General features: G+C 37.4%; 50 protein-coding genes (2 of these 50 only partly in view). 23 read left to right on the top strand and 27 right to left on the bottom strand.

The genetic code is table 11. The annotated features are described in order from the left end of the window. The 3 genes from QPK98_RS09455 to QPK98_RS09465 form a co-directional block, all read left to right on the top strand. Positions 1-297, top strand: the final stretch of a protein-coding gene (locus QPK98_RS09455) for a Fic/DOC family protein (RefSeq protein WP_310993011.1). The gene continues 300 nt to the left of window position 1, outside the view; the window shows 297 of its 597 coding nt (coding positions 301-597); its start codon lies off the left edge, out of view; its stop codon occupies positions 295-297. A 248-nt stretch (positions 298-545) separates the two neighbouring features. Next, entirely contained in the window at positions 546-2,339 is a 1,794-nt protein-coding gene (locus tag QPK98_RS09460; RefSeq protein WP_310993012.1) for a restriction endonuclease, read from the top strand. A gap of 222 nt (positions 2,340-2,561) precedes the next feature. Then, on the top strand, positions 2,562-3,752 hold the full coding sequence (locus tag QPK98_RS09465; RefSeq protein WP_310993013.1) for a protein NO VEIN domain-containing protein: 1,191 nt from the start codon (positions 2,562-2,564) through the stop codon (positions 3,750-3,752). Positions 3,753-3,968: 216 nt separating this feature from the next. On the opposite strand, the gene QPK98_RS09470 is transcribed toward QPK98_RS09465, so the two are convergent. From QPK98_RS09470 to prfB, 7 genes are all read right to left on the bottom strand, one after another. Further along, positions 3,969-4,196 (bottom strand): DUF6095 family protein, encoded by a 228-nt coding sequence (locus QPK98_RS09470; protein WP_310993014.1) that lies wholly within the window; start codon positions 4,194-4,196, stop codon positions 3,969-3,971. Between the two features lie 23 nt (positions 4,197-4,219). After that, the gene (murQ, locus tag QPK98_RS09475; protein ID WP_310993015.1) at positions 4,220-5,029 is read right to left on the bottom strand and encodes an N-acetylmuramic acid 6-phosphate etherase; all 810 of its coding nucleotides are present in this window, start codon (positions 5,027-5,029) and stop codon (positions 4,220-4,222) included. 75 nt (positions 5,030-5,104) lie between these two features. After that, positions 5,105-5,905: a DUF4249 domain-containing protein gene (locus QPK98_RS09480; RefSeq protein WP_310993016.1), complete on the bottom strand. Its 801-nt coding sequence runs from the start codon at positions 5,903-5,905 to the stop codon at positions 5,105-5,107. Positions 5,906-5,908: 3 nt separating this feature from the next. Continuing rightward, positions 5,909-8,269: a TonB-dependent receptor gene (locus QPK98_RS09485; RefSeq protein WP_310993017.1), complete on the bottom strand. Its 2,361-nt coding sequence runs from the start codon at positions 8,267-8,269 to the stop codon at positions 5,909-5,911. A 65-nt stretch (positions 8,270-8,334) separates the two neighbouring features. Beyond that, entirely contained in the window at positions 8,335-10,581 is a 2,247-nt protein-coding gene (locus QPK98_RS09490; protein WP_310993018.1) for an NADP-dependent isocitrate dehydrogenase, read from the bottom strand. 400 nt (positions 10,582-10,981) lie between these two features. Then, positions 10,982-11,377 (bottom strand): Ig-like domain-containing protein, encoded by a 396-nt coding sequence (locus QPK98_RS09495; protein WP_310993019.1) that lies wholly within the window; start codon positions 11,375-11,377, stop codon positions 10,982-10,984. Positions 11,378-11,408: 31 nt separating this feature from the next. Beyond that, positions 11,409-12,516, bottom strand: a protein-coding gene (gene prfB, locus QPK98_RS09500) for a peptide chain release factor 2 (protein ID WP_310993020.1) whose coding sequence is annotated in 2 segments (ribosomal slippage) — positions 11,409-12,452 and positions 12,454-12,516 — 1,107 coding nt in all. Because the reading frame shifts where the segments join, the coding sequence is not laid out codon by codon here. Between the two features lie 162 nt (positions 12,517-12,678). Between prfB and QPK98_RS09505 the strand changes: the two genes are divergently transcribed. From QPK98_RS09505 to QPK98_RS09525, 5 genes are all read left to right on the top strand, one after another. Further along, positions 12,679-13,308 carry a hypothetical protein gene (locus QPK98_RS09505; RefSeq protein WP_310993021.1) on the top strand — a complete coding sequence of 210 codons (630 nt, stop codon included), beginning with the start codon at positions 12,679-12,681 and terminating at the stop codon, positions 13,306-13,308. A gap of 8 nt (positions 13,309-13,316) precedes the next feature. Then, complete coding sequence (locus QPK98_RS09510) at positions 13,317-14,342, top strand: threonine aldolase family protein (protein ID WP_310993022.1); 1,026 nt, start codon at positions 13,317-13,319, stop codon at positions 14,340-14,342. Between the two features lie 11 nt (positions 14,343-14,353). Continuing rightward, a complete protein-coding gene (locus tag QPK98_RS09515; RefSeq protein ID WP_310993023.1) occupies positions 14,354-15,754 on the top strand; it encodes a nicotinate phosphoribosyltransferase in 1,401 nt (466 codons plus the stop codon). A gap of 3 nt (positions 15,755-15,757) precedes the next feature. After that, the gene (gene pncA / locus QPK98_RS09520) at positions 15,758-16,375 is read left to right on the top strand and encodes a bifunctional nicotinamidase/pyrazinamidase (protein ID WP_310993024.1); all 618 of its coding nucleotides are present in this window, start codon (positions 15,758-15,760) and stop codon (positions 16,373-16,375) included. A gap of 332 nt (positions 16,376-16,707) precedes the next feature. Then, complete coding sequence (locus tag QPK98_RS09525) at positions 16,708-16,947, top strand: hexameric tyrosine-coordinated heme protein (protein ID WP_310993026.1); 240 nt, start codon at positions 16,708-16,710, stop codon at positions 16,945-16,947. A 41-nt stretch (positions 16,948-16,988) separates the two neighbouring features. On the opposite strand, the gene QPK98_RS09530 is transcribed toward QPK98_RS09525, so the two are convergent. The 4 genes from QPK98_RS09530 to uvrA form a co-directional block, all read right to left on the bottom strand. Then, the gene (locus QPK98_RS09530) at positions 16,989-19,802 is read right to left on the bottom strand and encodes a gluzincin family metallopeptidase (protein WP_310993027.1); all 2,814 of its coding nucleotides are present in this window, start codon (positions 19,800-19,802) and stop codon (positions 16,989-16,991) included. A 98-nt stretch (positions 19,803-19,900) separates the two neighbouring features. Beyond that, positions 19,901-20,089 (bottom strand): hypothetical protein, encoded by a 189-nt coding sequence (locus QPK98_RS09535; protein WP_310993028.1) that lies wholly within the window; start codon positions 20,087-20,089, stop codon positions 19,901-19,903. An 11-nt stretch (positions 20,090-20,100) separates the two neighbouring features. Continuing rightward, a complete protein-coding gene (locus tag QPK98_RS09540) occupies positions 20,101-20,790 on the bottom strand; it encodes an LOG family protein (protein ID WP_310993029.1) in 690 nt (229 codons plus the stop codon). 78 nt (positions 20,791-20,868) lie between these two features. Then, the gene (uvrA, locus tag QPK98_RS09545) at positions 20,869-23,730 is read right to left on the bottom strand and encodes an excinuclease ABC subunit UvrA (RefSeq protein ID WP_310993030.1); all 2,862 of its coding nucleotides are present in this window, start codon (positions 23,728-23,730) and stop codon (positions 20,869-20,871) included. Between the two features lie 382 nt (positions 23,731-24,112). Here uvrA and QPK98_RS09550 point away from each other — a divergent pair, with 382 nt between their 5' ends. From QPK98_RS09550 to QPK98_RS09560, 3 genes are read left to right on the top strand one after another with little or no spacing between them, the layout of a single operon-like run. Further along, positions 24,113-24,439: a nucleotidyltransferase family protein gene (locus QPK98_RS09550; RefSeq protein ID WP_310993031.1), complete on the top strand. Its 327-nt coding sequence runs from the start codon at positions 24,113-24,115 to the stop codon at positions 24,437-24,439. Continuing rightward, positions 24,429-24,656: a HepT-like ribonuclease domain-containing protein gene (locus tag QPK98_RS09555; RefSeq protein WP_310993032.1), complete on the top strand. Its 228-nt coding sequence runs from the start codon at positions 24,429-24,431 to the stop codon at positions 24,654-24,656. Before QPK98_RS09550 ends, QPK98_RS09555 begins: the two co-directional genes overlap by 11 nt. Then, a complete protein-coding gene (locus QPK98_RS09560; RefSeq protein ID WP_310993033.1) occupies positions 24,631-24,771 on the top strand; it encodes a HepT-like ribonuclease domain-containing protein in 141 nt (46 codons plus the stop codon). Before QPK98_RS09555 ends, QPK98_RS09560 begins: the two co-directional genes overlap by 26 nt. A 190-nt stretch (positions 24,772-24,961) precedes the next feature. On the opposite strand, the gene ggt is transcribed toward QPK98_RS09560, so the two are convergent. Beyond that, positions 24,962-26,680 carry a gamma-glutamyltransferase gene (ggt, locus tag QPK98_RS09565; protein WP_310993034.1) on the bottom strand — a complete coding sequence of 573 codons (1,719 nt, stop codon included), beginning with the start codon at positions 26,678-26,680 and terminating at the stop codon, positions 24,962-24,964. Next, on the bottom strand, positions 26,677-27,261 hold the full coding sequence (locus QPK98_RS09570) for an acyl carrier protein phosphodiesterase (protein WP_310993035.1): 585 nt from the start codon (positions 27,259-27,261) through the stop codon (positions 26,677-26,679). The genes ggt and QPK98_RS09570 overlap by 4 nt, the downstream gene beginning before the upstream one ends. Positions 27,262-27,331: 70 nt before the next feature. Between QPK98_RS09570 and glmM the strand changes: the two genes are divergently transcribed. Beyond that, the gene (gene glmM / locus QPK98_RS09575) at positions 27,332-28,720 is read left to right on the top strand and encodes a phosphoglucosamine mutase (protein ID WP_310993036.1); all 1,389 of its coding nucleotides are present in this window, start codon (positions 27,332-27,334) and stop codon (positions 28,718-28,720) included. Positions 28,721-28,780: 60 nt separating this feature from the next. Here the strand turns inward: glmM and QPK98_RS09580 are convergent, their stop codons facing one another. After that, positions 28,781-29,650 (bottom strand): lysophospholipid acyltransferase family protein, encoded by an 870-nt coding sequence (locus QPK98_RS09580; protein WP_310993037.1) that lies wholly within the window; start codon positions 29,648-29,650, stop codon positions 28,781-28,783. A 245-nt stretch (positions 29,651-29,895) separates the two neighbouring features. On the opposite strand from QPK98_RS09580, the gene QPK98_RS09585 reads away from it, so the two are divergent. Both QPK98_RS09585 and QPK98_RS09590 read left to right on the top strand, forming a co-directional pair. Continuing rightward, the gene (locus QPK98_RS09585) at positions 29,896-30,546 is read left to right on the top strand and encodes a rhomboid family intramembrane serine protease (RefSeq protein ID WP_310993039.1); all 651 of its coding nucleotides are present in this window, start codon (positions 29,896-29,898) and stop codon (positions 30,544-30,546) included. 79 nt (positions 30,547-30,625) lie between these two features. Then, positions 30,626-31,309 carry an SIMPL domain-containing protein gene (locus QPK98_RS09590; protein ID WP_310993040.1) on the top strand — a complete coding sequence of 228 codons (684 nt, stop codon included), beginning with the start codon at positions 30,626-30,628 and terminating at the stop codon, positions 31,307-31,309. 81 nt (positions 31,310-31,390) lie between these two features. Here the strand turns inward: QPK98_RS09590 and QPK98_RS09595 are convergent, their stop codons facing one another. Beyond that, a complete protein-coding gene (locus QPK98_RS09595) occupies positions 31,391-32,506 on the bottom strand; it encodes a redoxin domain-containing protein (protein WP_310993041.1) in 1,116 nt (371 codons plus the stop codon). Positions 32,507-32,640: 134 nt separating this feature from the next. Here QPK98_RS09595 and QPK98_RS09600 point away from each other — a divergent pair, with 134 nt between their 5' ends. After that, a complete protein-coding gene (locus QPK98_RS09600) occupies positions 32,641-35,001 on the top strand; it encodes a GAF domain-containing protein (RefSeq protein WP_310993042.1) in 2,361 nt (786 codons plus the stop codon). A gap of 2 nt (positions 35,002-35,003) precedes the next feature. On the opposite strand, the gene QPK98_RS09605 is transcribed toward QPK98_RS09600, so the two are convergent. Then, on the bottom strand, positions 35,004-36,188 hold the full coding sequence (locus QPK98_RS09605; protein WP_310993043.1) for a Pycsar system effector family protein: 1,185 nt from the start codon (positions 36,186-36,188) through the stop codon (positions 35,004-35,006). 52 nt (positions 36,189-36,240) lie between these two features. On the opposite strand from QPK98_RS09605, the gene QPK98_RS09610 reads away from it, so the two are divergent. Continuing rightward, positions 36,241-39,918: a BamA/TamA family outer membrane protein gene (locus tag QPK98_RS09610; protein ID WP_310993044.1), complete on the top strand. Its 3,678-nt coding sequence runs from the start codon at positions 36,241-36,243 to the stop codon at positions 39,916-39,918. 81 nt (positions 39,919-39,999) lie between these two features. Then, positions 40,000-43,713, top strand: coding sequence for a metallophosphoesterase (locus QPK98_RS09615; RefSeq protein ID WP_310993045.1), 3,714 nt, complete (start codon positions 40,000-40,002; stop codon positions 43,711-43,713). 161 nt (positions 43,714-43,874) lie between these two features. Here the strand turns inward: QPK98_RS09615 and QPK98_RS09620 are convergent, their stop codons facing one another. Beyond that, positions 43,875-44,372: a Dps family protein gene (locus QPK98_RS09620; RefSeq protein ID WP_310993046.1), complete on the bottom strand. Its 498-nt coding sequence runs from the start codon at positions 44,370-44,372 to the stop codon at positions 43,875-43,877. Positions 44,373-44,567: 195 nt separating this feature from the next. Then, positions 44,568-46,076, bottom strand: coding sequence for a helix-turn-helix domain-containing protein (locus QPK98_RS09625; RefSeq protein ID WP_310993047.1), 1,509 nt, complete (start codon positions 46,074-46,076; stop codon positions 44,568-44,570). A gap of 556 nt (positions 46,077-46,632) precedes the next feature. On the opposite strand from QPK98_RS09625, the gene QPK98_RS09630 reads away from it, so the two are divergent. The 6 genes from QPK98_RS09630 to QPK98_RS09655 all read left to right on the top strand — a co-directional run bounded on the left by QPK98_RS09630 (position 46,633) and on the right by QPK98_RS09655 (position 50,452). Beyond that, the gene (locus QPK98_RS09630; RefSeq protein WP_310993049.1) at positions 46,633-47,196 is read left to right on the top strand and encodes a TetR/AcrR family transcriptional regulator; all 564 of its coding nucleotides are present in this window, start codon (positions 46,633-46,635) and stop codon (positions 47,194-47,196) included. Positions 47,197-47,263: 67 nt separating this feature from the next. After that, on the top strand, positions 47,264-47,812 hold the full coding sequence (locus QPK98_RS09635; protein ID WP_310993051.1) for a carboxymuconolactone decarboxylase family protein: 549 nt from the start codon (positions 47,264-47,266) through the stop codon (positions 47,810-47,812). A gap of 88 nt (positions 47,813-47,900) precedes the next feature. Continuing rightward, positions 47,901-48,215, top strand: a complete 315-nt coding sequence (locus QPK98_RS09640) for an EthD family reductase (protein ID WP_310993053.1) — start codon at positions 47,901-47,903, stop codon at positions 48,213-48,215. Between the two features lie 25 nt (positions 48,216-48,240). Continuing rightward, the gene (locus tag QPK98_RS09645; protein ID WP_310993054.1) at positions 48,241-48,909 is read left to right on the top strand and encodes a hypothetical protein; all 669 of its coding nucleotides are present in this window, start codon (positions 48,241-48,243) and stop codon (positions 48,907-48,909) included. Between the two features lie 50 nt (positions 48,910-48,959). Further along, complete coding sequence (locus QPK98_RS09650; RefSeq protein WP_310993056.1) at positions 48,960-49,604, top strand: DsbA family oxidoreductase; 645 nt, start codon at positions 48,960-48,962, stop codon at positions 49,602-49,604. A gap of 53 nt (positions 49,605-49,657) precedes the next feature. Then, complete coding sequence (locus QPK98_RS09655; RefSeq protein WP_310993058.1) at positions 49,658-50,452, top strand: haloacid dehalogenase type II; 795 nt, start codon at positions 49,658-49,660, stop codon at positions 50,450-50,452. A gap of 738 nt (positions 50,453-51,190) precedes the next feature. Here QPK98_RS09655 and QPK98_RS09660 read toward each other — a convergent pair. The 9 genes from QPK98_RS09660 to QPK98_RS09700 form a co-directional block, all read right to left on the bottom strand. Further along, positions 51,191-52,033 (bottom strand): restriction endonuclease, encoded by an 843-nt coding sequence (locus tag QPK98_RS09660; RefSeq protein WP_310993060.1) that lies wholly within the window; start codon positions 52,031-52,033, stop codon positions 51,191-51,193. Between the two features lie 65 nt (positions 52,034-52,098). Further along, positions 52,099-52,506: a hypothetical protein gene (locus tag QPK98_RS09665; protein WP_310993061.1), complete on the bottom strand. Its 408-nt coding sequence runs from the start codon at positions 52,504-52,506 to the stop codon at positions 52,099-52,101. Between the two features lie 63 nt (positions 52,507-52,569). Next, entirely contained in the window at positions 52,570-53,691 is a 1,122-nt protein-coding gene (locus QPK98_RS09670) for an ABC transporter permease (protein WP_310993063.1), read from the bottom strand. Beyond that, the gene (locus tag QPK98_RS09675; protein WP_310993064.1) at positions 53,691-54,797 is read right to left on the bottom strand and encodes an ABC transporter permease; all 1,107 of its coding nucleotides are present in this window, start codon (positions 54,795-54,797) and stop codon (positions 53,691-53,693) included. Before QPK98_RS09675 ends, QPK98_RS09670 begins: the two co-directional genes overlap by 1 nt. A gap of 58 nt (positions 54,798-54,855) precedes the next feature. Then, positions 54,856-55,590 carry an ABC transporter ATP-binding protein gene (locus QPK98_RS09680; protein WP_310993065.1) on the bottom strand — a complete coding sequence of 245 codons (735 nt, stop codon included), beginning with the start codon at positions 55,588-55,590 and terminating at the stop codon, positions 54,856-54,858. A gap of 8 nt (positions 55,591-55,598) precedes the next feature. Then, entirely contained in the window at positions 55,599-56,504 is a 906-nt protein-coding gene (locus tag QPK98_RS09685; RefSeq protein ID WP_310993066.1) for an ABC transporter ATP-binding protein, read from the bottom strand. A 7-nt stretch (positions 56,505-56,511) separates the two neighbouring features. Next, complete coding sequence (locus tag QPK98_RS09690) at positions 56,512-56,988, bottom strand: Dps family protein (protein ID WP_310993067.1); 477 nt, start codon at positions 56,986-56,988, stop codon at positions 56,512-56,514. Positions 56,989-57,009: 21 nt separating this feature from the next. Next, on the bottom strand, positions 57,010-57,504 hold the full coding sequence (locus QPK98_RS09695; protein ID WP_310993068.1) for a hypothetical protein: 495 nt from the start codon (positions 57,502-57,504) through the stop codon (positions 57,010-57,012). Positions 57,505-57,549: 45 nt separating this feature from the next. Further along, positions 57,550-57,671, bottom strand: the 3' portion of a protein-coding gene (locus QPK98_RS09700; protein WP_310993069.1) for a VIT1/CCC1 transporter family protein. 592 nt of this gene lie beyond the right edge of the window; the window shows 122 of its 714 coding nt (coding positions 593-714); its start codon lies beyond the right edge, outside the window; it ends in the stop codon at positions 57,550-57,552.

A 57,671-nucleotide genomic window follows, 5' to 3' on the forward strand; every position in this document is an offset into this window, starting at 1 on the left:
GCTTTTCGTTTTATTGATGGATTAATATCGGATTTTAAGAGGATAAATAGAGACGATAAAGATAAAATTGCTGAAAACCTAGCCCATATTTTAGACAATATAAATTATTTACATCCTTTTAGAGATGGAAATGGTAGAGCACAAAGAGAGTTTATTAGAATGCTAGCTTTAGATAAAGAAATAGATTTAAACTTGAATCCACCTGACAATAAAGAGGTTTATGAAAGATATATGCAGGGCACAATAAATAGCGACACTAAAACACTGAAAGAATTAATCTTAGACCTAATCATCTGAGGTAAAGAACGAGGCACAACAATGCATAAAAAAAATAGGGCAAGTAAGTGCTAAACCCAATGGTTCAGGCATTTTTTCAAGGTCGCCAAATTTTTAAATTTGGCTTTTTAGAAAATTAAGATAAAAAGAAAATTAAAAAATTTGGCTAGGTGCTTAAACGAAAAAGATAGTGCTTTTCTACACGCAACGAGCCATATACTAACCGTTAACGGCAAGGTTGAACGAAATCACTAACATAAATTTAAACTATGAAAAAATCTTTTGAAGAACTACATGAAGTTGATGAATATGAAGAATACACTCGTAGTTATGATACACGATACATCGCCGAAATTCAACATTTAGGCTTAAAAACCTTTAGAGTCATAAAAGACCTAAAATCATATATCCTTGACATGAAAGTTGAAGAACAATTTCATAAATGGGATACTCAATGGGCAAAAAGTTTAGAAAAAAAGAAACTGCAAGAAGAAAAGGAAGCTAGCCTAAATCTTGCTAATGAAAGAACTACGGATGCAGAACAAGAGCAAGAACAAATTGAAAATGTATTGCTGCATACTCTTGATATTGATGATACAATTGATTGGGAAACTTTAATGGATAAAAAGAAGTTCAAAACTCCAAACCCGATAAACGATTTGGAAAATGAATTAGAAAAGATTAAAGTCCCCTTAAAATCTCCCTCAAATACAATACCCAAAGAGCCATTAATTAAAGATTTTCAACCTAAACTTTCAATCATTGATAAACTCTTTAATTCATTAGCTGAGAAAAAAAAGAAGCAAGCTAACCAACAGTTTCAGACTGAAAACGCAATTTGGGAAAAAGTAAAAACTGAGGTTGAGGAAGCAAACAACAAAATTGAATTGAGTTATAAAAATTCTTTTAAAACCTATGAAAACAAGAAGAAAAGAACCAGAACAAAATTTGAAAAATTAGAGAAAGATTGGAAACAAAGTGAAATTGATTTTTATGCTGCACAACAGAGAAGCAATTTAGAGATTGAGAAATTGAAATCCCAATATTCTGAACATCACCCGGAATCTGTAATTCAATATTGTGAACTAGTCTTAAACAACTCTCAATACCCGGACTTTATGTCTAAGGACTTTGAATTGGATTATAATAAGCAAAGTAAATTATTGCTTGTTGAATATGTTTTGCCCGCACCAGAACTATATCCAACCCTTAAAGAGGTAAAATATATTGCAACTAAGAAAGAGGTGAAAGAATATCATATTTCAGCAACCCAAGTTGCAAAAAAATATGATACTTTAATCTATAATATCACTTTAAGAACATTGCATGAATTATTCGAGGCAGACCAAGCAAATGCGATTGAGCTAATAGTTTTTAATGGTAGAGTAAAAGCAGTCAACAAAGCTACTGGTAAAATGGAGAACAATTGCATTGTATCTATTCAAGCAAAAAAGGATGAGTTCAATGATATTAACTTATCTCAAATTGAGCCTAAAGCTTGTTTTAAAAATCTTAAAGGAGTTGGTAGTAGTAAATTGAGCGGGATAACTGCAATTAAACCAATAGTTCTAATTAACAGAGACGATAAAAGGTTAGTATCCTCGTACGATTTTGCAGATACATTAGACGATAGTTCCAATATTGCGGCTATGGATTGGGAAGATTTTGAACATCTAATCCGAGAAGTCTTTGAAAAAGAATTTAGTTCTAACGGTGGAGAGGTAAAAGTTACACGAGCTAGTCGTGACGGAGGTGTTGACGCTATCGCATTTGACCCAGACCCGATTCGAGGAGGAAAAATAGTGATTCAAGCCAAAAGATATACAAATACCGTTGGTGTTTCCGCTGTCAGAGATTTGTACGGGACAGTAATGAACGAAGGTGCAACGAAAGGCATTTTGGTTACGACAGCAGACTATGGTCCGGATGCTTACGAATTTGCAAAGGATAAACCAATGACATTAATGAATGGTGCAAATCTTCTGTATTTACTGGAAAAATATGGACATAAAGCAAAAATTGACATTGCAGAAGCGAAAAGATTACAAAAAGAAAATCAATAAAACCCAGCCGTTAACAAAGTGTCATATGTAATGCGGGTTTCAGCAGTTTTTTGTACTGCGGTTCGTTGTTGCAACACCGCCAATTCGTCTATGACGATTGATGGAAAATTTGAAATATTGAATAAACGAATTGGCTACGTGCGGGTTTGAAAGTTATGTGCTTTCAATCCCGCACTACGCATAGCCGATACAATTACCCAGAAGCTAAATAAGAATTAAGTAATGAACAAACTAATAGTTAAATCCTACATTCAGGAATACAAAGACGAATTTGACCGAATAAATTCACAAGAACTTTATAAGTGGAAAGCGGTCAAACAATTCCAGGCTAATTGGAATATTGATTCGCCTGATTTTGCAAAAATGCTTGAGATTTCATTGAGCAAAACTGCAAATCTTTTAGATAGTTACAATACTTTTCCTTACCGAATGGTTTGTGAAAATGCGGAGCAATCGCCAGAAGTAGTACGTGGAATGTTCAAAAATTTATTCAATGAAGAAATTGATTTAACCGAGAGAGTTAAAACTTTTAGAGCGGACTTTAAAACACTAAACGAGAATAATTTTGACGGTAAAAATGATTATCAAGGTCAACGAGCGGTCGTTGTATATTTAACTTTAAGATTTCCAGAAAGATATTTCTTTTATAAATACGGGATGTTTAAATCGTTCGCGGAGATCATAAATTATCATTATGAACCAAAAAAAGGTAGTTATGAGAATATTGTTCAATTTCAAAGCCTCTGCGAATTAATAAAGCACGAACTTGAAAATGACCAAGAACTAATTAAATTGCACAAAGAGAGAATCGATGATGACTGCTATTATGATAAGAATTTAAAAATTCTAACCCAAGATTTCGTTTATGCAGTTGTTCGTCATTTAGAAATAAAAGAAATTACAAGTAAAGAGAAGTCAAACGGAACTTTAGAGTTGAGTCAATCTTCGACTACTGGCATTGAAGTTATTGAAACTGGCATAGATTTTAAACCAAGAACAATAAATCATGTTCAAAATAATATTGAAAACAAAAGAATTGGCGATTTAGGAGAGATTTGGGTTGTACATTATGAAAAGGAAAAATTAAGAAATTCTGGAAAACCAAGTTTGGCAAGTAAAGTTGAACATACAGCCAAGAATCTTGGCGACGGAGCTGGTTTTGATATCTTGTCATTTGACGAAAATGGCAATAAGAAATACATCGAAGTAAAGACAACAAAAGGTGCAGTAAACTCAACTTTTTATATTACAAGAAATGAATTGGAAAGAAGTTTGGTAGAAAAGGAGAACTATTATATTTATAGACTTTACGATTATGATGATGAAACTGACAACGGAAAATTATTAATATTAAATGGACAGTTAACGAACTTATGCAAAGTTCCATTGACCTATAAAGTCACGATGAGATAGCCTGTGGTCAACACCGCTAACAATTCCTCCCATGGCAAACAAGTGCACAACCCCATAACCCTCATTAAACCAACTTTAGACAAGCCGTTTTTAAGAGCGGTTTGTTTTTTAAATGATAGCGTAAACTTGTTTATTTAAGTGCGAACCTTACTTTTCTGCTTAATTACTATCGTATTAATTTTGCGCTGGCTCTGGACTGTGTCCAAAAAAATACATCTAATTAAAAATTGCTTTGATAATTGTATTTATTCCTTTAAAACAAAGAAAGATGGCTCCAGCTCCGGCTAGTATGCCGAAAGGGAGAAACACATAAAACATAAAAGTCTCCTTGTTTAGAAAGGAGAGCGTAAGTAAGTACGGACCTAAAAAAAGTAATGGCACCGCAAAAGCTAAGAACTTTATTCCTGTTTTTAGTAAGTCGAGATCTGTGTGGCCTTTCCCCATTTTATTAAGTTATGAGTTATGAGTTATGAATTATGAGTTATAACGTTGCGGACGGTTTTATGTTTTGCTAAAAGCGTCTGTGCTTCATCTTCCGAAATATTCAACTCAGTCATTATCATTCGCACACCGCGGTCAACGAGCTTGTTATTGCTGAGCTGCATATCAACCATTTTGTTTCCTTTTACTCTTCCCAACTGGATCATTGCAGCAGTTGAAATCATATTAAGAACTAATTTTTGAGCGGTGCCGGCTTTCATTCGTGAGCTACCAGTTACAAATTCGGGTCCTACGGTTACAACAATTGGCAGTATTGCGGTTGTAGCCAAAGGACTTCCCGCATTACAAGTAATACAACCCGTTGGAATATTGTTGCCATTGCAATATTTTAAGGCGCCAATAACATAGGGCGTTGTACCCGAGGCAGCAATCCCGATTACAATATCGTTTTTTGTGATACCTTCTTTTTGCAGATCTTTAACGCCTTGTTCTTCGGAATCTTCTGCAAATTCTACGGCGGTTCTAATGGCGCCATCTCCACCAGCGATTAAGGCGATGACTAGATCATGAGCTACCCCGAATGTTGGTGGACATTCACTGGCGTCAACAATTCCTAGCCGGCCGCTTGTGCCAGCGCCTATGTAAAACAGCCTTCCCCCGGCTTTTAATACTTCTACTACTTTTAAGGTGAGGTTTTCAATCTGCGGAAGCGATTTTTCCACCGAATAGGCAACGGTCTTATCTTCCTTATTGATGTTTTCAAGCAATTCTGAAACAGGCATCTTCTCCAGATGGTTGTATTTTGATTCAGATTCGGTGGTTTTATGAAATGTCATGGTGTAAATTTATAAAAAAAGTCCGTAGCCACTTTTGTCGGTTCCTGTGCTAAAACAAAAGATAATACTTCAGCATTACTCAACTGTATATCTAAGTGTTGATACTTCTGAAATTCTAAAGTAACCCAGCGGAAAATTATCAGGATCTGTTTCGTTTATAATATTACCGCGTACCGTTGCGGGTTGGGTTTCAAATGGACCGCCACCTTGGCCTCCAGTTTGTTGTAAAAGTACAAACATAAAGTTGTGATAGGCCTCGTTGATGCCGTATAAATTAAATTCAATTTCATCACCCGGTGCTAAATCTTCTACCAAGTAATAGCCGAAAATTCTGTTTCCATCAAAAAATTCATCGCTGTAAACGTCCAGAACATCGCCTCTAGTTGAAAGTCCTTCAAAAAAATAAAAATTGTCTTCCCCTGCTGGGTCGTTAAAAAATGCTTTTAACTCAATGTCTTCCCCAGAAAATCCGCCATCGTTACGCTGTTGTACAAAATCTAACGGAACAACGGAATATAACTGCTCTGTTGCGGTATAACGCTCCTCCTTATAATTTATCGTTAGCGTATAATCTGTGTTGGGTTGTGGCGAAAAATCACTTACATAAAAACCGTTTTCGGTATAAGTGAACGAATATACCGTGCCATTTTCAGCTTTTAGGCTGACTAGCGCATCGGTTACATCGGGAACATTATTGTCAAAAAAAGCCGCCGTAGTTGTTAGCCGAACCGAAGCAACTGAAGCTCCGTCTTCCCAAATATTCATGTTGGCTTCCACAACAAGTTTTGGCGGGGCTTCGTTTAGGTCAACATCAATTACATCTTGACATGAACCTAGAATTCCAAGGCAGAAAATCAATAGAAATAACTTTTTCATAGCTTAAAATTTAAAGTTGTAGGTTACCGACGGAATTATTCCGAATATAGAAAGGCGTACCGCTTCATTTTGACGAATGTCTGTATTTTCCCGAAACGAAATAGAAGCAGCATTTTTGCGGTTATAGGCGTTGTAAATACTAAAAACCCATTCTCCTTGCCAGCGTTTTTTACTTTCGGGTTTGGGAGTCCAAGTAGCGGAAAGGTCTAGACGATGAAACGCCGACAAACGGCTGCTGTTACGGGCTTCATAAACGGGAACTACTAAACCATTGTATCTATATTGCCCGATGGGGTAGGTGGTTGGCTGCCCCGTTTGAAAGATAAAATTGGCACCAAACGACCATTTTTGTGAAAGTTCGTATTGCCCAGTTACCGAAATATCATGCGTTTTATCCCAAGGAGAATTGTACCAGGCGCCATTGTTGATTCCTGTTTCCAGCTCGGTTCTTCCAGGGGTGCGCTGTTCACTTTTAGATAGGGTATAAGCAATCCAGCCTTGTAGTTTCCCGGTGTTTTTTCTAAAGAGCACTTCCAGCCCGTAGGCACGTGCTTCGCCTTTTAGTAGAATCTGCTCCACGGCATTGTTGGCTATTAAATCGGCATCGTCAACATAATCCAGTCTGTTTTTTACCTTTTTATAAAACGTCTCCACTTCCAAAGAGTAATTGGGGAAGTTTCTAAAATATCCCAGTGCTACTTGATCTGCCAATTGTGGATCAATATACTTTCCACTTGGGGCATAAATATCGAAAGGAGTGGGAGAGGTGGTATTGCTAATTAAATGCACGTATTGCGCCATTCGGTTGTAGCTGGCCTTTATTGAAGCATCGTCATTTAGTAAATAGGAAACCGCAAATCGAGGCTCCAAATTGGCAAAAGATGAAATGGTTTCACTTCTATCAAAGGAAAGCGTGTCTATAGGCTTTGCCTTTTTGTAAATATCTAAATTGGGATCGTAAAGAATGGGGTTATCATTTTGGTATGCAAATAATTCGTCTTGCCCCAACCGGTTAAAAGTGGATAGCCGAAGCCCCGCCTGAATTGATATTTTATCTGAAACCTCTATTTCGGCATCTAAATAGGCCGCATTTTCCCAAGCGTATTTATCGGTTAGTTTAAAAGGATTAACACCAGACTCTTCCGTTGTTGGGGTTACGCTGCCGGGATTAAATTTGTAATAGATGCTGTTTATTCCGTAGCGCAAGTCAATATTGTCTGCAATGTAATGCGTAAAATCGTATTTTAAATTGAAGTTGCGAATGCCACTATCAAAATCAAATTCTACAAATTTCAGTTCTAAACCGTAATAATAGTCGGAGTAGATTAAGGAAAGGTTTGAGAATAGCCTATCGGTAAACAGGTGATTCCATCGTAGGTTGAGGGTTGTATTTCCGAAGTTATTTGCAAAAGTATCAGAGATTTCAAAAACGTCTCTTCCAAAATAACCCGAGAGGTACAGCCTATTATTGGCATTGATGTTATAACTGAGCTTGGTGTTTAGATCGTAAAAGTAAGCAATGTTGTCATTGTCAAAAAGGGGCAGAAATAAATGTGCATAACTGCTTCTTCCGCCAATTAAAAACGATGCTTTGTCTTTCTGAATAGGGCCTTCTAACAGTAAACGGCTCGCCACTAAACCAATGCCGCCGCTGGCGTGATATTCTCTTTTATTTCCATCTTTTTGATAAATATCTAACACAGAGGAAATACGGCCGCCATAGCGCGCTGGTATTCCACCTTTATAAAGCGTTAGGTCTTTGATGGCATCTGGGTTAAAAACCGAAAAGAAGCCAAATAAATGTGAGGAATTATAGAGCGTAGCTTCATCTAATAAAATTAAATTTTGATCTGCCGCTCCGCCACGTACGTTAAATCCACTTGCACCTTCGCCCGCGCTGGTAACACCCGGCAAAAGCGTGATGGACTTAATAACATCTGCTTCGCCTAAAACTACGGGTATTTTTTTTATGGTGCTTGCAGAGAGTGTATTGACGCTCATCTGCGAACTCCTGATATTGAGTTTCTCGCCATCTGCTTTTAGAACCACCTCGTCTAAGCTTTCGGTATCTGTAGTTAAGGCTAGATTTTGCTTTGTATCTTCGGAAAGTGAAACCTGTACGTTTTGGGTTGCAAAACCAATACTGCTGTAATACACTTCATAATCACCCTTTGGAAGTGTGATTGAATAATACCCATATTGATTGGTAACCGTACCTGTTTCCAAGGCCGGGATAATTACGTTTACCCCAAAAAGAGTTTCTCCCGTATCTGCTTCAGAAATGGTTCCGCTAAGGGTAAACTTTTCTTGCGAAAAAACCGAAACACTGGCTAAAAGGAGTAAAAAAAGAAGAATGTTCTTCAAAGGCGAGTTTTTAGGATAAAAAAAACCTCCAGCACATACTGAAGGTTTTTTTAAGGTTATAATACTTAGTTTAATTCAGCCTCTGCCGATAGGTTTGCGAGAATACCGTTTAAGGTGTTACTAGGGCGCATTGCCTCAGAAACCAGTTTTTCGGTAGGTTCGTAATATCCACCAATATCCATTTTATGGCCTTGGGCATCAATCAGCTCTTTGTTAATCTGGTCTTCATTCTCAGTTAGCTTTTCAGCAATTGGAGTAAAGGCCTTTTTAAGCTCCTGGTCTGTATCTTGTTCAGCGAGTGCCATTGCCCAATACATAGCCAAGTAAAAATGACTACCACGGTTGTCAATTTCTTTGGTGTGGCGCGATGGCGATTTACTGTTGTCAAGGTATTTTTCGGTTGCAATGTCTAGCGCATCTGCCAGAACAATTGCTTTTGGATTATTGTATTTTGTACCCAAGTGTTCTAAGGAAACAGCCAAGGCCAAAAATTCGCCCAAGGAATCCCAACGTAAATGGTTTTCTTCAATAAACTGTTCAACGTGTTTTGGAGCGGAACCACCGGCTCCGGTTTCAAACAGGCCACCGCCTTTCATCAAAGGAACGATAGAGAGCATTTTTGCACTCGTGCCCAATTCCAAAATAGGGAAGAGGTCTGTTAGGTAATCGCGCAACACATTCCCGGTTACCGAAATAGTATCTTTTCCTGCCTTTACGCGCTCTAAAGTATATTCAGTCGCTTTTTCAGGAGAAAGAATTTTAATGTCTAGCCCTTTTGTGTCGTGCTCGGGTAGGTACTGATTTACTTTCTTGATTAATTCGGCATCGTGGGCACGGTTTTCATCTAACCAAAATACGGCTGGAACTCCTGTTGCACGCGCTCTTTCAACGGCAAGCTTTACCCAATCTTGAATAGGTAGGTCTTTTACTTGGCACATTCTCCAAATATCACCTTTTTCAACATCGTGTTCAAGAACTACTTTTCCTGAAGCATCTAAAACTTCTACCTTTCCATCTGCCGAAATCTCAAAGGTTTTATCATGGCTACCGTATTCTTCAGCTTTTTGGGCCATTAGACCAACGTTTGGCACGGTACCCATAGTTGTAGGATCAAAGGCGCCGTGTTTTTTACAAAACGCAATTGTTTGTTCGTAAACCCCGGCATAGCTACTATCTGGAATAACCGCTTTTGTATCGTGGCTTTTTCCATCTGGCCCCCACATTTGGCCAGAATTACGGATCATTGCTGGCATAGAGGCGTCAATAATAACGTCACTAGGCACGTGAAGGTTTGTAATCCCCTTGTCGCTATTTACCATAGCGAGGTCTGGGTTTTTATCGATAATTGCCTGAATGTCTGAAAGAATTTCGTTTCTTTTTTCGGCAGATAAGTCTGAAAGCTTGTTTTCTAGATCGCCTAAACCGTTATTGGCATCTACTCCAAGTTCTTCAAAAGTGTCTGCATATTTTTCAAACAGCTCTTCAAAATATACTTTTACGGCATACCCAAATATAATAGGGTCGCTCACCTTCATCATAGTAGCCTTTAGGTGAACCGAAAAGAGTACTTTTTTATCAGCTGCATCTTTTACTTGTTCTTCAAGGAATGAAACCAAGGCTTTTTTGCTCAGTACTGTAGCATCAATAATTTCTCCCTTTAAAACCTTAAGATTTTCTTTAAGATTTGTTTTGCTACCATCTTTCTTTACCAAAACGATGTTTAAGGAATCGTCAGCAGCAAGGCTTAGCGACTTTTCGTTGTGAAAGAAGTCGCCGTGGTCCATTGTAGAAACATGGCTTTTGCTATCACTGCTCCATTCACCCATTCGGTGTGGGTTCTTTTTTGCGTAATTTTTTACGGCTTTTGGAGCACGGCGGTCACTGTTACCTTCACGAAGCACTGGGTTTACCGCACTACCTTTAACCTTATCGTATTTTGTTTTAATTTCCTTCTCCTTGTCGTTTTCAGGCTCAACCGGATAGTCTGGAATTGGAAAACCTTTCTTTTGAAGCTCTTCAATGGCTTCGTTTAATTGCGGTACGGAAGCACTGATGTTAGGTAGTTTGATGATGTTTGCTTCGGGTTTCTTAGCTAATTCACCCAGTTCCTTTAAATCGTCATTTACGCGCTGTTCTTCGGAAAGGGCTTCTGGAAAAACTGCCAAAATCCGTGCAGCCAATGAAATATCGCGACTTTCAAGCTTAATATCGGCAGGGGCGGTAAAAGCCTTTACAATAGGTAAAAAAGAATGGGTTGCCAAAGCTGGCGACTCATCTGTTTTAGTGTATATAATTTTGGAAGTCTTTGTCATGAAGAATATATTTTAGGAATGAAAAATTAAATTTTTAAGAAATGCAAATATAAGGATTTGGCGGGGGTTTTGAAAGGTAGTTAACAACTTTAAACCATGCCAAATTGAAGGGCATCAAGTTGTTGATTTTACAAACCCAAGATTGTGGTCATATTGAGTTGCTGACGGTTTATAACAATTTAAACAGGTAATTGCACCTCAACACTACATAAGGTTTGTGTTTGGTTATTATGGGTAAATTCCTTCGGAGTATTCCGCAGTAGATCAATAATTGAAATCACCAGCAGCTCCGGAGCGATTTAATTTTGATAAGCTTGAATATAACCCAAATGAAATGAAGGCTTTATTTAAAAAGAAACATATCTGCCTAGATTTAGAAGTTCAAAGGAGTTCATTTTTATTATAAATCGCCACCGCCTCCAAAATCTGTGACGGTTACGGTTACTGTTGCCGTATCGCAGCGTTGGGGGTCGCCAGTATCGCATACCTTATATCTAAATGTATCGGTGCCCGAAAACTGAGCGTCAGGAAGGTACGTTATCTCGCCATTGTCAGAATTTATACTGGTGGTACCGTTGGTAGCTTCCTTTTCTATGCGCACCGAAGTTTGATCTAGCGGATTATCTCCTGCGGCATCGTTTGACAAAACATCAATGACCACCGGAAAATCCATCTCGGTAGAAACGGCATCATCAATGGCATTTGGCGCGCCTCCTACGTTGTCTATTACTTCATCGTCACTTGAGCAACTAATACCCGTGGCTAAAGCCAATACTATAACTAAAATTTTTCTCATCACTTTTTTATTATAAAATACAATTTAATTTTTACAATTCGTCACTTTCTTCCTTCTGTCCGGTCATCATCAAATAGGCTTTTAAAAACGCGTCTATATCACCGTCTAAAACGGCATCGGTATTTCCGGTTTCATGATTGGTACGTACGTCTTTCACAAGATGATAAGGGTGTAGCACGTAATTGCGTATTTGTGAGCCCCATTCAATAGCCATTTTGTTGTCTTCAATTTCGGCACGTTGGGCGAGTCGTTTCCGCAGCTCAATTTCGTATAACTGGGATTTTAACATCTGCATGGCCTTTTCCCGGTTTTCCAACTGGCTTCGCGTTTCGCTATTATGAATAACAATTCCACTAGGCTCGTGGGTAAGAATTGCCTTGGTTTCAACTTTATTCACGTTTTGGCCTCCAGCCCCGCCGCTTCGTGCAAAGTCCCATGAAATGTCGGCTGGGTTAATTTCAATCTCAATGCTGTCATCTACCAAGGGGTACACATAAACGCTCACAAAGCTGGTGTGGCGCTTGGCATTACTGTCAAATGGTGAAATACGCACCAATCTATGCACGCCATTTTCACTTTTTAACCAGCCAAAAGCATATTCGCCATCAATCTCTAAGGTAACGGTTTTTATACCGGCAACATCTCCAGATTGAAAGTTGAGTTCTTTTACTTTAAACCCGTGCTTTTCTGCCCACATAAGGTACATTCGCATCAGCATCTGGGCCCAGTCGCAGCTTTCCGTTCCCCCAGCGCCTGCTGTAATCTGCAGAACTGCGCTCATATCGTCACCTTCTTCGCCCAACATATTTTTAAACTCCAATGACTCTACGGCATCTTCGGCTTTACCAAAGGCTGCGTTTACCTGTTCTGGAGTGCCTTCGCCATCCTTTTGAAACTCAAGTAAGATTTCGGCTTCCTCGGTTAGGGTCTGTGCGCGTTCATAATCTTCTACCCATTTCTTTTTATTTCGTAAAACCTTCATAAAAGCCTCGGCTTCTCGGGAATTGTTCCAAAAATTGGGGTCGAATGTTTTTTCTTCGTCGTTGGTAATCTCTATGCGCTTTCCGGCAATGTCAAAGATAGCGCCTTAAAGCATCTAACCGCACCTTAAGGTCTTTTATTTGGTCTGTTGAAGTCATATTAATGCCAAATTTTATTTGGAAGTTAAAGTTTACTATTTTAAAACCGTTGTTTCAGAATAGTTTCTGAGCAAAAATACTATTAACTTCGTGAGCCAAAAGATAAATTTCAGCTAATTTTATAGTTTTTAAAACGGTTCCAAAGCGAAAAAATTCGTCTTTATGAAAAAATTACTTTTAGTTCTTATATTAATTACTTCACAAATACTTGTAGCTCAAAACGATGAAGCTTATGTAACGGATCTTGTTGCCCAAAAAATAGCGGGTCTAAAACTACAGGGAAATGCTATGTTTTTTTCTCGAAAGGATTACTGCGAAGGCAACGTACAAATGTTTACTATGCCCGATGGAAGTTTTTGCACTTCAAAAGCTACTTATTATTCGGTGTATGTTTTTTGGCAAGAAGAAGGCGATGTTATTAAGGTCCAGAAGTTTGATAACTGCGGAAGCTTTAAGCCAATTACTATCAACGGCCAAAAAATACTGAAGTTTTTAAAATCGAATAGTGACGAGCTTTATTCACAGGAGGTTAAGCCCTATAAAAATGAAAAGTCTGAACAAGATGAATTTGCTAACATGGCAGTTAAATCTTGCACGAAGGAATACTATTTTAGTTTGAACGGGAAATCTTTTGAAAAAAGCTTTACCGAACTGGATCTGAACACAAGTTCAAAATATAAAAACGAAAATGCCGGCTATAACAAGGGTCTTGAATTGACTTCGCTTGATAAAGATATTACGAAGTTTATAGATAATTTTGAAAACAGAGGCCGGTTTATTCGCGAAAATTAAGGATAGAAATGAATATTGATTTAAGAAGTGATACGGTAACGCGGCCTACGCAAGAAATGATGCAAGCAATTGTGAATGCTGAAGTAGGGGATGATGTTTACAAAGAAGATACAACCACAAATAAATTGGAAGCGAAACTTGCCGCTATGTTTGGTATGGACACTGCGCTGTTTTTTCCATCGGGAAGCATGGCAAACCAAGCCGCGATAAAACTGCATACGCAGCCGGGGGAACAGCTTATTGCCGATAAATGGGCGCATGTTTATAACTATGAAGGAGGCGGAGTTTCTTTTAACAGCGGGGTTTCCTGTAGCTTGGTTGACGGAAATAGAGGAATGATTACCGCTAAACAAGTGGAAGAAAGCATTAATCCCCCCGATTTTTACCACAGCCCCCTAACGCGCTTGGTTTGTCTTGAAAACACAACCAATAAAGGAGGCGGCGCTTGCTATGATTTTTCTGAAATTAAGAAGATTCGTAAGGTTTGCGACACCCACGACTTGGGCCTTCATTTGGACGGTGCACGGATTTGGAATGCACTTGTGGCCAATAATGAAGACCCAAAGGACTACGGTAAAATTTTTGATACAATTTCGGTATGTTTAAGCAAAGGCTTGGGTACGCCAATGGGCAGTGTTTTGATTGGCAACCAAAAAATTATGGAAAAAGCAATGCGAGTTCGTAAAGTGTTGGGCGGCGGAATGCGGCAAATTGGCTTTATGGCTGCTGCGGGAGTATATGCCTTAGATCATCATTTAGAACGATTGGCCGAAGACCACAAAAAAGCTGCGGAAATTGCTTCAACCTTAGCAAAACAGTCTTACGTGAAAATGGTGGAGCCAACCGAGACCAATATTGTTATCTTTTACCTTTCGGAAGATGTTTCAGAAGAAAAATTCCTAAGCGATTTACAAAAACAAGACATTAAAATTAGTACTATGGGGCAAGGAAAACTGCGCATTGTTACCCATTTAGACTATACCGATGCCATGCACAACAAGTTTTTACAAACTCTTATTGATTATAAACTTTAGCCCTTTATTTTATGCAAAATATATCTGCCTCATACACCGATTTGTACCAATTAACAATGGCTCAGGTTTACTTTAAAACCAAACCAAAAGGTAGCGCGGTCTTTGATTATTACTTTAGAACCAATCCTTTTAAAGGTGGCTACACCATCTTTGCGGGGCTGGACAATGTGCTGGATATTATTGAAGATTTAAAATTTACAGATGCCGACGTTGCATATTTAAAAAGTCACGGGTTTGAAAGTGACTTCTTAGATTATCTTCGGAAATTTGAGTTTCACGGAACAATTACTTCAGTTATGGAAGGAGATATTGTTTTTCCGAATCGTCCTATTTTACAAGTAGAAGGCTCCATTTTGGAAGTACAGATTGTGGAGACGCTTTTGTTGAATATTCTTAACTTTCAAACTTTAATTGCTACAAAGGCAAACCGGGTGCGCCACAGTGCAGGCGATAAATTTTTGCTAGATATGGGGCTGCGCCGAGCCCATGCCACTGGAGGGTATTTTGCTACGCGCGCCGCTGCCATTGGTGGTTTTAACAGTACGAGCAATGTTAAGGCAGCCGAAGACTTTGATATTCCGTGCTCGGGAACCATGGCGCATTCTTTTATTCAGAGTTATGGAGACGAACTTCAGGCCTTTCGCGATTTTGCTCAATATAGACCAATAAATTGCGTGCTGTTAGTAGATACTTATAATACGCTTAAAAGTGGTATTCCCAATGCTATTAAAGTGGCAAAGGAAATGGAGGAGCGCGGCGATAAGCTTTTCGGAATTCGATTAGATAGTGGAGATTTGGCGTATCTGGCTAAAAAATCTCGAAAAATACTGGACGATGCAGGCTTGGATTATGTTAAAATTGTGGCTTCCAATCAATTGGATGAATATGTTATCAAAAGTTTGAACGAGCAAAGTGCGCCGATAGATGTTTATGGCGTGGGTACGAACCTGGTAACTGGAAAACCGGATGCAGCCATAGATGGCGTTTATAAGCTTTCAGAATACAATGGCGAGCCGCGAATTAAACTTTCAGAAAATATTATCAAGGTTTCCCTGCCTTCTAAAAAGCAAGTTTATCGGGTTTTTGATGAAAATGGAATGTTTTATGGCGCTGATGCCATAGGATTGGCTTCCGAAGAAAAAATTAGCCGTATGTTTCATGCTTACGATTCTAATAAAAGCCTAGATCTACACAATTTTACCCAGGAACCTTTGCTAAAAACGGTTATGGAAAATGGAAAGCGAACCACCCCAAAGCGGAGTATTGCTGAAATAGCTGCCTACACCAAATCGCAACTTAAACTATTGCCCGGGGAATATAAGCGTTTCCAAAATCCACATATTTATAAAATTGGGCTCAGTGAAAAGCTTAAATCGCAGCGCGACAGTTTAATTGCTGCACACAAATCTTAAATTATGAAAACACTAGTTGTTATAGATGTTCAAAACGATTTTATGCCTGGAGGCACACTAGCAGTGCCAAATGGCGATAAAATTGTGCCGGTGATTAATCGCATACAGGATAAATTTGATCTGGTTGTAGCCTCCCAAGACTGGCATCCGCAAAACCATGTGAGCTTTGCCTCTAATCACGATGGAAAATCTACTTTTGATGAGATTGAAGTCCAAGGTCAAAAGCAAACTTTATGGCCAGACCATTGCGTACAAGAAACAGAAGGAGCTGAGTTTCATACCAACTTAAACACCCATTCATGGGAAACCATTTTTAGGAAGGGGACAGATTGTAATATAGATAGTTATAGTGCATTTTATGACAATGGACATTTAAAAGCTACGGGCTTAACAGGCTATTTAAAGGAAAAAGGTGCATCGCAAGTGTTTTTTTGTGGGCTAGCTGCAGATATCTGTGTTTATTATTCGGCCATGGATGCTTTTAAAGAAGGCTTCGCTTGCTTTTTTATTGAAGACGCATCACAAGCATTAGATGGTGAGGCTTTTGAGGCACAAAAGAAAGAAATGGCTCATTTAGGAATCCAAATTATAACTTCCGATTATTTTTCTGAAGAAATTTAGACTAAGTCTATTTTGCAGGCGCTAAGACTTGAAGCGTGTTTTGAATAGGCTATTTTTCGTAAATTTATAGATTGTAACTCATTAGTGTCCGACAAAGATGTACGACCGCTTCGCTATAATGACTAACGACATACGACTAGAATTGTAAGAGCCTGATAATTTGGTTAATTTCGTTATACATATTTTTAAAATGTTTATCCTTTATTGGAATCTCAATAGCAAGGTGTTATATTTTAATGATATTCTAAAAGCTTACTATTGTTGAAGCAAGTGGTTTTTTTATTATTTTAATCGGACACTACTAATTGTAACTATTAAAAAAAACAGAAAATATGTCAGAACAAGTTCAACTTATACCCGGAAACTCCCTTATCACTAAAACCCCTGAAGAAGGCCGTCAATTAGCAGTAAAAATGTCGCGGTTGATTATTAAGGCTACTCAGCCAGATGCAGCCGTTCGCGAAAAATTACGCCCCGTTTATTCTGAAGATGCGGCAATGCTAATTGCAGTAGGGCAAGTGGTAGCAACAGAATTTGCCACTATTGCTGCGGCTAATAATTACTGGAAATAAAGCAAGAAATCACTTTTTAAGAAACGCTTATTTAACTTTAATCAATACCATCTTCTGGTAAAAAGGCTTAATAAGGTTTTCGGGCTTAAGGTTACGATAAACCGAACTTTTTCATCGTAATGCGGAAGGCTAGGCTCAAAACCTAAACTTGAGTAGATAGGAAAGTAGAGCTCAAAATAATCTGCAACTAGGTTTAAGCGGATACCGGTGTCAAACACGGCAGAGGTTCCGCGTGCCTTATTATGTACAAGTCCGGCATCACCATAGGCATAGATCCATTTCCAGATATTAGTGCTGGCATTTACCGTAGTTATCCAGCTATTTGCATAAGCAGGCTCTAATTGCGATTTAAATCCGCCTTCAGCAATAATCAACTGCTGGCTAAAAAGCCCTGAATCTTCACTTCTTCCGTAATAATTATGATCAAATAGATAATCGTTTGGACGGTCGAGGGCAAAACTGAAAAAATCTTCATCTTCCCGAGTGTCATTAAAGAGAAAAATTCCGGCAAAAAACCGCAGGTTAAGCTGTCTATTGCTTAAAAACAGCTTTCTATATTCAAGATCTACAGACAGCTTGCTAAATTTTGAAGAAATTTCATAATCTACAACACCTCTAAAATAGTTGATAAGGTTTGGGTTTGAATACACATATTGCATATTGTAAACACTGTAGTTTGGCTCTTGGTCTGGATTATTAGGGTCGTTGTCTCTATATACATTAACGTTTCGCAAGTTTATAAACTGCTTTTCATTATCGCGTAAATCATTATTTCTAAACGAAAAAGTGATGTAGGGCGTAAATCTTTTGTAAAAAAGTCCTCGATTATACGAGTAGTAATTTCCAGAAAAACCATAGCGCATGGCATAGAGTTTTTCTTGATTCATTTGTTGGGTGTAACTTATAGATGCGCTACCCACCAAGGTTTTAGACCGAAACCCAAACTGCGGCTCTAAACTGTAATGTACTGCTTTAGGAAGTACCGTTTTGTTGTATAGTCTAAGTCCGGTTGAAATGCCATCGTAAAGATTGTACTCAAAAATAGGCATAAAGAAAAACTGTGTATAATTGGGGTCTTCTACATCTTGGAATAACCGAAATTGAAGGGGCTTGTTTAAAATTCCATTAAGGTTCTTAAAGTTATTTCTACGATTGTATTCAGGAATGTCGCCTTCATAATTTAAAGCTAACTTTTCAATGTTATCAGCAGGAATCGTAATTGACGAAACACTGTCTATAGGTGCTGTCCAAGCTTTATAAACAATTTCGTTATTCTGAAGCCCATATAGAGAAACGGGAAGTTTATTTTTTCTATTATTCTTGATAAAAACCTGAAGGGAATCGCCCTGGTTTTCAACCTTTTTTATTTTGAAATCAATCGTGTTTCGCGTATCGGCAAAGTCTTCAAAAAACCAATTAATGGGAAGCTCGGTTTTACTGGCAAGAAAATTCTCAAAATCTGAAGACTGAATTTTTTTCAGTTTATTTGTGGCATAAAACTGTTTGAGGCTATTATTTAAAACGCCGTCGTTTAAGTAGCTGTTTAAATACTTTAATCCACTTCCTCCGTAATAGGCATTGGCAATATTCATGTTGTATTTTAACAACGAATCCTTTGAAGTGGTAAGGGATTGATGAATATTATTGCGGGCCATATTTAAATACAAAATAGGATACTGATCGTTAAACTCTAAGTCGGCCGCATGGGCCCACCGAATAACCCACCAATTGCTGAGGTTGCCAATAATTTTCATTTTGGGGTAATACGCATCTACGTATTCCATCATCAAATAAATTTGCAAGGCGTCCTGCAACCAATAATCCTTACGCGCATTAAGAATGAATGTGTTTTTTATATAGTGCCGCGTTATGGTTTTAAGCTGCTCCATATCATATTCAAAACCATCGGGAAACGGACTTATAAAACTGGGTAGCATGTTGAGACCATAAACGGGATTGGTTTTATAATCCGTTTCGCTAATTAGCATTTTGTCGAAGGGATAAGGCCCTAATTTTTCATTGAGAAATTGAACCGTTCTATCTATCACTAAAGCCTGTACGGGGGCGTTTACGTTGCTGTTTTGAATGTTTGTAACTACCGTGAGCTTATCGGTTTCAATAGTTTCAAAGGTCTTTCTTTTTTCAAGATGAAGTATGGCCTTAGTTCGGTCTTTTCCGTAAAGCTTAATGGTTTTTGTTCGCTCTAAATTAGTTTCCGAAACCACATCAAGTTCTGAGGTAAGGGAGTAGCTCTTCGGAAATTCAAACGATATGGAAAACTCCGAGGGGCTCATATACAGGTCGTCCGTATTCTTATTGCTATAAACCTGCCATTCGCCATCGTAAACTGCCGGTGCAATATACCAATATCGCAGTTTGTAGTTGTTTAGTTTATTTACGCCATAACGGGTAAATTTATCATCTGGAAGCTCAACCTTGTATTTTAAATTGAAAGTATAGCTCTCGCCAGGATTTAGTGGGGCTCTAGGTATTATTCTTAAAATATCTACTGCTTTTCCGCGTTGCCATTGCAAAGGTTGGTTTTGTTCGTTAAAAACGTTATCAATGACTGTTTTTCCGCGGTCTTCTTTTTTTTCAAAGTGAAATGAACTGTCGTAATTTTCGGCGAAGCGTTTGGCAAGCGGGGTAGTTTTAGCTGAAAAACTATTGGCCCAATCAAAAAAATAAATTTCCTGAAGTGTATCCTCGGAAGTATTCTTGTAAACAATTTGCTGTTCAATAGCTAAACTTTGCTGTGCGGCATTCAGTTTAGCATCTATGTTTATAGCATGCTGCGCTTTCGCTTGTAGGGCGAAACAAAAAAGAATGCTGTATAAAATACTTCGTACTATCAAGAAGTTTTTAGGAATTTAAAAGTCTGTGAAGTTGGGTAGCTGGTGGTAAGGTAATAAACTCCTTTGGAAAGTTGGCTTACGGCCAGCAAAAAATATTTTTAATTATCTGAAACCATAAAAAAATCCAGTCCGTAGTCATTTACGATATCGCTCAAAACCGCTTCACGATTGGGAGGCTTGACTGAAGGGTACTCCAATAAGTTATAACACTTGGTTTTTATAGTTCCCTGTGCGAATATGCTCAGGGAAACTATAAAAAAGACAAGAATTGCTATCACGTTAATCATCCTAGGCTTAGTTAAAAGTTAGGACTCAGGTTATATTCGTTATAAAACTCGTTTAAAATGGTCAATACTTCTTCTTCGGTATCTACCAAATGGACTAGGTCTAGATCTTCGGCATTTATATTATTGTTAGCCTCTAAGAGCGTTTCTTTTATCCATTCAAACAATCCACCCCAAAACTTTGTACCTACTAGTATAATAGGAAACTTGTCAATTTTATGGGTTTGTATAAGTGTTAAGGCTTCAAATAGCTCGTCAAGGGTTCCAAATCCGCCAGGCATTACCACAAAGCCTTGGGAGTATTTTACAAACATAACTTTACGTACAAAAAAGTAATCAAAATCAATACTTTTATCTGTGTCTATATACGGATTGTCATGCTGCTCAAAAGGCAAGGTGATGTTTAAACCTACTGAGGTTCCACCGGCCAGATGGGCACCTTTATTTCCGGCCTCCATAATTCCTGGGCCACCTCCGGTTATGACACCATAGCCATTTTCAGTAATTTTTTTAGCAATATTTTCTGCTAGCTTATAATATTTATGGTCTGGTTTAGTTCTGGCAGAACCAAAAATTGAAACGCAGGGGCCAATCCTGCTCATTTTTTCATATCCGTGTACAAACTCGCCCATGATTTTAAAGATTGCCCATGAGTCGTTTGTCTTCACTTGATTCCAGTTTTTTGGTACTTGTTCGTCTCTCATTCTATTTATTTCATTATTTACAGTTTAAAATCCTAAACTATGGAAATTCCAAATTGGGATTTTATATTATCATTTCTGCTAATTTAATTCTTTTTTAAGAAAGCCAGCCGTATAACTGTTTTTGTTCTCGGCAATTTCTTCGGGAGTGCCCAATGCCATTATTTTTCCGCCATTTTTTCCGCCTTCGGGGCCAATATCTATAATGTAGTCAACTGTTTTAATTACATCTAGGTTGTGCTCAATAATCAGTACGGTATTGCCTTTGTTTACAAGCTTGTTCAATACGAGCATCAAGACGCGAATATCTTCAAAATGAAGACCGGTAGTTGGTTCATCTAGAATATAAAATGTGTTGCCGGTATCGCGTTTGGATAATTCGGTAGCTAGTTTAATGCGTTGTGCTTCTCCGCCAGATAGCGTTGTAGATTGCTGCCCAAGTGTTATATAGCCCAATCCAACATCTTTTATGGTTTTTATTTTTCTGTGGATTTTTGGAATGTTCTCAAAAAACTCATCAGCTTCATTTATGGTCATAGCCAATACATCGTAAATTGATTTTCCTTTGTACCGAATCTCTAAAGTTTCACGATTAAAGCGTTTTCCCTGACAGGTTTCACATTCAACATTAACATCTGGAAGAAAATTCATTTCAATAACACGTAACCCAGCGCCTTTGCAAGTGTCACATCTACCACCAACTACGTTAAAACTAAACCGACCTGGCTTATAACCACGAATCATCGCTTCGGGTGTTTTGGCAAATAGATTTCGTATTTCTGAAAAAACACCAGTGTAGGTGGCAGGATTACTCCGCGGTGTCCGGCCAATAGGCGATTGGTTTATATCTATTACCTTGTCAAGGTTTTTAAGCCCCAGAATCTTTTTATAGGGCATGGGTTTTTTTACACCGTTGAAAAAGTGAGCATTTAGAATAGGGTAGAGGGTTTCATTGATCAATGTTGATTTTCCGCTCCCCGATACGCCGGTGACCCCAATCATTTTACCCAAGGGGAATTTAACCGAAACATCCTTTAGATTATTGCCAGTGGCACCTTTTAAAGTTAATGTTTTACCGTTTCCTGCTCTTCGGGTTTTTGGGATTTCTATTTTTTTGCTGCCGTTTAAATATGCTGCGGTAAGCGTGTTGTGCTGTTCAATTTCTTTTGGTGTTCCTTCAGAAACAATCTCTCCACCGTGCTTTCCTGCTGCTGGGCCAATGTCTATCACATAATCGGCGCTTTCAATCATGTCTTTGTCGTGTTCCACTACAATAACCGAATTCCCGATGTTTTTTAATTGCTTTAATGAGTTTATCAATCGCTCGTTGTCGCGCTGGTGAAGCCCTATACTGGGTTCATCTAAAATATACAACACACCTACTAATTGCGAACCAATTTGTGTAGCCAACCGAATACGCTGCGCCTCACCACCGGAAAGTGATTTTGAACTTCGGTCTAAAGCTAAATATGTAAGCCCTACGTCTATTAGGAAATCAATGCGAGAACGGACTTCTTTTATAATTTCAGAAGCTATCTGCTGTTGGGTTTCAGATAGATCTTTCGCTAGGTTTTTAAACCATTCTGCCAATTCTACGATATCCATCTGGGCGAGTTCGGCAATGTTTTTATCGTTAACTTTAAAATAAAGCGATTCTTTTCTCAAGCGAGTGCCTTCACATTCAGGGCAAGGAATTTTATCCATATACTCCTTGGCCCAGCGTTTTAAAGATCTAGATTCGTTGGCATCGTAGGTGTTTTGAATAAAGGTGGCTACCCCTTCAAAATCAATTTTATAACTTCTAGTAATGCCCAGGGTTTTAGACTCTAAGTCAAATTTTTCATTTCCGCCGTAAAAGATAACCTGTTTTGCTTCCTTCGGAATACTTTCAAACGAATCAGTCATTTTAAACTTAAACCGTTCTGCAATAAGCTCCAATTGCTTAAATATCCAGTTTTTCTTCTGTGGTCCATGTGCTGCCAAAGCTCCTTGCTTAATGGATAGCTTTGGATCTGGAACCAGCTTTTCTAGATTTACCTCATAAAGTTGCCCTAGGCCTTTACAGTTTTGGCACATTCCTTTAGGCGAATTGAATGAAAAGTTGTTTGGCTCTGGATTGGGATATGAAATTCCTGACGACGGACACATCAGCGACCTACTGAAATACCGGGCTTCATTGGTGTCGTTGTCTAACACCATTAAAATATCATCGCCGTGGTACATTGCTGTATTAATTGTCTCGGAAATACGCTTGTCGTTATCGCTCCCTTTTTCGGGTTTGTCGGAGTTTTTAGGGAGTGGCGGTACTTTTAACCGGTCTATAACAATCTCGATATCGTGGGTTTTGTACCGATCTATTTTCATGCCCTTTACAATATCGCGTACTTCTCCGTCAACACGTACCTTTAAAAAACCTTGTTTGGCAATTTGCTCAAAAAGCTCGCGATAATGTCCTTTTCTGGAACGGATGACGGGCGCCAGAATACTCACTTTTTTTTCAGCAAATTCTTCAAGAATCAGCTGTTTTATCTGTTCGTCGCTGTAGCTTACCATTTTTAGCCCTGTGTTATAACTATAGGCATCACTGGCGCGGGCGTAGAGCAAACGAAGGAAATCATAAATTTCGGTGATGGTGCCAACGGTAGAACGCGGACTTTTACTCGTGGTTTTTTGCTCAATAGCAATTACTGGCGAAAGACCATCAATTTTGTCAACATCGGGTCGTTCTAGGCTTCCTAAAAATTGGCGAGCGTAGGCCGAAAAGGTTTCAATATAACGGCGTTGTCCTTCGGCATAAATGGTGTCAAAAGCCAAGGAAGACTTTCCGCTGCCTGAAAGTCCAGTAATTACTACCAGTTTTTCTCGTGGAATACGAACGTCAATGTTCTTTAAGTTGTGGACGCGGGCACCCAGAACTTCAATAAAATCTTCGTTTTTAGACATAGCGTGCAAAGGTACTCAATTGATTGGAAATTAAGGTGTGCATACTCTGGTGAGGGTGTTAATTTTTGTAGTAAGAATCAATATTGACTAGTTAAAGAAATTATATTTGCTCGTGCCGAAACGGGCAGTTCGGGTGGTCGTTTGCGGTTGTGTTAAAGCTATGGCGAGAAGCGGATGACGTGACGTATTCGCTCAAGGAATAAAAAACCAAGATTGTGTGCTAACAGACAGAAGCTTGGACATCTGGATTTCTTATTGAAAACATTTTCTCTCTAAATGTTTAAAAAGGAAGTCGGTTTCGTTTTGATTTGGCTACAAGTTTATGGATTAAACAAAAACGCTGTGGCTAATGCGAAAAATTGGCACACAGAATTAAACATACATGAAATTTGACTATTTTTGTTATATGAAAATAAATGACAAAAATATCAATCGGATTATAAAGCTTTGTGAACAATACAGGGTTAAAACATTTTCTGCTTTTGGTTCAGTAACTAGAAATGATTTTAGTAATGAATCTGATATTGATTTTGTTGTGGATTTTGATGAAACTGATCCATTTGAGTACACTAATTTATATTTTCAACTAAAAGATAATTTAGAGAAAATATTAAAACGTCAAATCGACTTAATTGAATATAGAGCCATTAAAAATAAGTATTTCAGAAAGGAAATTGATGAAACTAAGGTTTTGATTTATGGACAATAGAATTAACTCTTGGCTTGAAGATGTTGAAAGGTCAATTGATGAGATTTTTGACTTTCTACCAGAAAATCGTAATTTTTTTGAATATCAAAAAGATTTAAAAACAAAAAAAGCCATAGAACGAAATATAGAAATTATAGGCGAGGCAATTAATAGAGTTTTGAAATATGAACACTCTGAAATTGAGATTGTTAATGCTCAAAAAAATAATTGGAACTAGGAATCGAATTGCTTACGAATATGACAGTATTTCTGATGAAGTGATTTGGACTATAATAATAAAAGAACTTCCTGAATTAAAAAAAGAAATCAACGAATTGAAAGATAAACACTAGCACCAACATTTTGTGTGCTTAAAAGTTTGGTTATAGCCTGCTTGCGAATTCCGATAACTCTCGGGGACTTACGGATCTTCTATCCGGTATTAATCTGTTAATTTTCATGCCTATTTACGTCATTAATCATACACAAAACCGTAGTGGTTTGAAAATACCTTATCGTTGGTTATTGCTAAATAATCAAAATTTAAAATCCAATGGCAGTGTCATCGCCACGACTGTCTGCTCCGCCTTCCAGCTTTCCGTCAGGAAGTACATAGATAGCGTCCACCTTTCCGATAATTGGATCGGCTGTTTTGTTTTCGGGATAACCTTTTTGTTTGAGGCCTTCAATCAAGTCTCTTGAAAAACGATCGGCTTCATACCGAATATTATCGGGTAACCATTGGTGGTGAAACCGGGGTGCATCAACGGCTTCTTGCATATTCATATTAAATTCATACACATTCAGAATGGTTTGGGCTACGGAGGTTATAATAGTAGAACCGCCGGGAGTGCCCACTACCATAGATAGCGCGCCGTCTTTTTCAACAATGGTTGGCGTCATTGAGCTCAACATACGTTTTTGGGGCGCAATGGCATTTGCTTCGCCACCCACGAGGCCATACACATTTGGTACACCGGGTTTGGCACTGAAATCGTCCATTTCGTTGTTTAAAAAGAAACCTAAGTCGTTTACATATAATTTTGAACCGTATTCTGAATTTAAGGTTGTTGTAACCGAGACCGCATTTCCGAAGGAATCTACAATTGAATAATGCGTAGTCTGCATACTCTCATGACCTGCAATAACCCCAGGTTTTATTTCGGTGGAAGGCGTTGCGGCGTCAAAACTGAAACTGTCCATTCTTCGGCTTAAATACGCCTCTGAAAGCAACGAATCTACAGGAATGTTTACAAAATCGGGATCGCCTAGGTAAAAGCTTCTGTCGGCATAGGCCCTGCGTTCTGCTTCTGCGAGAACCTGGATGTATTTCTCGGTATTATGGCCGTAATCTGAAACAGGGTAAGGTTCTATCATATTAAAAATCTGTGCTAAGCAAATGCCACCGCTAGAAGGAGGTGCCATTGAGATAACCTTTAAATCCTTATAATTAAAAACTATGGGTTCGCGCCATTTTGCTTCGTAAGCTTCCAAATCTTCCAAGGTAATAATACCGCCTCTTTCCTTTAGAAAGGAAACCAGTTTTTTACCACTTTCGCCCCCGTATAGCTCTGAAAGTCCGTTTTTGGAAATTCTAGTTAAGGTATTTGCCAATGCCAGGTTTTTTAATGTATCTCCTGCATTATAGGTTTCGGTATATATTGAGTTTTGACCATTCACCTCCTCAAAAACAGGAATGAAATGGGTTAGTCTTTTTGCTTGCTTTTCAGTAATTACGAAACCGCTCTTAGCTAGGTTGATAACAGGTCTTAAAATAACCTCCATAGGTAAGCTTCCAAATTTTTCATGAACAGCAAACATTCCAGCTACCGTTCCAGGAACACCAACTGCAAGCCCGCCTACCGAGCTTTTGTCAGAAATAAAATTACCTTCTTCGTCCAGATACATGTTTTTTGTAGCAGCTAACGGCGCTTTTTCGCGATAGTCTAAAGATCCAATTTCGCCATATTGGCTTCTATAGACCATAAACCCGCCACCGCCCAAATTGCCTGCGTACGGAAAGGAAACCGCTAGGGCCATTTCGGTTGCTATCATGGCATCAAATGCATTACCGCCATTTTTAATGATTTCTGTACCAATTTTAGAAGCTTCGGCACGGGCAGAAACAACCATAGCACTGTCTGCAACAACCGGATTAACGATTACTTCAACCTCTTTGGGGCTTGGGGCCACTTGCGTATCTGGTTTTTCTTTGCAAGAAAATAGTAGTAAGGGAATTAAAATAAGTGCGTATAATTTCATAATTCGCTGCGTTTTATTTTGGAAAAAGTTATTAGTTCGTCAAAAAAAGAAGTGAATTCTGCTTCAAATTCATCGTAGTATTCTTCAAGCTCCCTTACCGCCAAATTCATTTTAGAAACTCCTTTGGTTCGTACGTTCATTTGTGCCAATACTTTGCCTATGCCTTCAACAGTGGCGTAACTGAGCAACCAGTTGTCTGCAACCATGTACGGCATCATTTTTTGGATTCTAGGAGGCAAATCGGTAAAATTCTTCCGAAGCAAGGCATAGAAATCTTCAACATACTCATCAAGGGGCTGATCGCAGTATTTAGACCAATTTTTGGCTAAAAAATGATCGTAAAGTATATCTACAATTACGCCGCTGTAATGGCTGTAGTTTTCGTGGAGCCTTGCCGTGCTTTGGTGTACCGTGGGGTGTGCATCTGTAAAAGTATCAATGGCGCGGTGTAGTAAAATGCCTTTGGCAACTTTGGGCGGGTAACTTTGATAGCGTTTGCCTTTGATGCCATCTGCTATAAAATTACCGATTATTACTTCTTCCTCATTGCCAGAAAGATAGATGTGGGCTAAAAAATTCATCCTACAATTTACAATTTTGTCCGAAAGGTATCTATTATTATTAAGGTATCTTTGCCTAAAAGTTGAAAATATGACATTGATAAAATCTATATCAGGAATTCGCGGAACCATTGGTGGTGCGCAAGGCGAAAACTTAACCCCAATAGATGCTGTAAAATATGCCGCAGCTTATGGCGCTTGGGTAAAACAACAACGCAATAAAGAAACCCATAGAGTAGTGGTGGGGCGCGATGCTCGGATTTCGGGCGAAATGATCCAGCAACTTGTTATGAACACCCTTGTGGGAATGGGAATTACAGTTATTGACCTAAACCTCTCTACTACACCAACTGTTGAAATGGCCGTTGTTATGGAGCATGCCGATGGCGGAATAATTTTAACCGCAAGTCATAACCCCAAACAATGGAACGCATTAAAATTGCTAAATAATAAAGGGGAGTTTTTAAATGCTGCCGAAGGACAAAAGATTTTGGACCTTGCTGGAGCGGGCGATATCGATTTTGCCGAGGTTGACCATCTTGGCGAAATTCATAAAAATGACGCCTATATAGATATGCACATTGATGAAATTCTCGATTTGCCTTTAGTAAATGTTGAAGCCATTAAATCTTGTGGTTTTAAAGTTGTGGTTGATGGCGTAAATTCCACAGGTGGAATTGCCATACCGCTACTATTGGAAGCACTGGGCGTTGAACCAGTAAAGCTTTATTGTACGCCAAATGGTGAGTTTCCTCATAATCCAGAGCCGTTAAAAGAACACTTGGGCGATTTGATGAAAATGGTAGTGGAAGACCATGCAGATTTTGGAATTGTAGTTGACCCAGATGTTGACAGACTGGCTTTTGTTGATGAAAAAGGCGAAATGTTTGGTGAAGAATACACCCTGGTAGCCGTGGCAGATTACGTGTTACAACACACTCCTGGCAATACGGTCTCTAATATGTCGTCTTCTCGAGCCTTGCGCGATGTTACCGAAAAACACGGCAAAACATACACTGCGAGTGCTGTAGGCGAAGTGAATGTAGTGGAAAAAATGAAAGCCACCAAGGCAGTTATTGGCGGTGAGGGCAATGGTGGAATAATTTATCCAGAATTGCACTACGGAAGAGACAGCTTGGTAGGCGTTGCTTTGTTTTTAAGCTTTTTGGCACAGGAAAGAATTGCGGTGAGCGAAATCAGAAAAAAGTACACTGCCTATTTTATGAGTAAAAAGAAAATTCAATTAACCCCACAATTAGATGTTGATGGTATTCTAAAAGCAATGGAAGCTAAATACGCCTCGGAAGACATTAATACTATTGATGGTGTAAAAATTGATTTTGCAGAAAACTGGGTTCATCTTCGAAAATCGAATACTGAGCCTATCATTAGAATTTATACGGAAGCAAAAAGCCAAGAAGAGGCAGATGCATTGGCAGACAAGATTATTGGGGAAATTAAAGGTATTGCTGAGGTTTAGTTTTAAACTATCTGGGTGTTTTGTTGTGAGGCACGGGCGGGATGTCCGTGCTAACCAGCGTTACTTTCTAAGTTTCCAGCGTTTATGCGACCAGAGGTAGTACTCCGGCTTTTCACGAATTTGGTCTTCTAAAGTGTCAAAGAACAGGCGTGTTATCTGAAAATTAGGATAGTCTTTAGGCTTGTCGGCCAAAGGAACAAAAGTAGCGGTATAATAGCCTCGCTTTACTTTTTCTACCTTGAGATAGAGTACTGAAAAATCCATTTTTTTAGCCAATTCCTCAGTGCCTGTAAACACGGGGACGTCAATACCCATAAAGTTATCGCGGTGTTTAAAAGCACCCATTTTCGGGGTTTGATCAGAAAGGATATAGGTAAGTGTCTTAATGCCCTTTTTCCATTTTCTAAAAAGAACGGTGACTATTTTTTTATTACTAACAATAATGCCACCAAAATGTTCGCGTGTCTTTTTAATTAAGGCATCAAACTGTTTGCTATCCAAGGGTTTATAAACGGCGTGGGCCTGATGCTTCATCAGCTTATTTAAAATGCCGCTCCATTCCCAGTTGCCGTAATGCCCAGCCATTAATAGGATGCTTCGGTCATTTTCATAATAAGAATCAAGTATTTCGGCATTGGTAACTACAAAACGTTTGCGTATTTCCTTTTCCGAAATGGTAAACGCCTTTATAGTTTCAAAAATAACGTCGCATAAGTGTTTAAAGAAGCCTTTTGCAATTCGGTCTCTTTCCTGTTGCGTTTTTTCCGGAAAGGCTAAGGCCAAGTTGTCCTTAACTACTTTTTTGCGGTAACCCACAATATAATAGACCAAAAAATAGAGTGCACTGGATTTAAAGTACAAAATACCCATTGGTAATTTGGACAGCAACCAAAGAATTGGATATGCCAGTATATAAAGAAGTTTTTGCATAGCAATAATTACCGCAAAACTACTCAAATTATTTGTTGCAAGACTATCCAAAAGCACGAATTGAAGCTATAAATATCAAAACGATTACTTTTAAAAGTTGATATGACGTTGCTTTGGCACTATTATGGCTTTGTTTTTTTTATCCATACGTATAAATAAACCTATAAGGTCATTACATCGATTTATAGTTTCTTATTTTCTATTTTTACAATTCTAATGTAAACCCATTTAATTTCTTCTTATAAATGCAAAACCTTCATATTGCGACTATAATTATTATCGCCGCCAACGTTATTATTTCCTTAAAAGGCTTTAACGACACTTCATTTTTTGAAAAGTATAAATTCAATATTGCCGGAATTCGTCGCGGGGAACAGATACGAATGTTCAGTTCGGCTTTTTTACATGCAGACTTTTCGCATTTGTTGTTTAATATGCTTACGCTTTACTTTTTTGCGAATGTGGTTATTGCAAGTTTAGGGGTAACCTATTTTGTGATTATTTATGTTGGCAGTCTGCTGGCGGGTAATCTTTTGTCTTATTACTTTCATAGCAATGAGCCGCATTATAGCGCGATAGGGGCAAGTGGCGCAGTGATGGGGATATTGTATGCTGCCATTTTGTTTTTCCCAAACATGGGACTTTATTTATTTTTTATACCAATTGCTATTCCCGCTTGGCTTTTTGGAATGGCATATTTGTTGTATTCCATTTACGGCATGAAAAAACGATTGGGAAATGTTGGTCATGATGCCCATATTGGTGGGGCAGTTGGAGGTTATATATTAACGCTCGCTTTTGCACCTTCTTTGTTTCAAACCAGCTTGTGGATTGTTGTGTTATTGGCGATTCCCTTGATTATTTTATTTGTGCTGCACAAACTCGGGAAGCTTTAATACAGACTACAGACTAGGTTTTTTAACGCTATGGCTTGCAACGGGATGTGTATGACATAAAAACCTCAAATTTTATATTATGAAAAGAATACAAACATTTTTAATTTTAGCAATTACCACAACTACTATGATGGCACAAAACACCGCAACTCCAAGTGTATCTGTAACGGGAGAAGGGATTGTTCGCGTAGTCCCCGATGAAGTAACCATCAACATTCGCGTTGAAAACACGGGAGAGGATACTAAGACCATAAAGAAACAGAATGATAAAACGGTGAAAGAGGTATTGAAATTTTTGCAATCAATGCGTATTGACGAAAAAGACGTACGAACAAAATATATGAACCTCAGTAAAAATTACGATTATAACACCAAATCCTATACTTTTGCTGCCAATCAATCACTATCAGTAAAATTGCGCGACTTAAACAAGTATGAAGAAGTGGTGGAGGGTTTACTTGAAACTGGGATAAACCGCATTGATGGCCTCGACTTTTCATCGTCAAACAAAGCGGCACTGGAAAGCCAGGCGCGCAAAAAAGCAATTGAAAATGCACAGCTCAAAGCGAAAGAATATGCTAGCGCTTTAAATCAGACTATTGGAAAGGCTGTTTCTATAAGTGAATTTAGCAGCTCGCCGGGTCCACGACCAATGTATAGAATGGCAGCTATGAGCGACTCTTCTGGCAGTGGAGACCAATCCATCGCACTTGGCGAAATGGAAATTAAAACAACGGTAAATGTAAGTTTCCTGTTGAATTAATTTTGAACTCAAATAAAAAAGCCTCGGTTTATTTTTAAACCGAGGCTTTTTTATAAATTTTCTCAATCTCACATCTCACATCTATTCACCGCCCAATAGGGAAGCTATCTTAGCTTCAAGAGCAGCACCGCGAAGATCTTTGTCTATAATTACACCATTTTCATCTAATAAAAAGGTAGCTGGAATAGAACGTACATTGTAGCTTTTTGCAATTGGATCTTGCCAAAATTTTAGGTTAGATACGTGGTGCCAGTCCATATTATCGTCTTTTATAGCTTGTATCCATTTGTCTTTTTGGTTGGCCTTATCTAGTGAAACACTGATTATATTTAAACCTTTGTCGTGATATTTGTTATAAACTTTTACCACATTAGGGTTTTCAACGCGGCATGGTTTACACCAAGAAGCCCAAAAGTCAATAATTGTATATTTTCCCATGGCATCTTTTAAAGACATGGTTTCACCGGTTGGCGTTGGTGCGCTAAAGTCTGGAGCCGCATTGCCTACATCAGATTTTTTAATTGAATCTAAACTAGTTTTTAATTCTTTGGCAATATCTGAAGAAAGAATTTCAGAATCCATTTTTTCAAGTAATTCGGATGCTTCTGAAGGGGTGATTTCCTGTCTGCTAGCCATTTCAGAAATAAGCATTACCGAAAACATGGATTTGTTATTCTCCCTTAAAAAATTCTTTTTGTATTCGGTTTCCTCATTCATAAGGTTTAGATTGCCGCTTTGTAATTCAGCAATTGCAGCCGTATCGTTATTTTCTTTAGCGGTACGATAGCTTTCCATTCGCTCCTGCTTTCTTTTATTGAATTTTCCCATTTGCTCTACAAACCCAATATAGGCCGCATTTTGAGCGCCACCGCGAATTCGAGAGGCTTGAATGCTATCTTTGTATATCTTTGCGGTTAAATCTTCATTTTCAGGAAAAAACAATAAGGAGGCATTAACGTCGCCTATCCTCAAAAAGTTTAAAGGTGTGGTATCGTTACTTGGATATTCAGTAGAAAATTTCTCTTCTTTAACAACCAGGGTGTCAATTGGTTTGGGTTGTTGGTTTTCAAGTGTGTAGATAACTACTTCAGTACCATCTGCAAAGCCAATAGCCTCGCCTTCTAGCTTATAACCATCGCTTTTCTCATTACAAGATATTATTGTTAATGTAAGGATTGCAGCAAAAATGAGTCTCATATATTAGTCTTTTAAATTTTGGCAAAAGTAGCCGTTTAATATTTGAAAGTAGAAAACACCTGTGTATTTTTGTTATTTATTAACATATAAGCTTGTCATTAAGCTGTACATTTATAGGTTTGCTGTTTTAAACTATGAAAGAAGAAAAAAACGAATTTCCATTAAAAATAGAAGTAGGCTTCAAAAAAGTTTTTGATGCTTACCGGGAAGAAATTGCGAATGGCGGGGTTGACAATAACCGGTATTCTGAAATCTTTGCTATAGAGACAGACTATCCCATCTTATCCTCGGGAATTTCAGATTTTGATAATCTTGAGAAGTATAACGAGCAAATCGACAAAGTGTTGTCACCATTATTTCCTTCAGCCTTACAAAGCAACGAAATAAAACTTGCTACTTTGCCCTATCAAGACACCGCTTTTAAAAGTACCAAGCGGTATAAAAACATAATGAAAGCGGCTGGGAAAGATTTTTCCCTAGATATTATCGACTTTGATAATGATGAATTCTATATTATGGGCTGCAGCTTTGTATTAAATCAATATTACGGAGAAAAAATAGATTTTAGGCGTTCGTATTATTACAACATCCCAGATTCTCAAGGAATGATTAGGAGCTATACCCTGCTGTATAATGCCGATTTTGTTTCCATTGAAAAAACAGCCGATGCTCCTGATATTACTGAAAAAGACCTGAATGAGCTGTTAGAGAATTTTGATGATATTTCAGTTTGGAAAGAAAAATTTCCGCCGAATAGCTGGATATTTAAGGGCTTTGTTATTGCTACCCTTTTGGATGCAACTATGAATGTTTCCATTTCAGATTTTAAGACAAACTTATTGCGTCTTGAAAAAAATGGCGATTTCTACGATACGAACTTTACTAATATTTTCCGCTCAATTTTTAATTTAAACAGTCTTGAAATTGGCTTTACAGATTACAACGCAGAATCGGAAGCTTTTGAGCGTGTTTTGTTTGAAGAAGTAGATAGTTACCTTTTAAATAAAGAAACTTCTTTGCCTTGTAAAGAAGCCTTGTGCAATGCTTCATATTACACCCTTTTTAGTGAAAAGGAATTTTATTGCATAACCGATGCAGCGCGTTACCATGCCTTATATCCTGATAATCCTGTTTATAAAAAAATGCTGGATCAAGGTGTGAAAAGTGCCATTTTTGCCTCAATTATATATGAAAACAGGGTTTTAGGGGTTTTAGAACTCGTGTCACCCGAAGCGAATGTCCTCAATACAATTAATGCTAATAAATTGCGAGACATAATGCCTTTTGTAATTGACACCGTGGTGCGTTCTAAGCGAAACCTTGAAAATGAATTGGAATTGATTATCCAAGAAGAATGTACGGCTTTGCACCCCAGCGTGCATTGGAAGTTTAGGAGAGAGGCCAAATTGTATTTGAATGCAAGTAACGAAGGAAAACAGACAGTTTTTCGTGAAGTTATTTTTGAAGATGTTTTTCCGCTCTACGGACAAACTGATATTAAAGGCTCTTCTGAGGCCCGAAATGAAGCTACCAAAAAAGATCTTAGGCTTCAACTAACTTATATAGACCGTGTTCTTGATGATTTTATGAAGCATAGATCGCTTCCTATTTTAGAACAGATGAAATTCAATATAAATGAATTTCTAGAAGCTATTTCGGAAAATCTTAAAGTAGATGCTGAAAGAAAAATTTTGGATTTTTTGTCTTCTGATATAATTCCATTTTTTAAGCATATTCGGGAACGAAGCAAGACGTATGAAAAATTGGTAGATGATTATGATGCCTTGATAGATTCTGATACTGGTTTTGTTTATAAGCACCGAAAAGACTATGACGAAAGCGTGATGCTCATCAATAAAAAGCTCGCTTCAGTTTTAGATAGAAAACAGCAGGAAGCCCAAGCCATGTACCCGCATTATTTTGAACGGTTTAAGACGGATGGTGTAGAGCACAACCTATATATGGGAGAAAGCATTACCAAGGAACGGTCTTTTAATAAGATCTATTTAAACAACTTAAAACTGTGGCAGTTGCAGGTGGTTTGGGAGATGGAAAATAGCTATTTCCACCTTAAAGACGCGCTACCAATAAATCTAGATGTAGCTTCTATGATCCTTGCTTTTAATGGCTCGTTGTCTTTGCGCTTTAGAATGGATGAAAAGCGCTTTGATGTAGATGGCACTTATAATGCCCGTTATGAAGTTGTAAAAAAACGAGTTGATAAGGCGAATATAAAAGGTACTGAAGAGCGTATTACCCAACCCGGAAAAATTTCAATTATATACTCTCAAAAGGAAGATGAAGAAGAGTACTTGAAGTACATATCATTTCTACAGCATAAAAAAATGTTTGGAGAAGAAGTAGAAAAGCTAGAACTGGAAGATTTACAGGGCGTTACCGGACTAAAAGCGTTGCGCGTAAATATACTTTATTCTAAAAAAAATGGGGAAACCAAAAAGTATTATAACTATGACGACCTTTTGGCTGAGCTTTAAACTTACATTTCCAAATAAAAGAAAATAGCAAAAGCTAACAACGAAATTATGGTTCCTGCAACAAATATGGTGTAGGTGAGTCGTAAAATTCTATACTTTCTATCCAATACTTTTCCTAGAAAATATAAATCTTTTGTCAGCGATTTGTAAACGTAGTCTCTGTCTTTTAGCAGCTCGTCTATAGCCCATTCAAATTGTTCGAGTTCCATTTTATGAAAGTTCCCGAAAAAGGTTAGGTTCACGCTTTTGTTAGCAACATCTTCTTTTGTAAACTCACCTCTGGTAACGTTAGGGCGAGTTGCAATAACGGCTAATATCATTGTGATAGCACTAAAAAGTATAAAAATAGCGGTGGGTACAATTAAATAGTTGTTGTTGTCCAGTTTTGAAATTAAATTGGACAGCACCAACGATATGATAATTGCGTTTACGGATAACATAATATTGGCTTTTGTATCTGCGATATCGCTTAGCTTCATGTGGTTTCTGAGTGCCGTTCTATAAAAGGTCTGTATGCCACGCTCTGGGCTGTCATTTTTGTATTTCGCTTTTAACTTGGCTTTGGTCTCTTCTTTGCCAATTTTTTCGTTTCTTTTTTTACGATCTTTAAGCAGTTTCCCAAGATTTTCTTCTTTTACGGGCTGCCAATGCTTGAGGGCGTATTCAGTATAAAACTGATGGTCTTCAACAAGCATTTTAATATTTTCGTTCAACCACTCAGCAGAACTAAAATTGTGTACGTTCTGAAAAAGGTATTCTTGTCTTAAAAACTCACTTGCCTCTTCAAAATACTCCTTTCCAAAATGTGAAGAATCTGCATCTCGGATTATTTTTTCAAGCTCGGTTTTTGGAACAGTGTTTTTAAACTTTGTGGCGAGAATACATTTATTTACACCATCAATAATATCCTGTTCAACATTTTGTTTTTTCAAAAACTCAGTTGCAATTTTTACGCCTTCCGCTTCATGGTTTTTACGAGAAACGGTATATCCCGTGTCATGCAATAAAGCAGCTAAACGTAGTATGGTCGCATCTTTAACATCAATTTGTGAGTTTTCAAGGATTTCGTTTATACTTTTATAAACACGCTTAGAGTGGGTATAGTTATGATATACAAAGGTGTTTGGAAGCTCATCTTTAAAGAGTTGAAAGATAAAATTATCAGCAGCTTGCACAATGTCGCTCATAGTAAAATTTTAGATATCCAAATTACTAAAAAATCAACCGCCAATTATCTATATGAATAAAATTAACATCTTTATAACTTTTGTGTTAGCCGTTATCCTCTCTGCCTGCGCAACCTATAAGCCGCAATATAGAACTACAAAAGAAGATTCTTCAAAACTGGTTTCAACAGCCGAAGTGGATAAAACTTTTTACCTGATAGGAAATGCTGGAAATGATGGGCCTGAGGCTTCAAAAGCTATCAAGGCTCTTCAAAACTATATTTCAGAAAACAATACGGAGAACAGTTATCTGCTGTTTTTAGGAAATAGTTTTTATCCCGCTGGAATGCAACCTAAAGACGAGGAGGCGAGCCAAAAAGCAAAAAACTCTATGCAGTTGCAATTGGATGCTGTGGCAGATTTTAAAGGCGAAGTCATCGTGCTTCCCGGAAATCGCGATTGGAAAAGTGGGGTAGATGGGCTTGAACTTGAAGAAGATTTTTTAAAAGCGCGTTTTGATGATGCCGATGTTCTACAGCCTAACAATGGTTGTGGTTTGGAAGGTATTGATATCAATGATGATATTTATTTGCTGGCTTTAGATACCCAATGGTTTTTGGAAGATTGGGATGCGTACCCCAAAATGAATAAAAAGTGTGAAATTAAAACCCGCGATAAGTTTTTTATTGAAATTGAAAGCGAGTTAAAGAAAAATGCCACCAAGACCATATTGATTGCAATGTATCATCCCATGATTACCTACGGGGAGCATGGTGGTAAATATCCGGCAATCCATAAAGACTTTTTGAGTACGTTTATAAAACAAGTGAAAATTCAAGGTGCAATCGCTAAACAAGATCGTTACAACGAGCGGTATAACGAGCTTATGAACCGGTTAAAAGTATTGACCAAAGACCTGGATAGGCTTATTTTTGTTTCAGGCTTAGACCAATCTTTACAGTATAATGAAAACGGTGGTGTAAAACAGATTGTATCGGGGTCAGGCGTTGGGGCAACAGCAGCGGCACTTGGGCAGTATGGACAATTTGTTGCTGGTCAAGAAGGTTTTGCAAGGTTGGATGTTGAAAAAAACGGTTCTTCTGAAGTCCAATTTTATAAAGCCAATGAAGATGGTTCATCAGAATTACTTTTTCAAAAGGAAATAATTCCAGCCGAAGAAAGCTTTGATTTTTCAACCCTTCACGAAAACTTTCCCGAAACGGTAAAGGCAAGTATTTACAGCGAAGAAATGGTGGAAAAAACAGGTTTTTATAAAGCCCTATGGGGTCAACATTACCGAAAAACTTACGGTACCAAAGTTACTGCCAAAACAGTGCGTATAGACACACTTTACGGCGGCTTGCACGTGGTTCGGGCAGGAGGCGGCCATCAAACCCGCTCCCTAAGGCTGGAGGATGCAGATGGTAGAACCTATAATATGCGCGGGATGAAGAAAAGTGCGGTGCAATTTCTTCAAAATGTGATTATTAAGAATAAAGAAATAGAAAGTGATTTCGAAAATACGATTCCTGAAGATCTCATACTCGATTTTTATACAGCAGCATATCCGTATGGTGCGTTCACTATTCCAAAACTTGCAACTGCAGCCAATGTTCTACATACCAAGCCTAAACTCTTCTATGTACCGAAACAAAAAGCCCTGGGGAAGTTTAATAAAACCTATGGCGATGAATTATACATGATTGTAGAGCGTCCGGATGAAACATTTAAAGGTGAGATTTTTGATTATCCAGACAATGTGGAAAGTACCGATGATCTTTTGGAAAAATTGCATAAGGATGAAAAATATGAGCTAAACGAAAAAGCCTATATCAGAGCCCGGATTTTTGATATGTTGGTTGGCGATTGGGATCGGCATAACGATCAGTGGCGCTTTACCCAGCATGATAATGAGGATGGTACAGTGAGTTTTGAACCTATTCCGCGGGATCGAGACCAGGTATATTCAAAATTTGATGGAGGTCTTTTTAATGTAGCACGTAGCTTATTTAATACTGCTAGGCAATTTCAGGTTTATGGCCCTGAGCTAAAACACACCAAATGGTTCAATTCTGCTGGAATTAAATTGGATCATGCTTTAATTCAAAACCAAGGAAGAGAAGTCTGGCTTGAAGAAGCAGAAGTAATTAAAAACGTCATTACGGACGCCGTGGTTGAAAGTGCTTTTAAGGATCTTCCTCTCGAAGCCCAAGATAAAACGGCTGCCGATATAAAGAAAAATCTAAAGGGAAGAAGAGATAACATCGTTCAAATTGCCGAGGAATATTACGATTACTTCGCTAGGCTGCAGACGGTAATAGGCACCAATAAAGATGATTATTTTGAAATTACCCGCCTGCCCGATGGAAAAACCAATATTAAAGCCTACAGAATAAAAGGGGGTGAAAAGGCCGATATTATGGTAGATCGTACTTTTTATGCAAATGAAACTAAGGAAATTTGGGTTTACGGATTAGATGACGATGATGTTTTTGAAGTTAAAGGCGACGGTAAAAACCCTATCTTCATTCGGATTATCGGCGGGCAGAATAACGATGTCTATAAAATAGCCAATGGTAAAAAAATTAAGGTCTATGATCAGAAAAGCAAGAAGAATACTATAGAACAAAAAGCCGGTGCAAGATTTCGGTTTACTGATAATTATGACCTAAATACTTATGATTATAAAAAACAAATTCAATCTGTAAATTTATTACTTCCTTCATTTGGCTATAATCCCGATGACGGGTTTAAATTAGGAATTTCAAATGCGTTTACGGTAAATGGCTTTCAGCGCAATCCTTTTTCACAACAACATAGATTGGCCTTGGGGTATTATTTTGCCACTACTAGTTTTATCGCAAAATATGAAGGAGAATTTGCCAACATATTTGGAGATTGGAACTTTTTGATAGGTGGGTATTTTAAGAACCCAAATTTTTCTGAAAACTATTTTGGCTTCGGAAATGAAACCATTAACCCAGATTATGTATTTGATGCGGGAAAAGATTACAATCGCGTACGCATTGGAGGTTATGGAGGCTCTATCGGTATTAAAAAAGATTCGCCTTACGGAAGTGTTTTCGAATTTAAAGCGCGTTTTGAAGGCATTAAGGTGCAAGCTACCGAAGATCGGTTTGTTACGGAAACTAAGGCTAACCTGACAGGTTTGGATGAAACCAAGTACTTTGCAACACTAGAGGGAAAATATCAATATGAAAGTTATGACAATAAAGTGAACCCAACCCGCGGTATGGATTTTACCTTGGTAGCGGGGGGCACTCAGAATATTCAAGAGCGTGAGGCAATTTTTGGATATGTAAAACCCAAAATAGTTTTTTATAATGCGCTTACCAGAAACCGGAAGCTCGTTTTAAAAACCGATGTACGTGGGCAATTTAATATTGGAAATAACTTTGAGTTTTATCAAGGCGCGCAATTGGGCAGTGATTCTGGGTTACGTGGATATAGAAAAGAACGTTTTACGGGACGCACCGCTGCCGTTGGAGGTGCAGACTTGCGATACAGCTTTAATAAATTCCGTACCGCTATAACGCCGCTTCAAATTGGAATTTTTGGAGGTTATGATTTGGGTAGAGTATGGATGTCAAATGACACATCAAACGTTTGGCATAATTCCTATGGAGGTGGAATTTGGGTTAACTCCGCCGATTTGATTAGTGGTACTTTCAATCTATTTACCGGAGATGAAGGACTGCGTTTTACCTTTGGCGTAAAGGTTTCCATGTAACTGTTTTCAAAAGTTAGATTATATTTGGAGAGCGACTTCAATTCTCAATTATTTCCCTTACAATAGTAGTGAACCTGAGTTATGATATTTAAAAAATATTTCTTCTTTATTTTAATAGTTTTCTTGGTCTCCTCCTGCGCCACTTTTGCACCGCAGTTTAAAGATATGGATGCCAAACCAGTATATCCAACCCATAAAAATGTTGAAAAAACCTTTTATTTGGTCGGTGATGCAGGGCTTTCGCCAATGGGCGGAATGAGTGATGCGCTGGCTACATTTAAGGAATTTTTAGAAACAGAGCAGACTTCTGGAAACTACACCATCTTTTTAGGCGATAATATCTATCCTGCAGGTATGGATCCGAAAGACCATCCTCGGCGGAAGCAATCTGAAAACATGATTGACGCCCAATACAAAGCAGTTAAAGACTATGATGGACAGACCATTTTCCTTCCGGGAAATCATGAATGGTATAATGATGGAGTGTTAGGAGTTGCTAGGGAAGAGGCTTATGTGGAATCTAAATTCCCAGGTCAAGATGCTTTTAAACCGAGTAATGCTTGTCCGTTGGAAAGTTTAAATGTTTCAGAAAACATCCAATTGATTATTATAGATACGCAATGGTTTTTGGAGGACTGGAATAAAAACCCAAGTATTAATCAAAAATGCGACATCAAAACCCGTGAGAAGTTCTTTATAGATCTTAAATTGGAGCTGGAAAAAAATCAAAATAAAACAATTGTCTTTGCCATGCACCACCCTATGTTTACCAATGGCAACCACGGCGGTTATTTTGCATTGGAAAAACATTTATATCCATTTCAAAAAAAGATACCCTTACCAATCTTGTCATCTTTGGTGGTTCAGATACGTTCGCAGGGTGGAGTGTCTGTTCAAGACCGATATAATGAGCTGTATAATAACTTTATGAATAAGTTGCAAGAGCTTGCAAAGCACAACCAACGCTTGGTTTTTGTTTCGGGCCACGATCATAACTTACAGTATATAGAGAAAGATGGATTTTCTCAAATTGTTTCCGGTGCAGGCTCTAAGGAATCGTATGCAGCAACAGGTAAGGATGGTTTTTTTAGTACTGGCGCACAAGGATTTGCCGTTCTTGATGTGTTTAAAGATGGATCGTCATGGGTGCGGTATTATGTAAAAGGCGAAGGTTTTAAGCCCGATTTAATTTTTCAGAAGGAAGTGATTCCCGCACCAAAACATTTAGATGTTTCGCAATATCCCAAAACATTTCCGAAGCAATATACTACGTCTATTTATAAACAAGACAGTATTAGTCAGGCCTTATTTTTTAATACGGTATGGGGAGCGAAGTATAAAAATGCCTACGCACAGCCAGTTAAGGCAAAAACGGCAACTTTAGATACACTTTATGGCGGACTAAAAGTGGTAAATGAAAATAAGGCTGCCGACTATAATTCGTTGCTCTTAACCGATAAAAAAGGAAAGCGTTACAGTATGAGGCCCATGGGCAAGAAAGCGCTTCAAGTTTCAAGGCAGTTGGTTTTTGAGGATAATACAAACGAGCCTTCTAAAACCGAAAGCACTGAGATTCCCACTATAAAAGGGCAAGAATTTAACTTTTATACAGCCACCCATCCTTATGCGGTATTGGCAATTCCTGAAATGGCGAGAGCTTTGGATATTTTCTATACCCAGCCAAGGCTTTATTATGTGCCGAAACAAAAATCGCTTGGTAATTATAACGAAACCTATGGTAATGAACTCTATTTAATTTCGGAAGAACCTAGTGAAAAAAGTGAAGGAGAAGGTTTTTTTAACTATCCAGATGAGGTTCAGACTACGGATGATATTTTAATAGAACTTAGAAAAACGGGCAATGTATTTGTGGACGAGGAGAATTATATTAAATCTCGACTTTTTGACATGCTTATAGGAAACTGGGATAGGGGACAAGATCATTGGCGCTGGGCAGAATTCAAAGATGGTGGAAATACACATGCGTATGTGCCAATCCCCACCAATCGGGACAATGCGTTTTCGAGTTTTGAGGGGAATATTCTGGATGTAACCCGCTCTTTATTTAGCGGAACCAAACAAAGCCATGTTTATGGTGAAGACCTCAATGACCTAAAATGGTTTAATAAAGAGGGAATTGTTCTAGATAGAGCTTTGTTGGCAAACTCGGGCAGAGAACAATGGAAATATCTTGCACGCATCTTGCAAGACCGTATTACCGATGCGGTAATAGAAAGCGCTTTTAACGCGATTCCTGAAGCGGTACAAGATGAAGCTCTGGAAGATATAAAGCAGAAATTGAAAGCCAGAAAAGCAAACTTAGTTGAAATTGCTGATAGTTATTTCACGTATTTGTCAACACTACAGACTATTGTAGGGACGGATTATAACGACCGTTTTGAAATTACCAGACTGCCTGATGGAAAAACCCAAGTAAGAAGTTTTAATACCATAAACGGAATAGCCTCTGATACGCTTATAGACCGTACATTTTCATCAAAAGATACAAGGGAGGTTTGGGTATATGGTCTTTCGGGTAGCGACACCTTTGTTGTGGATGGGACTGAAAACGATTTAATCTATATTAGGCTAATTGGAGGGCAGGATAGCGATGTTTACAATTTGAATCAGGGACGAAGGGTAAAAGTTTATGACTTCGAAAAGAAAACGGATAGCATTTTAAACGGAAATAGAAGAAACTTCCGTTTTACAAATGTCTATAGCCTCAATGCTTATGATTACCGAAAGCAAATTGAACATTCTCAAGGTATTGTTTCGGCTATTGGATATAACCCAGACGATGGTTTTCGTGCAGCGGTTCAATACGTTTATAGCGTAGATGGTTACCAACGCAATCCGTTTTCGCAAAAACACAGTTTTAATGCAGCTTATTTTTCAGATCGAAATAGTTTTGAAATCGGCTATAGTGGCGAATTTGCCAATATTATAAACAACTTAAACCTTAATGTTGGTGGTCGCTTTACCAGTCCCAACTTTACAAGAAACTTTTTTGGCTATGGTAACGAAACAAAAAATTTTCAAGCGGAAAGAGGATATCGATACAATAGAATAGAAGTCCAGCAAATCTCTGCAAATGTTGGATTATTGCGAAACAGTAACTTTGGTAGCTTCTTTAAGCTTCAAGCCTCTTTTGACGCTTTTAAGGCGAATAAACTGCCCAACAATTTTATTTCTGACACAAATATTTGGAGCACGGACCAAAGCGTGTATTACGGCACATTGGAAGGAGTATATAACTATAGAAGCTATGACAATACTATTGATCCGAGTATTGGGATGATGTTTGATTTGAATGCTGGGATAACCGATAATCTTGAGCGTATGGATGAGGTTTTTGGGTTTATAAAGACCCGAATAGGATTTTATAACGCATTGGTAAACAGCAAAAAGTTGATCTTAAAAACAAACTTGAGTTATGAAGTTAATCTAGGGGAAAATTATCAGTTTTATCAGGCACCCAGTTTAGGAGGTGATAATGGCCTACGCGGCTATAGAGAGCAACGCTTTACTGGTAAATCTTATTTAGTAGGGAGTGCCGATTTACGCTATAGCTTACCTTCCTTTAATATTGGTTTGCGACCATTTAAGATGGGAGTATATGCAGGCGCCGACCTTGGCAGGGTTTGGTTAAGGCAAAACGTATCAGAAAAATGGCATAACTCTTATGGCGGTGGATTCTGGATTCATGGCGTAGGTGGATTGAATGCGAATGTGAGTATGTTTAGTTCTAAAGAAAGTAATCGTTTCGTTTTTGGCCTGGGCTTCGATTTTTAATTTAGTCCTTTTCTTATAATCATAAACCCCATATCTTTTAAGTAGGTCATTTTTGTATGGAATATACCGCAATAAAAAACTGGGAAGAATTGAAGTTACTTTCAAATCATTCCCAGCTTTACAGTTTTATTGGCATGCCTTACATGCTATAGAAGTCTGATTTATTTTTCAACTTCAGGATGGCTTGCGCCTTCTTTCATTGACCAAGCATCTAACATCCAGCTTACTTTTTCAATGTGGGCAATAAAGCCACCAATCATATCAATTGTTCCTTCGTCGTTTGCGTCATCTGCTATGTCAACTACTTTTCGCATTTGTTTTAGCAGTTTTCCATGGTCGTCTAGAAGTATCTTTACCATTTCCATATCTTTGGTATCTTCAGGAGACTCTTTGATGCTACTCATTTTTAGGTAATCGGTGAAATTACTGGTTGGTTGAAAGCGAAGTGTTAAAATACGTTCGGCAATTTCATCTACCTTTAACTTGGCATCATCATACATTTCTTCAAATTTCACATGAAGTTCGAAGAAGTTATGGCCAACCACATTCCAGTGGAAGTTTCTTAGTTTTTGGTAATAAAGGTGATAATCTGCTAAAAGCACATTAAGTTCTTTAGCGGTATCTGTTGTTTTCTTTTTATCTAGGTTTAAATAGCCCATATTGCTTGTTTTTTTAGGTTCACTCAAAGATAGCAATTGCTCTTCTGAAGCGCAATTATAAGGGAGGGTTTAGCCTTTTTTTAACTTGACAGGAAGCTGTTGAACTTTCTCTTATTGAGGCTTTGAAGAATTTAATGTCGTTGATTGAGAATTAAAAAGAAAACCAATTATAAACCAATAAATATACTACGAAAATCAAGATTTGATTTTACTTATGAATTTAGAAGGAGTTTCACCTAAAACTTGTTTAAAACAGGAAGAAAATTTACTATGAGATGAGAAGCCGCTTTCCTTGGCTAAATAGCTTATTTTATAATTTAGATATTCGGGGTCGGTTTTAAGTTTTTGAACAATAAATTTAATGCGTAGTTCATTGATGTAGTTATTGTAGTTGGTAACATCTTTAAGTCGTAGAATTTTCCGCAAGTATTTTTCATTCGTATTTAAATAGCCCACTAAGGTTGAAAACGACATTTCTTTATCTAAAAATACGTTTGAAGATTCAAATTTGTTAAGCTTGCGCATAAGTTCCTGCTCAATCTTTTGAGAAAGGTTTATTTCTACCTCTTTAGGTTTACTTACAATATCACGTTGTTTTGGCTTATTACGCTTTTTAACTGCAAAATAAACCCCTGTAGAAGTAAGGATAATAAAAACACTTGTTATAAATATAACATTGCTTGTCCATCCACTTTCACTTGAAATGGACACCTCTTTTTTCTCGATGATAGGATACTCTGCCATTGCATTAATCATAGACTTATCATGCCGTATAATTATACTCGCTAAACTATCCTGCTTTTTTACATAGCTTGTAAATTGTTCAGAATCATTCGTCTTTTTATAATACTCTTTTAGGCTTTTATATACTTTATTCTTAAATGAATTACTATTGCTAGCTTCTGCAATGCTTAAAGCTTTTTGAAGGTATACATCTGTACTGTCTAAGATATTTTTATTTAAGTAAATACTTCCCAATCCTTGATAAAGACGTCCGGTGTATATGGTGTTTTTTGTGTTCCATTTATCCAAATAACGATTTGCTAGATGATACGTTTCCCGAGCTTTATCTAAGTGATTGAGGTTAAAATAACAATCGCCAAGTAATTGATAACATCTACCTAAAATTGCAGCAGCTTCAGGCATTGTTGATGCCCATAATTTATAATCAGAAGTCGCTTTTAGAAGTATATCTCTTGCTTTTTGAAAATCATAATTTGCCATGGCCATTTCTGCTTCACCTTTACTATGTGTAGCCTGAAATTTGTGCTGCCAATATTCATTTTTAATTTTAGGAATTAAATTTTCAGCTTCCTTAAGCATTGCATTACCCCTTTGGTAAAACCCTAAAGAGCGATATAATTCTCCTTTGTAGTAAAGCGCCCAAACAAGAACATCGTTAATGTTGTTCTCTTTAGCTGTTTTTATAGCCTTATCAATATGGTTTAATGCCGAAATGGGGTCTCGCTTCTTACCCAAAATTCCAGCCATTAGCATTAGGCTCCTTGCCTGTTCTCGAGGAACTTTAGCGCTTTGATATAACGAGTCTGCTACACGAAATGCTTTATCTGAATCTTTTATGGCTAGGTTATAATAAACATAATAAAGCGTGTCATCAAAATTTTTATGAATCTGTGCGGTAGGTTTAGGGAATGCTCCTTTGTCTTGAACAATACCTGCTGCCTGCAGTATATTAAAGTGCATACAGCAATAACAAAATAATATGGTAGCAACTAAATTTTTGATGACAATAGGTGGTTTGTTTTTGATGTGATGATTAATAAAATTGGTACTGGCAATTGAATGTTATTTTAGTAGAATGAGTCTAAAACTGAATGTTTGAGAAAAAGTCAGTTTACAATCGAGAGAAATCATGGGGTGTCATAGAACTTGATTAAAAGAGAATCAACTTTCGTCTCGTTGTGGCAGGAAATAGGCATTGATATAAAACCTTTGTTAAAGCATATAAGCTCAGTTATAAAATAAACGTAAAAACTAATGACCTACTCCAATTTTGGAAGTTGGACTGTATAACGTTTTGAATATGTAGAAGTAAAGTAATATTTGTTTCATTATGTCTAATAAGAATTAAAGGTTTATAAACACTTTCAAAGATATAAAAACTAATAATATTGCCTGATTAAAGTCACAGGTTTTATAAGAGTAGCACACACCTGCTTTTCAAGCTTACTCAAAAATAAAAGTTAAATAGTTGTATGTAGCTAACCAATCGTTTAGTTTTGCCCTGTAATCAAAAATAATGGCAAGAAAAAAAGGATATAACGAAGAGGCAGTTGTTGAAAAAGCTATGAATGTATTTTGGCAAAATGGCTATGAGGCAACTTCGATGCAAATGCTTGAAAAAGAAATGGGCATCAATAAGTTCTCTATATATTCAAGTTTTGGAAGTAAGCACGGCCTGTTTCTGGAAAGCATAAAATGCTACAATGCCAAGTCAAAAATTATTTTTGAAAAATTAGAGAAATCTTCAAATGGCGTTGAAGGTATTAAACAGTTTTTCTATGATTCAATTAATGTTCGCAAAGAAATAGGAAATGGAAAAGGCTGCCTGGTAACCAATACTTACAATGAGTTTTCTGAGAGCGATGATCAGTTAATCAAAGATCAGATGAAAAAGTTTATGGAAAACATCAAAAAAATATTTATTAAAAAATTATCTGCAGATACCGGCAAAGACAAAGAAACTGTACTCAAACAAGCTAACTTTCTGTTACTGGCAAAACACGGTTTAGCAGCAGCTTGCAGAGTCAATAATGAGAAAGAAATAGAAGATTATATTGAAATGACCTTTCAAGGTTTATAAACATTTTTTTTGCCTCAAATCTAAACGATTGTTTAGATATTTATTAATCACTAAAACAATAAAAATTATGACAACATTAAAAGTTCACAACATCGAAACTGCACCAGAAGAGAGTAAAGGCTTATTAGAGCAATCTCAAAAATCAAATGGGATGATACCCAATTTACATGGCGTATTGGCAGGTGCTCCAAAAATTCTTGAGGCTTACCAAACCTTGCATGAATTGTTTACAGAATCATCATTTAACAATGAAGAATTAACCGTGGTGTGGCAAGCCATCAATGTAGAGCATGAATGCCATTACTGTGTTCCTGCACATACAGGTATTGCCAAAATGATGAAAGTAGATGACGACATCACAGAAGCACTACGTAATGAAACTCCATTGGAAGATGCAAAACTAGAAGCCTTAAGGACAATGACATTAAGCATTGTCCGTAATCGTGGGAATGTTTCACAAGAAGATTTAGATGCTTTTTATGCAGCGGGTTATGGTGAAGCGCAAGTATTGGAAATTATTTTGGGATTGTCTCAAAAAACAATCAGCAACTATGTCAACCATATTGCAAACACCTCTGTTGATGAGCCTTTCCAGAAATTTACTTGGAAAAAATAAAAATGTAGCCTAATAAACTATAGGCGAATAATTGTAAACCTTTCTCCTTTTTTGAGGAAGGTTTACTAATTTTTTAAGAAGACATCCTATGATCAAAGTATCCGTCATGTATCCGAACGCTAAAGATGTAGCATTTGATGCAGAATATTACAAAAATACGCACCTACCAATGGTTTCAAAATTAGTTGGTAGTGCTTTAAAAGACTTAGAGTTAGATCTAGGTGTGGCGAGCCGAGTTCCCAAAGAACCTGCGCCTTACGTCGCCATAGCTCATTTAAAATTTGATAGTATAGCCTCGTTTCAGGAGTCATTTGGGCCTCATCAAGAAACGCTCGCTGCAGATTTAGAAAACTATAGCAACGTCAAAGCCGAACTGCAAATAAGCGAACTGATAAAATTTTAAAACAGAAATTGAAAGCTAATTCGAGATGATGGAAGTGAAAAACGAAACAATAAAACAAATAGCAGAAAAGAGCTTTAACGCAGTTTTTAGAACGACTACGGACGCGCCTGGTTTTATGCATCTTGTTTTTAGTGAAGAACTTACTCCGTATCAATTCAGGTCAATTTTGACAGAATTAAAGAAAGAATTATCGGCTCTTACGGTTTCAAAATTTAATAAAAAGCTAGACTATCATTGGTTAGTTCGTTTTGATCAGCAAGTAAATACCCCTTTTCACGTTGATAATGCAGCAGATCAATCTATATTGATGTTAGGGTACGAACCCAGTGAGGTAGAAAGTGAATTACAAATTGCAGATTACCACGCTTATGCTGAAACCTGTACAACACCTGAAGACTATTACAACAAATTTACACCTGTTTATAAGGATGAAGAGCGCTTCCTAAAACCTTTTACTTCAATCATAAAGACTGTTGACAGCTATAAATATTCCGTTGTGATAATGAATAATAGCAGTCCAAAACCGAATGTAGATACGTTAGGCGTTTTTCATAAAGCACATATTTTAAATAAGGATTTAAGCAAAAGCAGGATTGTTAACTCTATGGTTTTAAATGTTGTTGCAACAGATAAAGTCACTGAAGATGAAAAAAAAGAAAACCACTTTCTAAACAATAATCTAATTAGTAAATAACACGATAATTGATGTGGAAATAAATACAAACTCAATTAAAAAATAAAATTATGACTGATAAATTAAAAATTGATATTGTTTCAGATGTTGTATGTCCTTGGTGTACCATTGGCTACCAACGCCTGGAGAAAGCCATTTCAGAACTGGGAATTGAAGACCAAATAGAAATAGAATGGCAACCCTTTGAGCTCAACCCAAATATGCCAGCCGAAGGTCAAAACATCATCGAGCACATTTCAGAAAAATACGGTTCTACCTTAGAACAACAAAAACAATCGCAACAGCAAATGACGAAAGCTGGTGCAGAATTAGGTTTTAAATTCGATTATTTTGATGAAATGCGTATGGCAAACACCTTTGAAGCTCACATTTTATTGGAGTATGCTAAAGATTTCAACAAGCAAACCGAATTAAAAATGGCATTGACTAAAGCTTTTTTTAGCGACAGAAAAGATGTGTCTAAAAGAGATGTTTTAAAAGAAACACTTTTAAGCGTTGGCTTAAATGCTGAAGAAGGATTAGCCAGATTAGACAATGAAGACGCCCGAAGTGAAGTCCGCACAAAACAAGAATATTGGAAAAATTTAGGAGTTAACTCGGTGCCCACCATTGTGTTTAACAGAAAAAGTGCCGTAACAGGCGCACAACCCGTAGATACATTTAAACAAGTGCTTTCAGAATTGATTGCTGAATGAAAACGGTTTTTGCTAACAAATAAAAACCAGAAACCAGTTTAATTGAAAAAAAAATGAACAACAGAAGAAAATTTATAAAAAACCTTGGTTTAATAGGAACAACAGGACTATTGATGCCAAACCTAGTAGTAGGAAATTCACCAGAAAACACACAGATAATGACAAATAAAACAAGACCGAAAATACTATTTTTTGATGTTAATGAAACCTTGCTGGATCTCACCGATATGAAACAAGTAGTAAGTGAGGCTTTAAATGGCAGAGACGATTTACTGTCGTTATGGTTTACAACAATGTTACAATATTCACTAGTAACAACGGCAAGTGGACAATACGAGCATTTTGGAAACATTGGCGCAGCCGCCTTACAAATGGTAGCCGCAAACAATGGTATTGAAATGTCTGAAGACGATGCGCGCAAAACAGTGGTAAATTCCCTACGCGGATTACCTGCACATCCAGAAGTAAAACAAGCTTTGGCCCAATTAAAGATTGATGGCTATAAGTTAGTTTCCTTCACAAACTCTTCCAATGAAGGGGTGAAAAAGCAATTTGAAAGTGCTGGTTTGATGCAGTATTTTGATGATCGATTAAGTGTAGAAGACATCGGAAAGTTTAAACCATTTAGAGAAACCTATGAATGGGCAGCACGTAAAATGGGAATAAAACCTAATGAAGCAATGCTAGTTGCAGCTCACGGATGGGATGTAGCGGGTGCACTTTGGGCAGGCTGGAGAGCGGCATTTATAAACAGACCGGGACAACAAATTTTCCCTTTAGCTCCACAGACAGAAATTAATGAAATAGATTTGAAAAAAATTGCCAATATATTGGGAACCTATAAGTAAGCTGAATTTTATACATTATTTTATTAGTGTCCGATTAAAATATTTGAAAAATCAATTACCTGTGTACTATTAGGCTCTTGAAGCTCTTTTGTTAATTTACACCATGCTATTGAATTCACAACTCGGGTTTAATAAAAAAGAGTGATGTTTAATCAACCGAGCTAATTGTCAATCTATTCAGAATCAAGTCTTACGCCTGCCTGCCAATGCACGTCAGGCAGGTCTTACGTCATTTACGCAGCGACCTTAAGTCTTAGTCGGACACGAATAATATTATTTAAATTTAATCTCTTATGTGGAACTAATTAGTTGAATAATATAAAAAAAATGTTGGGCAAGTCTCTAAAATTCAGTGTTTTGAAGTCGATAAGTAAAGCCAATATCCATGTCTAATTTTACGATAAATTTTCGATAGGCCAAAAAACAGGTGTTTTTAATTATAAACCCTTAAGCTTCATATTATCTCTAAAGCCAATTAAATAAAGGCTTTTAAGGGTTAAATTATAAACGTTTAGGAAGCTTTTGAAATAGAATTCTTATTTTAAAATTGAAAACAACCAGTAAGAATTACATCTCTTCAAAAACTAAATTTTTTGGAAGCTTTTAAGGGTTGTAACTACCTGGTAGACACTTCTCCATTAAAAGGACGCAAACTTTTAGCAACTATAATTCAGAATTGAATCAATAATTAAGAATTTGCCATAAACCTTGGATTGCGTATGATTTATTAAATAACAATTACAAGTTGCACAAACTCTTTATTTCATCTAGAACTCTATTTTTTCGTAGGGTAGAGAGTCCAATTTCATCCAATAAATGAGACGATTCGTAAAGGTCTTTGGTCAAGATTACTTGATTTTCAATAATTTTATTTTTCTCGTGCTTTTTTAAAGTTGTTAAAGTGGTAATTGGGTAGAGCGCATATTTATCCACATTTTGTTTTAACCCATTTTCTTCAGGATAATCCCAACCCATTAAATGTAAACCTACACATTCGCCGTACTTTATAGCATCAGTTGTAAAGCGCGTATTGGTTATTAACCAACCTTGTTTTAAATGCGAGTTTTTTGATGCGTCGCTATTCCATTTTCTTTGTATATCTAAAAACCTTGAATTGATATACAGAGGTACTTTTACGCTGCTGGTATTTCGAAAATCCGTATGAAATTTACACTCCACAGCATAAGTCTTGCCGTCTTTTTCTGCTAATACATCTACTTCGTGGCTTACACATTCACCTTCAAGAATAACGCTTACTTGGGTCTTGTAACCGTAATGGCTAAGCAAAGAACCAATTAACCGTTCAAAAGGAAAGCCGGTAGGTCCAAGGTCTAAAATAGCTCGTTTTAAGCTGTATTTTGATGCTGTGGTACGGTTCCGCTTTTTTAAAATTGAAAATGCTTTCTTGTATATTACTTTGGAGGGTATTCCGTCGTAAAGTGTTGGGATAATATTTTTTGTAACTTCTTTTATTTCGCTTTCCGAAGCATTGCTTCGCCGAAGTGATGTTTTGAGCTTTTCAATATCAAATTCTTCTAGATCGCCATTAAACTTTTTTATCGTGATACTTTTGTTTCCCATAGTTTTCTAATGAGTATTTATTTTGTGAGCTGTCGTGCTTTTATTTTTTAGTTGATGCTATTTGTCTAGCGTTCAGTGTTAGTTCTTTTCTTGTCAAAATTAATTGATAAAAGCCCTGCGAAAACCAAGGTAAATAGTATTCTAAATATTAAAACGGCAACGGTACGCGTTTCATAAGGGCCACCCGAATGAATATGTAAATATAACAGCGTTAGTGCGTAAACTAGAAGCAGGGCTGCCGACAACATAGCCCAGGAGGCCCATTTTTTTGAATGTAAAAATCCATAGACGGCGAGTAGGTATATAAATGCCACCGTCAAATTTGTTTTTACTACAAATGGCACATAATTTCCTTGGTTTGCACGAATGCCAAACCAATCAAAAAGAACGCTACTGCCCATAAAAATGATGACTAAAGCGAAAGCAATTAATATGATTGCAATAATGTATTTGTAGGTTTTGTTATTTTTCATGGTCAATAGGTTTAAAATTCGATTCGGTTTTTACTGTACCAACACTTTGGGTGATATCTTTAATCAGTGCACTTTTTTATAACTCCACACGGCCAAAACATTCATTATTACTGCGTAAATAAGGGTTTTTATAAGCTGTGGAAGAATATCCATAAAGCCAGAACCTTTTAACAGCACCATCCGTACGATTTCTACAAAGTATTTTATAGGATTGAATTCAGTAATAAGTTGCGCCCACTTTGGCATGCTTTCAATTGGGGTGAATAGGCCGCTCATTAAAATAAATATAACCATAAAAAACCAGGCTACAAACATTGCTTGCTGTTGGGTGTCGGTAAAGTTAGAAATAAACAAACCCATCCCTAAAATCACCAAAATATAAATGGAAGTATAGAGGTATAACAATAAGATGCTACCAATCATAGGTGTGTCAAAAATTAGTTTAGCCAAGATTAAACCTATGCTTAGCAAGCCCATTCCAATTACCCAAAACGGAAATAATTTACCGATAATAAATTGGCTTTTCCGAATGGGCGTAACGTTAATTTGTTCCAAGGTACCAATTTCTTTTTCCCTTACAATATTCATCCCTGAAAGAAAGAGGGTGATCATGGTGACCAATAGCACCAAAATACCGGGCACCATAAAAGTTTTATAATCTAAACTGATGTTGTACCAAAAGGAAGGAATGCCTTCAATGCTTACAGGTTGTAAATTATTCTGTGAAGGATCCATGTATTTCGATCGAACTTCTTTATTAAAACTTTGCACAATTTCATTTACGTAGCCGCTTTCAACACCTGCAGCAGCGCCATCAATTGCATTAACGGTAATACCTAATTCAGCAGTTTTCTCTTTTATTAAATCGCGTTCAAAATGACTGGGAATTTCCAAAATCACATCTACTTCGCCAGACAACATGGCTGAACTTGCTTTTTTATGGGAAGGATAAACAGCGAGAACATCAAAATAGGAGGAAGCTTTAAACTGCTCAACAAGCGTGCGAGAGGTGGAAGTGTGGTCAGAATCTAAATAAGCAAACTTTATGTTTTTTACTTCGTAAGTTGCGGCATTGGAAAGAATGATTAACTGAAGAATCGGCAAAATAAAGATAATTGGCAGCATACCTTTATTTCTAAAGATCTGCCTAAATTCTTTTTGTATGATGTAGCCAATAGTTTTCATTATTCCAGCCTGATTTTATACTTTTTGACACTTAAACCAATAAAAAACACCGTCATTGCTACCAATATCAAGGTTTCTTTCCACACATAAGCCAAGCCAACTCCTTTGAGCATAATACCCTTAATGATAATTATAAACCACTTGGCAGGAATGATATTACTGATAACTTGAAGCGGTACTGGCATACTGGAAATAGGGAATATAAACCCTGAGAGCAAGATTACCGGTAACATTAAGCCCATTAATGAAATCATCATTGCAGATTGTTGAGTTTCTGCAATTGTTGAAATTAGAATCCCCAAGGCTAAGGAAGTAATGATAAATAAGACGCTTTCAATTCCCAATAAAAATAGACTTCCCTCAACGGGCATTTTAAATATAAAAATACTTAAGAGTACGATGATTACGGCGTTTATGATAGAGAGGAAGATATAGGGAACTACTTTTCCGATAATTACTTGAAAGGGTTTTAGCGGTGAAACCAATAGAATTTCCATGGTGCCCAATTCTTTTTCGCGAGTGATAGAAATTGAAGTCATCATAGCTGAAACCAACATTAAAATAATGGTCATCACGCCGGGGACAAACATAAACACACTTTTCAATTCAGGGTTATACACCATTCGGGTTTCGGGAATTACCAAATATTCCAATTGAATAGTTTTATTTTTGGATTGTTGATAATTCTGCAAAATGGCATTGATATAATTGGTTATTGCATTCGCCGTATTGGGATTTGTGGCGTCGGTTATTATTTGAACCTTGGCATTTCGTTCTTTGATGAGGTTGCGGTCAAAGTCATTTCCAAAGTTTAAAACTGCTTTTATTTCCCCTTTTTTAAATACAGATTCAATTTCTGCTTCGCGCGTGATTACTTGTTTTACGGTGAAGTATTTCGAATTTGAAATTTTATTGATCAACGCTTCAGTTGTAACGTCATTTGAATGATCTAAAATGGCAATATCTACATTGCTGATTTCATTGGTAATAGCAAAACCAAAAAGCATTATTTGAGCAATTGGCATTCCAAACAGGATAAACAGCGACCGCCTATCCCGAAAGATATGGTAGAATTCTTTTCGTATAAAACCTATGAATCGTTTCATTTTACCAAGTGATTAGATCTCACAGTTTTCAAAGACTTGTGGGGTCTGGATTACGCGCTTATTCAATGTTTCTGGCCAATTTCAAAAACACAGCATTCATGGAATCAACCCTAAATTGTTCTTTTAACTTTTTTGGAGTGTCTAGGGCTTCTATTTTTCCTTCAACCATAATAGATACTCGATCGCAGTATTCTGCTTCATCCATATAGTGGGTGGTCACGAAAATGGTGGTGCCTTGGTCGGCGGCTTTATAGATCATTTCCCAGAACTGCCGTCGGGTAATTGGATCTACTCCTCCCGTGGGTTCATCTAAAAAAACAATTTTCGGGTCGTGAAAAAGAGCTACGGAAAAGGCTAGTTTCTGTTTCCATCCCAAAGGAAGGTCGCCTACCAATTTATTGGAGATATCTTCCAATCCGAGTTCAATAATCAATTGTTTTCGTTTTTCGCGAATTTTTGAACGCGACAAACCGTAGATTCCACCAAAAAAAGTAATATTCTCTTTTACCGTTAAATCGTCATATAGAGCAAATTTTTGGCTCATATAACCAATGTTTTTCTTTATGGATTCTGGTTGAGTGTACACATTGTAACCCACCACTTCCGCTTTTCCAGAGGTGGGGTGAGAAATACCAATCAACATTTTTATTGCCGTTGTTTTTCCCGCGCCATTTGCGCCTAAAAAGCCAAATATCTCACCTTTTTTTACTTCAAAACTAATGGCATTTACTGCTTTAAAATCACCAAAAGCTTTGGTTAAACCCTTAACTTCTATGACGTATCCTTCTTTCATGTTTAGCTTTATTTTTTTGCTAATTCCATAAAGGCATCTTCAATATCGGCTTGGGTAGGGGCTATTGAAATGTCATTGAGATCAGTTGTTGATAAATAGGATGTTAAGTCTTCTGTTTCAAAAGAATCTCTTTTGTCAGTGTAGTGTACAAATTCTCCAAATGGAAATACGCTGTATGTATGCTCATATTTCTGAAGGGCCAATATCAATTTGTACATATTGCTTGCCTTTACATTATAAATAGTCTTGGGAAATTTGTTTACAATTGCTTTGGGCGTGTCTATATCTAATATTTCACCATCTTGGATTAGCGCTATTCTGTCGCAAAGCGCAGCCTCATCCATATAGGGTGTTGATACCAAAATTGTAATATTCTTTTTTTGCAATCTCTTGAGCATTTCCCAAAATTCCTTACGTGAAACTGGGTCTACACCCGTTGTGGGCTCATCTAAAAAAAGCACTTTTGGTTTGTGAATCAAGGCACAACAGAGCGCTAGTTTTTGTTTCATTCCTCCCGAAAGCTTTCCTGCACGACGGTCTTTGAAAGGTTTTATCTGTACGTAGATATCCTCAATTAAACCGTAGTTTTCTTCAATGGTAGTTCCAAAAATAGTAGCGAAAAAAGTCAGATTTTCTTCCACCGTTAAATCTTGATATAACGAAAATCGACCTGGCATGTAGCCCACAGATTTTCTGATGGCTTTATAATCTTTAACAACATCAAATCCTGCTACTGTTGCATTTCCCTTATTTGGAAGTAAGAGCGTGGTTAAAACCCTGAAAATGGTTGTTTTCCCTGCGCCATCGGGCCCAATAAGCCCGAATAATTCTCCAGGCGCCACAGCAAACGAAATGTCGTGGACCGCTTGTACCTTTTTATAAGATTTACTGATTTTGCGCAGGGAAATACCCATCCATCTGTTATTTATTTAATAAAGAAGAGTACATCCAAACTTCTTTTTCTTGTTGCTGAATATAATCGCTCATCAGTGCTACCGTGCCTTCGTCATTTGCATCAGCTGCCATATTTAGAATTTCTCTTTGCATTGAAATGATAACAGAATACGAATCAAGAATATTTGAAACTGCTTCTAAACCATCAGAAACGCTTTTGCTTTCGGTTATAAGCGATACGGAAATGTATTTTGAATAGGTGTGTTCTGGTGAGTGCCCTAACGTTAAAATACGTTCAGCTACTTCATCAATTTTCACTTTTAAATCATTGTATAGTTCTTCAAATTTCACGTGGAGTTCAAAAAATTTATCTCCTTTAATATTCCAGTGAAATCCTCTTGAATTTTGATAAAAGATGGAGTAATTAGCCAATAACTTGTTGAGTTTTTCAGCATTTAGTTTTGACTTCTTTATATCTAAACCAATTTCATTTAAATTTTTCATGATACTAATTTTAATTTTTGACTATTGAAAATACTCGTAATACCCCTTAAGGTTGTCCTTAATACTTGCAGTTATTTGAGCGCCTTGTTCGGCTGTTGTAATTTTTCCCAGCGCACTGATCTTCTCGATAAGTGGGTGAAGAAAAACGTGTAGATTGTCGTGCGAAGGGCCTTTCATAGTACACTTCTTTACCACGAAATTTTTTGTCTCGTTTAGTTCTGAAGCTAGATTGTGGTAATCTTCCACGGTTTTTGCATCGCTGATTCTAACGAGTTCAAGCATTTTATCTACGCCTTCGGTTGTTTCAAGGTTAGCATCCCACTTACTCCCGCTATCTAGCTCTATCTCTGTCATCCAAGCATTATCTGTTGCGTGTTCCGTCATTTCCTCTCGGTGTTGTTCGTGGGCGGTTTCAGTGGCTTCTACTGTTTCAGTTTTCACCTCTTTGTTCTTGGTTTCGTTACATCCTATTAAAAATGCTGAAACTATTGCTGTTGTTAGAATTGTTTTTTTCATAGTTGTTTGTTTTAAGTTTAAATTATATTGATTTGTAATGATTTATTAAATATTAACTCCAAATAGATGCCCAACTAACGCTGTAATACCCATGGCCATGGTTCCCCAGAAAGTAATTCTGATAATTGCTTTCCATGGGCTCGATCCGCCAGTTTTAGCCGAAACCG

Origin of the sequence: Aequorivita marina, from assembly GCF_031631895.2 — a bacterium.
GTDB classification, from domain to species: domain Bacteria; phylum Bacteroidota; class Bacteroidia; order Flavobacteriales; family Flavobacteriaceae; genus Aequorivita; species Aequorivita marina.

Coding starts and splice junctions, on each gene's coding strand:
- QPK98_RS09460 (WP_310993012.1), top strand. CDS start 546: ATGAAAAAATCTTTTGAAGAACTACATGAAGTTGATGAATATGAAGAA.
- QPK98_RS09465 (WP_310993013.1), top strand. CDS start 2,562: ATGAACAAACTAATAGTTAAATCCTACATTCAGGAATACAAAGACGAA.
- QPK98_RS09470 (WP_310993014.1), bottom strand. CDS start 4,196: ATGGGGAAAGGCCACACAGATCTCGACTTACTAAAAACAGGAATAAAG.
- murQ (WP_310993015.1), bottom strand. CDS start 5,029: ATGACATTTCATAAAACCACCGAATCTGAATCAAAATACAACCATCTG.
- QPK98_RS09480 (WP_310993016.1), bottom strand. CDS start 5,905: ATGAAAAAGTTATTTCTATTGATTTTCTGCCTTGGAATTCTAGGTTCA.
- QPK98_RS09490 (WP_310993018.1), bottom strand. CDS start 10,581: ATGACAAAGACTTCCAAAATTATATACACTAAAACAGATGAGTCGCCA.
- QPK98_RS09495 (WP_310993019.1), bottom strand. CDS start 11,377: ATGAGAAAAATTTTAGTTATAGTATTGGCTTTAGCCACGGGTATTAGT.
- QPK98_RS09505 (WP_310993021.1), top strand. CDS start 12,679: ATGAAAAAATTACTTTTAGTTCTTATATTAATTACTTCACAAATACTT.
- QPK98_RS09510 (WP_310993022.1), top strand. CDS start 13,317: ATGAATATTGATTTAAGAAGTGATACGGTAACGCGGCCTACGCAAGAA.
- QPK98_RS09515 (WP_310993023.1), top strand. CDS start 14,354: ATGCAAAATATATCTGCCTCATACACCGATTTGTACCAATTAACAATG.
- pncA (WP_310993024.1), top strand. CDS start 15,758: ATGAAAACACTAGTTGTTATAGATGTTCAAAACGATTTTATGCCTGGA.
- QPK98_RS09525 (WP_310993026.1), top strand. CDS start 16,708: ATGTCAGAACAAGTTCAACTTATACCCGGAAACTCCCTTATCACTAAA.
- QPK98_RS09535 (WP_310993028.1), bottom strand. CDS start 20,089: ATGATTAACGTGATAGCAATTCTTGTCTTTTTTATAGTTTCCCTGAGC.
- QPK98_RS09540 (WP_310993029.1), bottom strand. CDS start 20,790: ATGAGAGACGAACAAGTACCAAAAAACTGGAATCAAGTGAAGACAAAC.
- uvrA (WP_310993030.1), bottom strand. CDS start 23,730: ATGTCTAAAAACGAAGATTTTATTGAAGTTCTGGGTGCCCGCGTCCAC.
- QPK98_RS09550 (WP_310993031.1), top strand. CDS start 24,113: ATGAAATTTGACTATTTTTGTTATATGAAAATAAATGACAAAAATATC.
- QPK98_RS09555 (WP_310993032.1), top strand. CDS start 24,429: ATGGACAATAGAATTAACTCTTGGCTTGAAGATGTTGAAAGGTCAATT.
- QPK98_RS09560 (WP_310993033.1), top strand. CDS start 24,631: ATGCTCAAAAAAATAATTGGAACTAGGAATCGAATTGCTTACGAATAT.
- ggt (WP_310993034.1), bottom strand. CDS start 26,680: ATGAAATTATACGCACTTATTTTAATTCCCTTACTACTATTTTCTTGC.
- QPK98_RS09570 (WP_310993035.1), bottom strand. CDS start 27,261: ATGAATTTTTTAGCCCACATCTATCTTTCTGGCAATGAGGAAGAAGTA.
- glmM (WP_310993036.1), top strand. CDS start 27,332: ATGACATTGATAAAATCTATATCAGGAATTCGCGGAACCATTGGTGGT.
- QPK98_RS09580 (WP_310993037.1), bottom strand. CDS start 29,650: ATGCAAAAACTTCTTTATATACTGGCATATCCAATTCTTTGGTTGCTG.
- QPK98_RS09585 (WP_310993039.1), top strand. CDS start 29,896: ATGCAAAACCTTCATATTGCGACTATAATTATTATCGCCGCCAACGTT.
- QPK98_RS09590 (WP_310993040.1), top strand. CDS start 30,626: ATGAAAAGAATACAAACATTTTTAATTTTAGCAATTACCACAACTACT.
- QPK98_RS09595 (WP_310993041.1), bottom strand. CDS start 32,506: ATGAGACTCATTTTTGCTGCAATCCTTACATTAACAATAATATCTTGT.
- QPK98_RS09600 (WP_310993042.1), top strand. CDS start 32,641: ATGAAAGAAGAAAAAAACGAATTTCCATTAAAAATAGAAGTAGGCTTC.
- QPK98_RS09605 (WP_310993043.1), bottom strand. CDS start 36,188: ATGAGCGACATTGTGCAAGCTGCTGATAATTTTATCTTTCAACTCTTT.
- QPK98_RS09610 (WP_310993044.1), top strand. CDS start 36,241: ATGAATAAAATTAACATCTTTATAACTTTTGTGTTAGCCGTTATCCTC.
- QPK98_RS09615 (WP_310993045.1), top strand. CDS start 40,000: ATGATATTTAAAAAATATTTCTTCTTTATTTTAATAGTTTTCTTGGTC.
- QPK98_RS09620 (WP_310993046.1), bottom strand. CDS start 44,372: ATGGGCTATTTAAACCTAGATAAAAAGAAAACAACAGATACCGCTAAA.
- QPK98_RS09625 (WP_310993047.1), bottom strand. CDS start 46,076: ATGCACTTTAATATACTGCAGGCAGCAGGTATTGTTCAAGACAAAGGA.
- QPK98_RS09630 (WP_310993049.1), top strand. CDS start 46,633: ATGGCAAGAAAAAAAGGATATAACGAAGAGGCAGTTGTTGAAAAAGCT.
- QPK98_RS09635 (WP_310993051.1), top strand. CDS start 47,264: ATGACAACATTAAAAGTTCACAACATCGAAACTGCACCAGAAGAGAGT.
- QPK98_RS09640 (WP_310993053.1), top strand. CDS start 47,901: ATGATCAAAGTATCCGTCATGTATCCGAACGCTAAAGATGTAGCATTT.
- QPK98_RS09645 (WP_310993054.1), top strand. CDS start 48,241: ATGATGGAAGTGAAAAACGAAACAATAAAACAAATAGCAGAAAAGAGC.
- QPK98_RS09650 (WP_310993056.1), top strand. CDS start 48,960: ATGACTGATAAATTAAAAATTGATATTGTTTCAGATGTTGTATGTCCT.
- QPK98_RS09655 (WP_310993058.1), top strand. CDS start 49,658: ATGAACAACAGAAGAAAATTTATAAAAAACCTTGGTTTAATAGGAACA.
- QPK98_RS09660 (WP_310993060.1), bottom strand. CDS start 52,033: ATGGGAAACAAAAGTATCACGATAAAAAAGTTTAATGGCGATCTAGAA.
- QPK98_RS09665 (WP_310993061.1), bottom strand. CDS start 52,506: ATGAAAAATAACAAAACCTACAAATACATTATTGCAATCATATTAATT.
- QPK98_RS09670 (WP_310993063.1), bottom strand. CDS start 53,691: ATGAAAACTATTGGCTACATCATACAAAAAGAATTTAGGCAGATCTTT.
- QPK98_RS09675 (WP_310993064.1), bottom strand. CDS start 54,797: ATGAAACGATTCATAGGTTTTATACGAAAAGAATTCTACCATATCTTT.
- QPK98_RS09680 (WP_310993065.1), bottom strand. CDS start 55,590: ATGAAAGAAGGATACGTCATAGAAGTTAAGGGTTTAACCAAAGCTTTT.
- QPK98_RS09685 (WP_310993066.1), bottom strand. CDS start 56,504: ATGGGTATTTCCCTGCGCAAAATCAGTAAATCTTATAAAAAGGTACAA.
- QPK98_RS09690 (WP_310993067.1), bottom strand. CDS start 56,988: ATGAAAAATTTAAATGAAATTGGTTTAGATATAAAGAAGTCAAAACTA.
- QPK98_RS09695 (WP_310993068.1), bottom strand. CDS start 57,504: ATGAAAAAAACAATTCTAACAACAGCAATAGTTTCAGCATTTTTAATA.